50 protein-coding genes and 1 pseudogene (1 of these 51 running past the window's edge) are annotated in these 55,940 nt (G+C 71.7%); 27 read left to right on the top strand and 24 right to left on the bottom strand.

Annotation, left to right across the window (positions count from 1 at the left end):
* Positions 1–654, bottom strand: the 5' portion of a protein-coding gene (ilvE, locus tag IO39_RS39870) for a branched-chain-amino-acid transaminase (RefSeq protein WP_043635461.1). 285 nt of this gene lie to the left of the window's left edge; only the first 654 of its 939 coding nucleotides appear in the window; it begins with the start codon at positions 652–654; its stop codon lies off the left edge, out of view.
* Positions 655–726: 72 nt separating this feature from the next.
* Here ilvE and IO39_RS39865 point away from each other — a divergent pair, with 72 nt between their 5' ends.
* The 4 genes from IO39_RS39865 to IO39_RS39850 all read left to right on the top strand — a co-directional run bounded on the left by IO39_RS39865 (position 727) and on the right by IO39_RS39850 (position 4,447).
* A complete protein-coding gene (locus tag IO39_RS39865; protein WP_052423972.1) occupies positions 727–1,743 on the top strand; it encodes a LysR family transcriptional regulator in 1,017 nt (338 codons plus the stop codon).
* 49 nt (positions 1,744–1,792) lie between these two features.
* Positions 1,793–2,422, top strand: coding sequence for a LysE family translocator (locus IO39_RS39860; protein ID WP_043635460.1), 630 nt, complete (start codon positions 1,793–1,795; stop codon positions 2,420–2,422).
* A gap of 125 nt (positions 2,423–2,547) precedes the next feature.
* Positions 2,548–3,942, top strand: coding sequence for a cytochrome b (locus IO39_RS39855; protein ID WP_169789201.1), 1,395 nt, complete (start codon positions 2,548–2,550; stop codon positions 3,940–3,942).
* Positions 3,943–4,015: 73 nt separating this feature from the next.
* The gene (locus IO39_RS39850) at positions 4,016–4,447 is read left to right on the top strand and encodes a DUF6968 family protein (protein WP_043635456.1); all 432 of its coding nucleotides are present in this window, start codon (positions 4,016–4,018) and stop codon (positions 4,445–4,447) included.
* Positions 4,448–4,517: 70 nt separating this feature from the next.
* Here IO39_RS39850 and IO39_RS39845 read toward each other — a convergent pair whose 3' ends face one another.
* Positions 4,518–5,666 carry an NAD(P)/FAD-dependent oxidoreductase gene (locus IO39_RS39845; protein WP_043635453.1) on the bottom strand — a complete coding sequence of 383 codons (1,149 nt, stop codon included), beginning with the start codon at positions 5,664–5,666 and terminating at the stop codon, positions 4,518–4,520.
* A 69-nt stretch (positions 5,667–5,735) separates the two neighbouring features.
* Positions 5,736–6,620: an RNA polymerase sigma factor SigJ gene (gene sigJ / locus IO39_RS39840; protein WP_043635450.1), complete on the bottom strand. Its 885-nt coding sequence runs from the start codon at positions 6,618–6,620 to the stop codon at positions 5,736–5,738.
* Positions 6,621–6,793: 173 nt separating this feature from the next.
* Between sigJ and prcB the strand changes: the two genes are divergently transcribed.
* Positions 6,794–7,642: a proteasome subunit beta gene (gene prcB, locus IO39_RS39835; protein ID WP_052423970.1), complete on the top strand. Its 849-nt coding sequence runs from the start codon at positions 6,794–6,796 to the stop codon at positions 7,640–7,642.
* A 76-nt stretch (positions 7,643–7,718) separates the two neighbouring features.
* Here prcB and IO39_RS39830 read toward each other — a convergent pair whose 3' ends face one another.
* A complete protein-coding gene (locus tag IO39_RS39830; RefSeq protein ID WP_084774315.1) occupies positions 7,719–8,228 on the bottom strand; it encodes a MarR family winged helix-turn-helix transcriptional regulator in 510 nt (169 codons plus the stop codon).
* 108 nt (positions 8,229–8,336) lie between these two features.
* Between IO39_RS39830 and IO39_RS39825 the strand changes: the two genes are divergently transcribed.
* The 4 genes from IO39_RS39825 to IO39_RS39810 all read left to right on the top strand — a co-directional run bounded on the left by IO39_RS39825 (position 8,337) and on the right by IO39_RS39810 (position 10,279).
* Positions 8,337–8,693 carry a DMT family transporter gene (locus tag IO39_RS39825; RefSeq protein WP_043635443.1) on the top strand — a complete coding sequence of 119 codons (357 nt, stop codon included), beginning with the start codon at positions 8,337–8,339 and terminating at the stop codon, positions 8,691–8,693.
* A 161-nt stretch (positions 8,694–8,854) separates the two neighbouring features.
* Positions 8,855–9,175 (top strand): DMT family transporter, encoded by a 321-nt coding sequence (locus tag IO39_RS39820; RefSeq protein WP_043635441.1) that lies wholly within the window; start codon positions 8,855–8,857, stop codon positions 9,173–9,175.
* Between the two features lie 7 nt (positions 9,176–9,182).
* The gene (locus IO39_RS39815) at positions 9,183–9,674 is read left to right on the top strand and encodes a nucleoside deaminase (RefSeq protein WP_052423969.1); all 492 of its coding nucleotides are present in this window, start codon (positions 9,183–9,185) and stop codon (positions 9,672–9,674) included.
* Positions 9,671–10,279, top strand: a complete 609-nt coding sequence (locus tag IO39_RS39810) for a DsbA family oxidoreductase (RefSeq protein WP_043635440.1) — start codon at positions 9,671–9,673, stop codon at positions 10,277–10,279. Before IO39_RS39815 ends, IO39_RS39810 begins: the two co-directional genes overlap by 4 nt.
* A 2-nt stretch (positions 10,280–10,281) precedes the next feature.
* On the opposite strand, the gene IO39_RS39805 is transcribed toward IO39_RS39810, so the two are convergent.
* Positions 10,282–11,019 (bottom strand): class I SAM-dependent methyltransferase, encoded by a 738-nt coding sequence (locus tag IO39_RS39805; RefSeq protein WP_043635438.1) that lies wholly within the window; start codon positions 11,017–11,019, stop codon positions 10,282–10,284.
* Positions 11,020–11,159: 140 nt separating this feature from the next.
* On the opposite strand from IO39_RS39805, the gene IO39_RS39800 reads away from it, so the two are divergent.
* The 3 genes from IO39_RS39800 (at position 11,160) to IO39_RS39795 (ending at position 12,903) form a co-directional block, all read left to right on the top strand.
* Complete coding sequence (locus tag IO39_RS39800) at positions 11,160–11,657, top strand: GNAT family N-acetyltransferase (protein WP_052423968.1); 498 nt, start codon at positions 11,160–11,162, stop codon at positions 11,655–11,657.
* A gap of 93 nt (positions 11,658–11,750) precedes the next feature.
* Positions 11,751–11,939, top strand: a complete 189-nt coding sequence (locus IO39_RS59500) for a site-2 protease family protein (RefSeq protein WP_342671474.1) — start codon at positions 11,751–11,753, stop codon at positions 11,937–11,939.
* A gap of 49 nt (positions 11,940–11,988) precedes the next feature.
* Positions 11,989–12,903: a site-2 protease family protein gene (locus IO39_RS39795; protein WP_342671473.1), complete on the top strand. Its 915-nt coding sequence runs from the start codon at positions 11,989–11,991 to the stop codon at positions 12,901–12,903.
* 694 nt (positions 12,904–13,597) lie between these two features.
* On the opposite strand, the gene IO39_RS39790 is transcribed toward IO39_RS39795, so the two are convergent.
* On the bottom strand, positions 13,598–14,665 hold the full coding sequence (locus IO39_RS39790; RefSeq protein ID WP_043635435.1) for a hypothetical protein: 1,068 nt from the start codon (positions 14,663–14,665) through the stop codon (positions 13,598–13,600).
* Positions 14,662–15,636, bottom strand: coding sequence for a hypothetical protein (locus IO39_RS55345; protein ID WP_157549586.1), 975 nt, complete (start codon positions 15,634–15,636; stop codon positions 14,662–14,664). The genes IO39_RS39790 and IO39_RS55345 overlap by 4 nt, the downstream gene beginning before the upstream one ends.
* 448 nt (positions 15,637–16,084) lie before the next feature.
* Here IO39_RS55345 and IO39_RS39780 point away from each other — a divergent pair, with 448 nt between their 5' ends.
* Positions 16,085–16,699, top strand: a complete 615-nt coding sequence (locus IO39_RS39780) for a hypothetical protein (RefSeq protein ID WP_157549584.1) — start codon at positions 16,085–16,087, stop codon at positions 16,697–16,699.
* 240 nt (positions 16,700–16,939) lie between these two features.
* Here IO39_RS39780 and IO39_RS39775 read toward each other — a convergent pair whose 3' ends face one another.
* Positions 16,940–17,512: a TetR/AcrR family transcriptional regulator gene (locus tag IO39_RS39775; protein ID WP_245642549.1), complete on the bottom strand. Its 573-nt coding sequence runs from the start codon at positions 17,510–17,512 to the stop codon at positions 16,940–16,942.
* A gap of 153 nt (positions 17,513–17,665) precedes the next feature.
* Between IO39_RS39775 and IO39_RS39770 the strand changes: the two genes are divergently transcribed.
* A complete protein-coding gene (locus IO39_RS39770; protein ID WP_043635426.1) occupies positions 17,666–18,241 on the top strand; it encodes a membrane protein in 576 nt (191 codons plus the stop codon).
* Between the two features lie 209 nt (positions 18,242–18,450).
* Here the strand turns inward: IO39_RS39770 and IO39_RS39765 are convergent, their stop codons facing one another.
* The 3 genes from IO39_RS39765 to IO39_RS39755 all read right to left on the bottom strand — a co-directional run bounded on the left by IO39_RS39765 (position 18,451) and on the right by IO39_RS39755 (position 22,579).
* On the bottom strand, positions 18,451–19,014 hold the full coding sequence (locus IO39_RS39765) for a hypothetical protein (RefSeq protein WP_157549582.1): 564 nt from the start codon (positions 19,012–19,014) through the stop codon (positions 18,451–18,453).
* A gap of 23 nt (positions 19,015–19,037) precedes the next feature.
* On the bottom strand, positions 19,038–21,116 hold the full coding sequence (locus IO39_RS39760; protein WP_157549580.1) for a hypothetical protein: 2,079 nt from the start codon (positions 21,114–21,116) through the stop codon (positions 19,038–19,040).
* A gap of 746 nt (positions 21,117–21,862) precedes the next feature.
* Positions 21,863–22,579, bottom strand: coding sequence for a TetR family transcriptional regulator (locus tag IO39_RS39755; RefSeq protein ID WP_043635417.1), 717 nt, complete (start codon positions 22,577–22,579; stop codon positions 21,863–21,865).
* Positions 22,580–22,657: 78 nt separating this feature from the next.
* Between IO39_RS39755 and IO39_RS39750 the strand changes: the two genes are divergently transcribed.
* The 3 genes from IO39_RS39750 (at position 22,658) to prfH (ending at position 25,774) form a co-directional block, all read left to right on the top strand.
* Positions 22,658–23,545 (top strand): alpha/beta hydrolase, encoded by an 888-nt coding sequence (locus IO39_RS39750; protein WP_043635414.1) that lies wholly within the window; start codon positions 22,658–22,660, stop codon positions 23,543–23,545.
* Positions 23,546–23,924: 379 nt separating this feature from the next.
* The gene (locus IO39_RS39745) at positions 23,925–25,058 is read left to right on the top strand and encodes an RNA ligase RtcB family protein (protein WP_043635411.1); all 1,134 of its coding nucleotides are present in this window, start codon (positions 23,925–23,927) and stop codon (positions 25,056–25,058) included.
* Positions 25,059–25,105: 47 nt separating this feature from the next.
* The gene (gene prfH, locus IO39_RS39740; protein WP_052423967.1) at positions 25,106–25,774 is read left to right on the top strand and encodes a peptide chain release factor H; all 669 of its coding nucleotides are present in this window, start codon (positions 25,106–25,108) and stop codon (positions 25,772–25,774) included.
* Between the two features lie 27 nt (positions 25,775–25,801).
* Here the strand turns inward: prfH and IO39_RS39735 are convergent, their stop codons facing one another.
* On the bottom strand, positions 25,802–26,656 hold the full coding sequence (locus tag IO39_RS39735; RefSeq protein ID WP_043635408.1) for a lytic polysaccharide monooxygenase: 855 nt from the start codon (positions 26,654–26,656) through the stop codon (positions 25,802–25,804).
* Positions 26,657–26,921: 265 nt separating this feature from the next.
* A complete protein-coding gene (locus IO39_RS39730; protein WP_043635405.1) occupies positions 26,922–27,983 on the bottom strand; it encodes a glycoside hydrolase family 19 protein in 1,062 nt (353 codons plus the stop codon).
* Positions 27,984–28,191: 208 nt separating this feature from the next.
* Between IO39_RS39730 and IO39_RS39725 the strand changes: the two genes are divergently transcribed.
* Positions 28,192–29,652 carry a family 20 glycosylhydrolase gene (locus tag IO39_RS39725; RefSeq protein WP_084774310.1) on the top strand — a complete coding sequence of 487 codons (1,461 nt, stop codon included), beginning with the start codon at positions 28,192–28,194 and terminating at the stop codon, positions 29,650–29,652.
* A gap of 72 nt (positions 29,653–29,724) precedes the next feature.
* Here IO39_RS39725 and IO39_RS39720 read toward each other — a convergent pair whose 3' ends face one another.
* The 4 genes from IO39_RS39720 to IO39_RS39705 all read right to left on the bottom strand — a co-directional run bounded on the left by IO39_RS39720 (position 29,725) and on the right by IO39_RS39705 (position 34,946).
* The gene (locus IO39_RS39720) at positions 29,725–30,555 is read right to left on the bottom strand and encodes an ABC transporter ATP-binding protein (RefSeq protein WP_211267340.1); all 831 of its coding nucleotides are present in this window, start codon (positions 30,553–30,555) and stop codon (positions 29,725–29,727) included.
* Positions 30,556–30,679: 124 nt separating this feature from the next.
* Positions 30,680–32,467 (bottom strand): dipeptide/oligopeptide/nickel ABC transporter permease/ATP-binding protein, encoded by a 1,788-nt coding sequence (locus IO39_RS39715; RefSeq protein WP_084774308.1) that lies wholly within the window; start codon positions 32,465–32,467, stop codon positions 30,680–30,682.
* On the bottom strand, positions 32,464–33,405 hold the full coding sequence (locus IO39_RS39710) for an ABC transporter permease (protein WP_043635398.1): 942 nt from the start codon (positions 33,403–33,405) through the stop codon (positions 32,464–32,466). Before IO39_RS39710 ends, IO39_RS39715 begins: the two co-directional genes overlap by 4 nt.
* Complete coding sequence (locus tag IO39_RS39705; RefSeq protein ID WP_043635395.1) at positions 33,405–34,946, bottom strand: ABC transporter substrate-binding protein; 1,542 nt, start codon at positions 34,944–34,946, stop codon at positions 33,405–33,407. The genes IO39_RS39710 and IO39_RS39705 overlap by 1 nt, the downstream gene beginning before the upstream one ends.
* Before the next feature lie 175 nt (positions 34,947–35,121).
* Between IO39_RS39705 and IO39_RS39700 the strand changes: the two genes are divergently transcribed.
* Positions 35,122–35,718 (top strand): TetR/AcrR family transcriptional regulator, encoded by a 597-nt coding sequence (locus tag IO39_RS39700; protein ID WP_043635392.1) that lies wholly within the window; start codon positions 35,122–35,124, stop codon positions 35,716–35,718.
* Between the two features lie 16 nt (positions 35,719–35,734).
* Entirely contained in the window at positions 35,735–38,062 is a 2,328-nt protein-coding gene (locus IO39_RS39695) for a glycoside hydrolase family 3 C-terminal domain-containing protein (protein WP_043635389.1), read from the top strand.
* Between the two features lie 126 nt (positions 38,063–38,188).
* Here IO39_RS39695 and IO39_RS39690 read toward each other — a convergent pair whose 3' ends face one another.
* Positions 38,189–39,346 carry a glycoside hydrolase family 1 protein gene (locus tag IO39_RS39690; protein WP_043635386.1) on the bottom strand — a complete coding sequence of 386 codons (1,158 nt, stop codon included), beginning with the start codon at positions 39,344–39,346 and terminating at the stop codon, positions 38,189–38,191.
* Between the two features lie 500 nt (positions 39,347–39,846).
* On the opposite strand from IO39_RS39690, the gene IO39_RS39685 reads away from it, so the two are divergent.
* From IO39_RS39685 to IO39_RS39675, 3 genes and pseudogenes are all read left to right on the top strand, one after another.
* A complete protein-coding gene (locus tag IO39_RS39685; RefSeq protein ID WP_052423965.1) occupies positions 39,847–40,815 on the top strand; it encodes a hypothetical protein in 969 nt (322 codons plus the stop codon).
* A 9-nt stretch (positions 40,816–40,824) separates the two neighbouring features.
* Positions 40,825–41,238, top strand: a complete 414-nt coding sequence (locus tag IO39_RS39680; RefSeq protein ID WP_052423964.1) for an RNA-binding S4 domain-containing protein — start codon at positions 40,825–40,827, stop codon at positions 41,236–41,238.
* A 315-nt stretch (positions 41,239–41,553) separates the two neighbouring features.
* A pseudogene (locus tag IO39_RS39675) lies at positions 41,554–43,117 on the top strand (cytochrome c oxidase subunit I).
* Between the two features lie 14 nt (positions 43,118–43,131).
* On the opposite strand, the gene IO39_RS39670 reads toward IO39_RS39675, so the two are convergent.
* Genes IO39_RS39670 through IO39_RS51435 form a run of 3 tightly spaced genes read right to left on the bottom strand, consistent with a single transcriptional unit; the run spans position 43,132 to position 46,179 of the window.
* Entirely contained in the window at positions 43,132–43,809 is a 678-nt protein-coding gene (locus IO39_RS39670; protein WP_043635378.1) for a response regulator transcription factor, read from the bottom strand.
* Complete coding sequence (locus IO39_RS39665) at positions 43,791–44,888, bottom strand: hypothetical protein (protein WP_052423963.1); 1,098 nt, start codon at positions 44,886–44,888, stop codon at positions 43,791–43,793. Before IO39_RS39665 ends, IO39_RS39670 begins: the two co-directional genes overlap by 19 nt.
* Positions 44,881–46,179 (bottom strand): sensor histidine kinase, encoded by a 1,299-nt coding sequence (locus IO39_RS51435; RefSeq protein WP_052423962.1) that lies wholly within the window; start codon positions 46,177–46,179, stop codon positions 44,881–44,883. The genes IO39_RS39665 and IO39_RS51435 overlap by 8 nt, the downstream gene beginning before the upstream one ends.
* A gap of 534 nt (positions 46,180–46,713) precedes the next feature.
* On the opposite strand from IO39_RS51435, the gene IO39_RS39655 reads away from it, so the two are divergent.
* Complete coding sequence (locus tag IO39_RS39655) at positions 46,714–48,027, top strand: hypothetical protein (RefSeq protein WP_157549578.1); 1,314 nt, start codon at positions 46,714–46,716, stop codon at positions 48,025–48,027.
* An 88-nt stretch (positions 48,028–48,115) separates the two neighbouring features.
* Here the strand turns inward: IO39_RS39655 and IO39_RS39650 are convergent, their stop codons facing one another.
* Both IO39_RS39650 and IO39_RS39645 read right to left on the bottom strand, forming a co-directional pair.
* Positions 48,116–50,362, bottom strand: coding sequence for an alpha/beta hydrolase (locus tag IO39_RS39650; RefSeq protein WP_245642548.1), 2,247 nt, complete (start codon positions 50,360–50,362; stop codon positions 48,116–48,118).
* The gene (locus tag IO39_RS39645; RefSeq protein ID WP_084774301.1) at positions 50,359–51,372 is read right to left on the bottom strand and encodes an ABC transporter ATP-binding protein; all 1,014 of its coding nucleotides are present in this window, start codon (positions 51,370–51,372) and stop codon (positions 50,359–50,361) included. The genes IO39_RS39650 and IO39_RS39645 overlap by 4 nt, the downstream gene beginning before the upstream one ends.
* Before the next feature lie 165 nt (positions 51,373–51,537).
* Here IO39_RS39645 and IO39_RS39640 point away from each other — a divergent pair, with 165 nt between their 5' ends.
* From IO39_RS39640 to IO39_RS39630, 3 genes are all read left to right on the top strand, one after another.
* A complete protein-coding gene (locus IO39_RS39640; RefSeq protein WP_043635374.1) occupies positions 51,538–52,416 on the top strand; it encodes a diacylglycerol/lipid kinase family protein in 879 nt (292 codons plus the stop codon).
* Positions 52,417–52,475: 59 nt separating this feature from the next.
* Positions 52,476–52,916, top strand: a complete 441-nt coding sequence (locus IO39_RS39635; RefSeq protein ID WP_043635528.1) for a hypothetical protein — start codon at positions 52,476–52,478, stop codon at positions 52,914–52,916.
* Positions 52,917–53,133: 217 nt separating this feature from the next.
* Complete coding sequence (locus IO39_RS39630) at positions 53,134–54,195, top strand: Glu/Leu/Phe/Val dehydrogenase dimerization domain-containing protein (protein ID WP_052423961.1); 1,062 nt, start codon at positions 53,134–53,136, stop codon at positions 54,193–54,195.
* A gap of 164 nt (positions 54,196–54,359) precedes the next feature.
* Here IO39_RS39630 and IO39_RS59255 read toward each other — a convergent pair whose 3' ends face one another.
* Positions 54,360–55,778, bottom strand: a complete 1,419-nt coding sequence (locus IO39_RS59255) for a serine/threonine-protein kinase (RefSeq protein WP_052423960.1) — start codon at positions 55,776–55,778, stop codon at positions 54,360–54,362.
* Positions 55,779–55,940: the final 162 nt, after the last annotated feature.

Below are 55,940 nucleotides of genomic sequence, written 5' to 3'. Positions count from 1 at the left end.
GAGGATGTCGTCCGTGGCGGGCGGGGTGGCCCAGCGGTCGCCGGTTCTGATCAGGATGTTCGAGGTGGTCGCCTCGGCCACGTAGCCGTCGCCGGTCAGCAGGATGGCCTCGTCGAAGCCGTTGCGTACCGCCTCCGTTTTGGCCAGGGCGGGGCCGACGTAGCCGCCGATCACCTTGGCGCGGTTGGGCAGCGCGGCGTCGGCGGTTCTGCGCCAGGCGCTCACCATGCAGCGCACGCCGCGCCGGTCGATGTAGTCGCCCGGCATGGGCGTGGCGGCCAGGTACAGGCGGGCGCCGGAGTCGTGCATCCGGACGGCCAGTTGCTCGCCGGCCTGCAGCAGGAGAGGGCGTACGTACGCGTCGGCGCGCACGCCGTTGCGGCGCAGCAGCTCGGCGGTGAGGCGGGCCAGGTGCTCCGGATCGTACGGCAGCTCCAGCCCGAGGATGCGGGCCGAGCGGGCCATCCGCTCGTAGTGGGCCCGCGCCTCCAGCAGGTAGAGCTCCTGGTGATCCGGGTTCCAGCAGGCCCTGATGCCTTCGAAGGTGCCCGTGCCGTACGAGACCGCGTTGGCCAGGACGCTGAGCCTGGACTCCTGCTCCGGCACGAACGCGCTTTCGGCGTAGACCTCGGCGTAAGGGGTTCCGAATCGCATGCCGCCAGGATGAGCGCCCTCGTCCGTTAAGCACAATCGACAGCTTCTTAACGAAGGGTTTAGCGTCTTCGTATGCTGGACCTGGCCAGGCTCCGCGTGCTGCGGGAGGTGGCCCGCCACGGGTCGCTGACCCGGGCCGCCGCCGCGCTGTCGTACACCACCTCGGCGCTCTCGCAGCAGATCTCCGTGCTGGAGAGGGAGGCCGGGGCGCGGCTGTTCGAACGGCACGCCCGGGGCGTGCGGCTGACCGAGGCCGGCCGGGCGCTGCTCGACCACACCGAGCGGATCCTGACGGAGCTGCGCGCCGCCGAGAGCACGCTGGCCGCGATCTGCGCCGGGGAGGGCGGGCGGTTGCGGTTCGGGTCGTACACGACGGCCAACGCCACGCTCATGCCCATGGCCGTGCGCTCCTTCCTGCGCGAGCGGCCGGGCGTCTCGGTGGAGCTGGTCGAGGCCGACCGCGACGAGGCGGTGGCCGCCGTCGCCGCGCACGAGCTGGACCTGGCGCTGGTGTACGAGTTCCCCGCCGTGCCCCTGGTGCGCCCCGCGAACGTCGAGGTGCGCCCGCTGCTCGTCGATCCGCTGCACATCGCGCTGCCGCCGGGGCACCGGCTGGCCGGGCGGGCCCGGGTCCGGCTGGCCGAGCTGGCCGGGGAGCGGTGGATCCAGGGGGTGCACCGGGGGTCCACGGTCGACGTCCTGCCCCAGGCGTGCCGGCAGGCGGGGTTCGAGCCGGTGATCGCGTTCAGGACCGACGACCAGATGACGGTCAGAGGGCTGGTCGCGGCGGGGCTGGGGGTGGCGCTCGCGCCCTTCCTCACCCTTCCCGCGACCGCTCCCGACCTCGTCGTACGCCCGCTCAGCGAGCCGGCGCTGACCAGGACCGTGATGACCGCCACGCCGGCCCAGGCGCACCGGCTGCCCGCCGCCACCGCGATGATCGAGCACCTGCGCGCGGTGGCCGCGGAGCTCCGGGCCGGCGGCGGGCGCGGACGGCGGCGGGCCTGGACGGGCACAGGGCCTGGACGGCGGCGGGTCTGGACGGCGGCGGGTCTGGACGGGCACCGGGGCGTCCGCTTGACTGAGTGAACGCGGCCACCGATCAGGCCGACGGCGGCCGTGACGGCTGGGGGTGCCGATGACGAGCGAGCTGGTCGCGTTCGCGGTCGCGTCCCTGCTGGTCTCCATGGCGCCGGGGCCCACCACCGTGGTCATCCTGCGCCAGTCGATCCGCTCCGGGCGGGCCGCCGGGGCGGTGACGGTCCTGGGCAACGAGACGGGCTGGTTGTTGTGGTGCCTGGCCGCGGCCCTCGGGCTCTCCGCGCTGCTGCTGGCCTCGCAACTGGCCTTCGACGTCATGCGGATCGCCGGCGCCGTGGTGCTGGTCTGGATCGGCGCCAGGACGCTCTGGCAGGCCCGCTCCACGGCCGGTCCTTCCGGAGAAGTCCCTGCCGTGCCGGGCGGGGCTTCCCTGTGGGGCTGCTACCGGATGGGGCTGCTGACCAATCTGGCGAACCCGAAGGCCGGCGTGTTCGCGCTCTCCTTCCTGCCCCAGTTCGTGCCGGACGGGGCGCCGCCGCTGCCGACGTTGCTGCTGCTCGCGCTGGGGTCGGCGGTCATCGACCTGGTGTGGTACCTGGGGATCGTCCGCCTGGTCTGGGCGGCCCGGCGGCTTCTCGCGAGAGCGGCGGTGCGGCGGTGGCTGGAGTACGTCTCGGGCACCGTGCTCATCGGGTTGGCCGTGCGCCTGGCTCTGACGAGCAGGTAGTGAAGGGCCTCTCCCGCGCGGGCCCGCCCCCGTAGTGACGCGTTTCACGGTCGGGAAAGCCCTCGCCGATGTCACACCCGCCGGCCCGTACGCGTCTTGAGTTCAGAAAGGTTAGGGGGCCTCAGATGCGTACCTTGCCGGCCATACGCCGCTCGTTCCAGTTCTCCCACTGGTCGTTCATGTTCGCCGAGATCGCCGTCTGGTCGTTCGTCGTCCTGCTGGTGACCGGGGCGATGCTCATGCTGTTCTACGACCCCGGCATGGCGCAGGTGACCTACGACGGGTCCTACGGCCCGCTGCGGGGGCTTCTCGTCAGCGAGGCGTACGACTCGACCATGCGCCTGAGCCTGGAGGTGCGCGGCGGGCTGCTCATCCGCCAGATGCACCACTGGGCGGCGCTCATCTTCGTCGCGGCCGTCGTGCTGCAGCTGCTGCGCATGTTCCTCACCGGCGCGTTCCGCCGCCCGCGCACCCGGCAGTGGCTGATCTGGGTGGCGCTGCTGGCACTGGGCATGTTCGCGGGCGAGACCGGCAACGCCCTGCCCGACGACATGCTGTCGGGCGGGAGCCTGTGGCTGATCCTGTCGGTGGTGCAGTCCATCCCGGTGGTGGGCGCGTGGCTGACGTCGCTGCTGTTCGGCTCGGGCTTTCCCGGTGACACGATCATTCCGGTCCTGTACGCCGGGCACCTGCTGCTCTCGGCCGTCGTGGCCGTGCTGCTGATCGGGCGCGAGCTGCTGGTGCGGCGGAACGATCACTCGCGGTTCGTCGCCTCGCTGCCGACGCGGCGGCGGGCCCGGCCGCTGATGGCGGGCGCGACGATCGGCACGCTGATCATCCTCGGGTTCGGCTTCCAGATCGCCCCGATCTGGCTGTACGGCCCGGCCAAGCCGACGCAGATCTCGGCGGGCTCGGTGCCCGACTGGTACATGGGCTTCCTCGACGGCGCCCTGCGGATCATGCCCGGGTGGGAGCTCACCCTCGGGGACTACACGCTCAGCCTCGCGGTCCTCGTGCCCACGGTGGTGGTGCCCGGGGTCTTCTTCACCGCGCTGGCCGCGTACCCGGTGGCCGAGCGCTTCGTGCTGGCGCGGCGCGGTCGCCGCGACGCGCTGGGCCGTCCCAGGAGCGCGCGCCGCACCGCCCGCGAGACCACCGCGCGCGAGCTGCTCGACCGGCCGCGCGACACGCCCGTGAAGACCGCCATCGCCGCCGCCGGCATCACGTTCTACGGCCTGCTGTGGGCGGCCGCGGCCAACGACCAGATCGCCCACCAGTTCCAGCTCACCGTCAACGCCGTGACGATCTTCTTCAGGTACGCCGTGGTCATCGCGCCCGTCGTCGCCTTCGTCGTCACCCGGTGGATCTGCCTGGCGCTCCAGCAGTCGGACCGCGAGGTGGCCGAGCACGGGGTGGAGACCGGGATCATCACCCGGTCGCCGGACGGCGGGTTCCACGAGCGGCTGGCGCCGCTGGGGCGGGAGCACGACGGCCGCCGGGAGCTGAGCCGGTCGTCATAGGTCCGCTCGGCGCCGGAGGACGGTGAGCGGCCGATCGCGCCTCCCTGACGGCCGCGGCCCGCAGACTGGAGGCATGGACATGACGGGTGAGATCGGCGAGGTCGTGGCCGAGCGGCGGCTGGAGGCCGTGGCGGCGGACGGGACGCGCACCCCGGTGACGGTCAGGTTCGGCCGGCCGCGCCCCGACGAGCTGAGCGAGCACGGCGACTGGCGCTGTCCCCACCGCATCCGGGGCCTGGGTGAGGAGGTCACCGGCGCGGCCTTCGGCGTCGACTCGCTGCAGGCCCTCCTGCTGAGCGTGTACAAGGCCCGGCTGGTGCTGGAGGAGCGGGCGCGGGCCGCCTCGGCCCGGCTGGAATGGCTGGGCCTGCCCGGCCTCGGGTTCACGGTGGACCCGCAGGCCGGGGTGGGCCTGCCCGGCCCCCAGTTCGCGGTGGACCCGCCGGCCACCCTGCCGGACGGCGGGCGGGTCCTCCCCGCGAGGGGCGCCCCGGGCGAGCAGTAGCACGCGAGGGTCCGGGTGACGGATGGCCGGGGAGCGCGGCCACGGCGCCGAGCTCCCGGTCGGCGCGGCGTCACGCGGTGGCGGCTGGCTCCTTCCGGGGGAAGAAGGGCAGTTCGAGGCGGACGTGGTCGGCGGCGGCGAGGATCCGCTCGGCGTCGTCGACCGGCGGGTGGATCCGCTGGTTGATGTGCTTCTTGATGCTCGCGCCGTCGGCTCCCGAGGCCATCACCTCACGGTCCCAGCCACGGGTGAAGATCGCGCCGGCGCCGCCCAGGTCGAGGCAGGTGACGTACGGGCCGGGGGTGAAGTCGCGCGGCGGCAGGCCGAGCAGGTCGGCGGCGGCGTTGTACCCGGCCACCTTGCCCAGCGGGGTGGCGTGCTGGCAGGCCTGCATGACCGTGTGCTCGGCGTCGAACGCCGCCGCGGCCGTGTCCCCGGCGGCGTACACCTCGGGGGTCGCGCGCAGCCACCGGTCCACCGGCAGCCGGCCGAGGTGGTCGAGCCGGCCGGAGATCTGCCGGGTCAGCTCGCTGGCCCGCATCCCCACGGTCCAGACCACCGCGTCCGCCTCGGCCTTGGTGCCGTCGGAGAGCGCGGCGTATCCGTCGCCGACCTCCGTCAGCGTGGTGCCGAGGCGGCGTTCAACGCCGAGCGCGTCCAGCGCCGCCTCGATCTCCGGGCGCGGGCCGGGGCCGAGCTGCTCGCCGACCGCCTCCGCCCGGTCCACCAGCAGCACCCGGCCCCTGGCGGCCAGCGCGGTCGCCGCTTCCAGGCCGGTGAACCCGGCGCCGACGACCACGGCGCGGAAGCCCTCCCGGCCGCGCAGGTGCTCGGTGAGCCGCCGGGCCCCTTCCAGGGTGTCGATGTCGAAGAGGCGATCGGCGCCGGGCAGGTCGCGCGGCCTGACAAGTTCGCTGCCCGTCGCCAGCACCAGCCGGTCGTAGCCGACCTCCGTGCCGCCGGCCACCACCACCCGGCGCGCGGTGTCGATCGTGCCCACCCGGGCGCGCAGGTGCTCGACGCCGATGGGCCCGAGGATCCTGCCCAGCTCGACCTTGGCCAGGTCCGGCTCCGGCTCGTACAGGCGGGGCCGCAGCACCAGGTGCTCGCCGGGCGCGATGAGCGTGATGCGCAGGTCCGCCTTCCCGCGGGCCAGCGCCGCTCCCGCCGCGCTCCACACGCCCGCGAAACCACCTCCGACGATCACAACGTGAGCCATCGTTCATTCCTCTCTCAGCCTCGCTCCCCGGGGGATCGGGGAGGTCGGCAGGGAGACAAGACGGCGGGGTCAGATGTGACCGGGGTGGGCGAGGTGGGCGAGCTTGTCGGGGTTGACCAGGCGCCTGAACACCGTGATCCGCCCGCCGGCGACCTCCACCGTGTCGAGCCAGACCAGCTCGCCGCCGTCGTAGGTGGCCAGCGCCGGAGCGCCGTTCACCTCGATGATCCGGACCGCCTCGGGGCGTCTGAGCTCGACCTGGCGGACCAGCAGCAGGGCGATCCGCTCCGCGCCCCGGAGCGGCCGGCGCGCGGCGGTCGCCTTGCCGCCGCCGTCGGCGACATAGACGGCCTCGGAGTCGAGCAGCGCGACGAGCCCGGCGATGTCCCCCGCGCCGGCCGCCGCCTTGAACGCCCTGAGCACGCGCTCGGTCTCGGCCCTGGACGCGCGGGGCCGCTCCCCCGCCGTCCGCGAGCTCGCCACCCGCGCCCGCGCGCGTGAGGCGAGCTTGCGGACCGCGACCGGCGTGCTGTTCAGCACCTCGGCGATCCGGGCGAACGGGAGCCCGAAGACGTCGTGCAGCACCAGCGCCACCCGCTCGGCGGGGCTCAGCCGCTCCATGACGACGAGCATCGCGGTGCCGACCGACTCGTCGATGAGCACCTCGGCGGCGGCGTCGGGCCCGGTCAGCAGCGGCTCGGGCAGCCAGGGCCCGACGTAGGACTCGCGCCGCACCCGCGCCGACTTCAGCACGTTGTACGACGTGCGGGCCGCCACGGTGACCAGCCAGGCCCGCAGGTCCCGCACCCCGGACAGGTCGGCCGCCGAGGCCGACAGCCAGACCTCCTGCGTCACGTCCTCCGCCTCGGCCACCGTGCCGAGGATCCGGTAGGCGGCGCCGAAGACCGCGGCACGATGCGCCTCCCAGTCGGCCTCCGCCAGTGAACCGGTCACGCGCGCCCCCGGTCTCTCCCTCGATCGACGATCGGCCACCGATCCTACGACCCCGCCCCGCTCGCCGTGCCGGCGGCCGCTGCCGGTCCTCGCGAACTGATCGGGGAAGTGCGCGCGGCGGCCCGGCATGCGTAGGCTCGCCCCAGGATCACCGGCCCATTGGAGGGAATCACGTGGCATCGCACAGGGATCTGCCCGCCGGCTTGGAGAAGCACCTCTTCCAGAACACCGGGAATTCCTCGTTCACGGAGTTCGTCAGCTCGTACGCGCCTGACGTGCTGCCACGGCGTGACACGGTGCTGGCCACCCCGATCGGCGACCAGGTTCCGCACGCCACGACGATCGTGGCCGCCACCTTCGCCGGGGGCGTGATCATGGCGGGCGACCGGCGGGCGACGTCGGGCAACGTCATTTCCCAGCGTGACATGCAGAAGGTGTTCCGGGCCGACGACTACTCGGCCGTGGGCATCGCGGGCACGGCCAGCATGGGCATCGAGATGGCCCGGCTGTACCGGGTGGAGCTGGAGCACTACGAGAAGATGGAGGGCCGCGCGCTGTCGGTGGCGGGCAAGGCCAACCGGCTGGCCACCATGATCCGTGGCAATCTCGCGATGGCGATGCAGGGGCTGATGGTGGTGCCGCTGTTCGCCGCGTACGACCCGGACCGGGACGAAGGGCGCATCTTCAGCTACGACGTGGCGGGCGGGCCGTACGAGCGGGAGAGGTTCGACGCGATCGGGTCGGGCTCGATCTTCGCACGCGGGTCGCTGAAGAAGCTCTACCGCGACGGCGCGTCGGCCGACGACATGGCGATGACGCTGATCCAGGCGCTCTACGACGCGGCCGACGACGACTCGGCGACCGGCGGGCCCGACGTGACCAGGAAGATCTGGCCCATTCTGGCGGTGGTCGACGCCGACGGCTTCCGCCGGCTGACCGATCAGGAGGTGGCCGGCCACGTGGAGCAGATGCTCGCCGCCCGCCGGATCACGCCCGACGGCCCCATCGCCCCGCTGCGTTGACAGGACCGCTGCCCGGGTCCGCGCTCTCGCGCGCGGACCCGGGCGGCGGTGACGGTCCCCTCCCGGTCGGGGCGGCTTACGCGTCACCGGCGGTCGCGGCGCCGAGCGCCGTCAGCGCGGCGGCCAGTTGCGGGTCGGTCTGTCCCGCTTCCTTCAGCGCGGCCCGCAGGGTCTCCTCATAGGTACGGCTCGCCTCGGCGTGCCTGGCCCGGCCGGTCTCGGTGATGACCGTGTAGACGCCGCGCTTGTCGTCCGGGCACAGGTCGCGGTAGGCGAAGTCGGCCGCGTTCAGCCGTGCCACCAGGCGGGTCACCGAGCTCTGGTTGAGCCCGACCTTGTCGGCCAGCTCCTGCATGCGCAGCTCGCTGGTGGGTGAGGCGGCGAGATGGCCGAGCGCGCGGAACTCCGACAGGCCGATGCCGTGCCTGCGCTGCAGCGCGGTGGCGAGTTTGCCCTCCACGTGGGAGTGCAGCAGGAGGATGCGCTGCCAGGTGGCGGCGACATCAGCGGCGGGAACGTCAGTGGCGGCGGCGCTGTCGGTGGCGGCGCTGTCGGTGGCGGGCGGCGCGGATGCGGTACGGGCCATGGGAACCTCTTCGTTCTCGGAACCGGCTTGACAGAAGAATACATGTACATGCAACATCTGTCTTGTCGCCGCAGACATTTGCACGTACATACATATAGGAGTGTTCCCATGGCCTGGATCTACCTGCTCATCGCAGCCGTCTTCGAAGTCGTCTTCGCCCTGGCCACCAACGCCACCGAAGGGTTCACCCGGCTGGGGCCCTCGCTGCTCACGGCCGCCGCCGCGGGCGCCGGGATCTTCTTCCTCAGCCTGGCGCTGAAGACCCTGGACGTCGGCGTCGGCTACACCATCTGGACCGGCATCGGCTCGGTCGGCACCGTCGTCCTCGGCACCCTGATCTTCGACGAGGAGATGACCCTCTGGAAGGCCCTGGCCTTCGTCCTGATCATCGGCGGCGTGCTGGGCCTCAAGATCGCCGACCGGCTGACGACCGCCAAGCCCTCGACCGAGCCGTCGACGGCCTGACGACCGCCACCTCGCCCCCAGGGCCGTCCACCACCTGCCGGCCACCTCGTCCCTGGGCCGTCCACCACCTGCCGGCCACCTCGTCCCTGGGCCCTCCACCACCTGGCGGCCATCGACCCGTCCCCCGCCTGACTCACCTCTCAACCTCAAGGAGCTTCATCATGGCCTGGATCTACCTGTCCATCGCGATCGTCTTCGAGATCGGCTTCGCCCTCGGCACCAACGCCACCAAGGGCTTCACCCGCCTGTGGCCGTCGGTCTTCACCCTGCTGTCGGCCGCCGGCGGCATCTTCACCCTCAGCCTGGCCCTCAAGACCCTCGACGTCGGCGTCGGCTACACCATCTGGACCGGCGTCGGCTCCATCGGCACGGTCATCCTCGGCGCCCTCATCTACAAGGAGAAGATCACCCCGGCCAAGGTCGTCTCCTTCGCCGCGATCATCGGCGGCGTCGCCCTGCTCAAGATCGCCGCCGGGATCTGACCCCGCCATGACGAACCACGCCGAGCCCGCCTGGCTCACCGACCGCCTGACCCGGACCGTCGCCCTGGCCACCGCCGAGGTCGAAGCCGGCGGCATCCCGTTCGCCGGCCTCGTCACCGACGCCCGCGGAACCGTGCTCGGAACGGGGGTGAACCGGGTCCGGGCCCACCGCGACCCCACCGCCCACGCCGAGATCGTCGCCCTGCGCGCGGCGGCCCGCGACCACGGCCCCCACGCCCTCGCCGGAGCCACCCTGCTCGCCTCGGGCGAGCCCTGCCCGCTGTGCTACGTGACCGCCCTGTGGTCCGGCATCGGCCGGATCGTCTTCGCCGCCGACCGGCACGCCGCCGCGGCCGCCGGATTCGACTACGCCTCCTCGTACGACCTGTTCGCCGTCCCCGTCGAACGGTGGCGGCTGTCCCCGCTGCACCTGCCCGTCGACAGCGCCCAGGAGCCGTTCGACGCCTGGCTCACCCGCCTGAACAGGAGCATCGCATGACCGTGCACATCAAGGTCTGGTCCGACTATGTCTGCCCCTTCTGCCTGCTGGCCAAGCAGCCGCTCGCCGAGGCCACCGCCGGCCGCGACGTCACCGTCGAATGGATGCCGTTCGAGCTGCGGCCCGAGCCCACCCCCACACTCCGCCCGGAAGGCGACTACCTGCGCGGCACCTGGTCACGCGTGGTCTACCCGATGGCCGCCCGCATGGGCGTCACCATCCGCCTGCCGGACGTCTCACCCCAGCCGTACACCCGCCTGGCCTTCGAGGGCTACCAGTTCGCCAAGCGGCACGACCTCGCCGACGCCTACCAGGACCGCCTGCTGCGCGCCTTCTTCGAGGACGGGCTCGACATCGGCGACCTGGACGTCCTGGAGCGGCTCGCCGCCGAACTCGGCCTCCCCGCCGCCGACTACCGGGCCGCGCTCGAAAGCGGCCGGCACGCCCAGGACCACCGGGCGGCGCTGGCCGAGGCCGCGGCCCACCGCATCCAGGCCGTTCCCACGATCCTCGTCGAGGACGTCAGGATCGAGGGCATGCCCCGGCCGGACGCCCTGCGCGAGGTCATCGACCGGGCCGAGGCCGGGCAGGGCGACCGTGGATGAGCTCAGCCGGAGAGCGATTCGTGGTGGTTCGCCAGCCTCCACACCTGCAGCCCCTCCGGCCCGTCGTCCCGGACGAAGCCGGCCGTCCCCAGCTCGGCAGCCAGCCGCTCCGCGGGCGGCCAGTGGTTCTCGCTCACCACCTCGTCCTCGCTGAGCACGGCGCCACGGTGCTTGATCCGGTAGACGAAACGCGAGGTGACCGTCTCGCCGTCCGTGGCGAGCACCTGGGCGGCGATCTCGTACGCGTGCCGGCCCACCTCGTACGACGCCAGGACCTCCAGCTCCCCCGGCGCCGGCGCGGACCGCTCCCGCCAGTTGAACACCAGCCGCCCGCCCGGTTCGAGCTGCCCCGCCAGCACCCGCCACAGCGCGGCCCGCTCCCCCGCCGGGAAGCTCTGCAACACCGAGATCATCACGATCAGCTCGACCGGCTCGTCCACCCGTACGTCCAGCGCCCCGCAGGGCAGCACGGTCACGCGCCGCCGCAGGGCCGGGTCGGCGGCCAGCCGGGAGAGCAGCACGGAGCGCATGCCGAGCGAGGGTTCGAGCGCGTAGATCTCGCCCGGCGTCTCGCGGGCGATCAGGTCGGTGATCAGCCCGGTGCCCGCGCCGATCTCCAGCACGCCGCGCTCGATCCCCTTCAGCACGGCGGGCAGCGACTCGCGCACGCCAGGCACGTGGCCGTCGAGGTGGAAAAGGTCATAGAACGGCACGGCGGCGGAGTAACTGTCCCGATGCATGATCCTCATCGTAGGCGCACCGGGCCGGACACCGGGCACCGCGAAACCCGTTGGACACGGCCACGAGCGCTCCGCGATCATCTGTCCCTGTGACAGACACCTCCGGACACCCGTCCTCGGCCCCTGCCGGATCGAAGTCGGTGCGATTGGCCGAGCTGACCGGCCCCGCCATGACCGCCCTGCTCGACGACGACCTGGCCCGGGCCAGCGAGGAGATGGGGGTGCGGCTCACGGACTACTTCCTCACCGATCGGGCGAAGTGGGTCTGGCGGTACCGGCTCAATCAGCTGGCCTCCGACCCGGGCAGCGCGGGGTGGCTCACCCGAGCCGTGGTGGCCGAGCCCGAGGGCGTCGTGGTGGGATATGCCGGCTTCCACGGCCCGCCGGACGAGTCGGGCATGGTGGAGATGGGCTATTCGGTGGCTCCCGCCCACCGCCGCCAGGGATACGCCCGGGCGATGCTGACCGCGCTGCTGCGCCGGGCCGCGGCCGAGCCCCGGGTCAGGACCGCGCGGGTGACGATCAGCCCCGACAACACCGCGTCCCTGGCCACGATCGCCGGATTCGGCTTCGTCGAGGTCGGAGAGCAGTGGGACGAGGTGGACGGCCGCGAGCTCATCTTCGAAGTGCCCGTCTGAACGAGCGGCACGACGGAGGCTGATCATCCAGCTCTGCGCACCGACTAGTCTGAGGCCGTTCGGCCCCGTGTCCTTCTGCTCTGGAGCATCCCGATGAACTGGCTCTACGTCGCAGGGATCATCGTCTTCCTGCTGGGGCTGATGGCATCCATCGCGCTGCACGAGCTCGGCCACCTGGTGCCCGCGAAGCTCTTCGGCGTCAAGGTGACCCAGTACATGGTCGGATTCGGCCCGACCGCCTGGTCCCGGCGCAGGGGCGAGACCGAGTACGGCGTCAAGTGACGAGGACCGCGTCTTCTACCGCAAGAAGTGGTGGCAGAAGGTCATCATCATGGCCGGCGGCCCGGCGATGAACTTCGTGCTCGCGTTCGTCTTCTTCGGCATCCTGCTGGTCGGCATCGGCCTGCCCACCGAGGCCCCGATCGTCGCACCCGACACTCAGACGTGCGTGATCCCCAGCTCCGAGCAGCGCACCGACTGCCGTCCCGGCGACCGGCCCACCCCGGCCGCGCAGGCGGGCCTCAAGCCGGGCGACCGCCTGGTCTCCTTCGACGGCGCCGCGATCGGCTCCTGGGACGACGCCCTGCGCCTGGTCCGCTCCCACGGTCCCGGCCCGGTCGAGCTCGGCGTCGTCCGCGACGGCCGGGCGATGACGTTCGACGTCACGCTCATCGGCCAGGACCGGCCCGGACTCGACGACCCCGAGAAGATCGACAGGAACGCCGGCTACCTCGGCGTGCGCCCGGCCATGGTGCGCGAGCGGCAGAGCGTCGGCCAGGTGGCCGGCTACATGGGTGAGCTGACGGCCAGAGTGGCGGGTTCGTTCCTCAACCTGCCGGAGAAGATGGCCGGCGTCTGGCACGCGGCCTTCTCCGGCGAGGAACGCGACCCGGAGGGCCCGGTGGGCGTGGTCGGCGCGGGCCGCCTGGGCGGCGAGATCCTCGCCTCCGACCTGCCGGACCAGGAGAAGCTCGCCACCTTCGTCAGCCTGCTGGGCGGCTTCAACCTGGCGATCGGCCTGTTCAACCTGATCCCGCTGCTGCCGCTCGACGGCGGGCACATCGCGGGCGGGCTGTGGGAGGGTCTCAAGCGGGCCTACGCCAAGGTCATGCGGCGGCCGAAGCCCGCATACGTGGACATCGCGAAGGTGCTGCCCCTGACGTACGCGATGGCGCTGGCGATGATGGTCATGGCGGGCCTGCTGATCTACGCCGACCTAGTCAACCCCCTCACCCTCCCCAACTGACACCACGACCACCGACGCCTGCCGCTCCCTGTCGTAGAGGTGCCTCCACTCCCAGGGCCAGAGCGCCTGCTGATCTCCTGGTCTTCATGGAACGGAGAGGCTAACTTTGGGTAATCATTCAGCTTCTTCGAGTATCGGATGGTCATGAAGCGTCCCCTGGTGATCCGTTGGCAAGCATTCATGCAGCGGCGAATCCGGCATGCCCACACCGCCCCGGACCGGGGCGCGTCAGCAGGGGAATGGGTGATCATTACCGCCATCATCGCCGGGGTGGCGTTCGGCCTGGCGACTTGCGCAGGTTCAGCCGGTTCATGATCGGTTGAAGCTCGTCAGGCGCAAGGGCGTTCACAGCCTTGCTCACCTCCGTGAGAGGGCCTTCTCTCTGACCCTCGAAGGCGATTCGCTCCTTACCCTCCGCGGCGACGCCCTCCAGGACGTGCAGGGCATGTCCAAGCCCTGCACGTGTCCGAGGGTCCGCTGAGACATGCCCTCTGGTCCTTGTCCTCCTCAGTGCCACCGGTGAATCGGTCACCTTGAGTGGTGGCCCTGTGAAAAGTCGAGGTGCTGAGTCAGCTACCGCACACCGCCCTGATGCCGCATCTCAGTCTGCTCAAAGGCGGACACAGCAGGGCGCTCAGTTCCTCCGCCACCATGCCCGCACCACTGATTCGTTACAATCTGGCGCTGGTATCCCCTATAACGAGGAACTCGCCAAGGGCGAAGCTTGTAGAGCAGCCTGAAGTTCAGGGTCAGTGAAGGATAGTGCAGCATCGAAGCGATGCTGGAGGTTGCTGACTAGACGGGCGATCGTATTACCACAGCCGCCGCTCCTGAGGTAGACGCGCATCCATTGCTCGCCGATGTCGAAGGAGAGCTGCTCGCCTACATGCAGGTCAACGGCTTCCACTTCAGCCTCGTCGCCGGAAACCTTGGCAATCCCCCACAGCCGGAACGGGTCACGAGAAGAGAACAGCTCATCGATGAACACCTCGAGATCCGGTATCGATCGAGAGAACCGGATACCGATCGGCCCGCCCGTGAGCCGTGCGCCGGCGTCCGGATCGTCCTCGTTGACATGACGCCAGCAAATGGACTTCTGTTCTGCCAGCGTCACCAGGCTTCGATATCGATCGACGATGTTCTGCACGAACTGGAAATGCAACTCAAGCGAGTCTCCGGACACGGCAAAACGCCCTCTTCGATTCACGCCTTCCCGAATTATCCCGTATATATCGTCTTCGACCACGACCTCGACGGCATCGTAAGCCGCAGCCGCCCGCAGACCCTCTTGGTGCAGAAATCTGTCCAGGAGTACAGCACCCTGCCCCGAAGCCTGCAGTTTGAGGTCGTCGAATTCTGATGATGTCCCACCCAGCAGCTTCGTGCCCTCGAACTTGGTCCGAGTCTTGCGTCTCTGCGCCCCCGGCCAAGGATCACGCAAGTGCTCGGAAGGCAGCCACAACCAGTCGAGATCACGGCGGTTGCTGACCTGCTTGTTCAGGTATGACCCAGCCGCATCTGTTGGCATATCAGTATGGAAGCTCCAGAACCGTTCATCGAGCTGATCCACCCAGAAGACACCTTCAGCCGTACTGAGCTTGAACAGATACGCATCATCGGTGGCAGTAAGGCTCTTCACGTCAGAGAAACCAGCGAGAAGGGCAGCCGGCTCGCCCTTTGGGTGCGCTTCCAAAACAAAAGTCTTCGTCGGCGAACTCGCATTCATAGCGAGGAACTCAGCCATCTGTGCACGGGCGGTCATGGAGTCTCCTCAGCTTGCTCTTCGCGACTGTTGCGCGCCCCTTCGTCCGCCTTGTCCAGCTCTTCCAGAAGGTTCATCTGGCCCTCTATGATAACCGACCTTCTACGACTACGTCTCGACTGACCTGGGCGAACGAGGGCCTGGTAGCCCTGAGTACGCCCTCGAGGGTCGTTGGCCTCCGGGGTTTTCAGCAACGTCACCCAGCCATCACGGTTGGGGGGAGGGCCGTGGTACTCGAACGTTGAGGCGTCCCGCTCGGCGATGCGCCTCGCCGCTTCACCCACCTTTCGCTTGAGGGCAGTCTGGGCTGGCCGGCTGAACAACGCGAAGTGTCGGATGGACTGCTCGGCCAGGGCCGCAAGACTGATCTCTGTCCGGCTTTGCGCCAAGGCTGCGACCAGAGCGGTCTGCACATACGGCTCGATGATCTCTACGCTGGATTCCGCGTCGAAAGGCACATGGCGCGAGGGAGATGCCATCAACTTCACTGGCGTTCTGAAGATGGAGCGCAATGGCTCCGGAAGTGCACTTCCTTCTAGCAGAATCTTATCATCGTGAACCGCCAGTATGGGGAACGGCACCCCGGCGGTCTCCAACCCTAGGCGTATGCGATCGACATGTGCACCAAGGCAGGCATAGATCACATCGAGTGTAGGTGGCACCCGACGGTATAGATCAATGTAGGCGTTGCGAACAACATCAGCGGGATCAAGCGCGGCATACCTGACACACTGTGCGTCTTCTACGTTTCCCCCACACTTAGCCTCAATCGCCAAGACGTGACCGGTGTCTCCGTTTGCCAAGACCACGTCCACGACTACCGAGCTTCCCGACTTCCCCACGGGCACCTCGAGACCCGCCACACGATAACCCTGATCTGCAAGAACGGCGGGGTTGATACCGTCCGGCGTCGCAAGGCTGATCACTGCGTTGATCGGTATGAGCCGACTCTCCACCAAGTCCTCTCCCATGTGACGCCGGGTGCGAGAGAGACAATACGCGCAACTGCCAACTTTGTCCCTACCTAGATCGTCTCATAACTCGTCGACGTTTCACGCCCACAGGTCATGACCCACCCACTTGCTGTTCATCTGCGCTTTGGACATGTAGGCGTCAGCCCTGCAAGCGAAGCGCCACCTACACCCGGGCGTCTCATGTTTGCGAGCGCCAGCCGCCTCATGAACGAGTCACCAAACTAATTTCGGACAGTCTGCCACGAAAGGCGACAAAAACCCGAAAGGGTTACTTGTGCGAGAGGGAGCCGCCCGCAGTTGCCGCCTGAACGTCAGGATTGATCCGGGGATCGTCGTCCAGCCCGTACAGCGCGGCTTGACAGAATCACAGGCTCCTGGAGATTGTCAGGAAGATCTTTTGGGCTTTTCCTGACCGGGCGTCTGGGGAGCCCTCAGACTGAGGGCCGTGACGAAGGATCTCACGGATGTGCGGGACCGTCTGGTCCCTCTCCGCAGGCTCCATCAGGTGGCGGCGCTGCTCAACATGCCGCACCTGGACGAGACCGCCACCCACCACGACGCTCCGCCGGCCGGGCGGCGGGCGGCGTTGTACGCCGGGATCGCCGACTGGGCTCGGCTGTCGGCGCAGGCGGCCGAACAACTCGGTGAGTTCGACTCGCCCGAGGTCGCGGACCGATTCGCGTACCTCATCGAATACTGCGACCAGCACTCCAGAGGCTGGCACCGGGCGCCCGGCGAGCACTCCGACGGCACCGCCCTGGGCGACACGGCCGAGACGGTCGCCGAGACCGTGCTTCCTCACTACATCACCCACCTTGCCGAGCACCGCGACACCTACCAGCTGTGGTTGGTGGAGTCGCTGTCACTGCGGGCGAGCGTGTGGCACGTGGACAGCGCGGAGGCGCACCGCCGGAGCCGTCTTCCCAACCGGCCCTCATCGGCGTGCACCTACGCAGAGGCCGGGGTCCCTCCTCACGCCGTCGAGATCCGCACACCCAGCCAGGTCCACCGGATCCTGAACCTCCACACCGACGCGGTGGTCAACGGCCGGGGTTCGTAGACGGCCGGCCCCTGCGCGTGCGGCGGGAGGTGGTGGTGGTGGAGCGTCCTGGCGGTCTGGTGAAGGTGTTGAGGGTGTCCCACACCGGCGTGATCGCGCCGCCAGGACGCTGATGCGCAGCTGCCAGTAGCTCTCGTCGCTGCTCGGCTGCGGCTCCGGCAACGGCTGCGGCTCCGGAGGCTTGAGCAGGTTTCTTTGGCGGGGCGGACGGGGCGAGCGATGCCGGCGGAGGCGGGTCGCTCAGCTTCGCGGCGGGTTGCCGGCGCGGATGACGGCCTGGCTGCTGCGGAGGAATGAGGCGGCGACGGTTGCCGGCTGGTCGAGGTATCCGGCGACCATGGCTCCGTCGCGGATCAGCATGAGGTCGTCGGCGACCTCCACGGGGTTCGGGATGCCGAGTGGAGCGATGAGCTGCTCGAACGTCGCCTTGTTCCAGCGGCGATGCGCGTCGACGGCCCTGCGGATCGGGCTGTCCGGGTCAGGATATTCGGCGGCCGCGTTGATGAAGGGGCAACCGCGGAAGCCGGGCGCGCAGGCAAGAGCCCCGATCGCCTCGGAGATCACGCGCAGGGTGGCGTCGACGTCACCGTCGCCCTGCTTCATCGCTCCGCCGATGCCGTCCCGCTCCAGCGCGGCGCGGCGTTCGAGGTATGCGACGACCAGCTCGTCCTTGCTCTTGAAGTGCCGATAGAACGTCACCTTCGTCGTGCCGGCCAGGTCGATGACCTTGTCGACGCTCACCGCACGCAGCCCGTGCGCGTAGAACAGCTCGCTCGCCGCTTCGAGGAGTCGCTCGCGCATGGGGCTGGTCATGCCCGAGATCATACGCGTCCTTCCTCATCGCCCCTTGCGCCGGACCTCACCGCCGGGCTAACGTCAACGCCGGTAGAGTTACTAGTCATTCTACCTATCTGGCCTGCGGAGTCCGTCCCGCGAGAGCCGTACTGCGAGATGAGAAGGACGAGAATGAACGCCCCCTCCGACACCGGCGCCGACGCCGCCCCGAACGCCCGTCCCGCCGCTGCGGCGTTGCGGAATCTCTATGTGATGCGATTCGGGTTCGCCCTCGTCTGGGCGGTCCTGCTGTTCCTGACCGGGCCGGCCACCGGTCCGGTGAGCGTGGTCCTGCTCGTGATCTATCCGCTGTTCGACGTCACCGCGGCCGTCATCGACCTGCGCTCCTCCGGAGCCGCGCGCCCCGCCGCGGCCCTGTACGTGAACCTGACCCTCAGCCTGCTCGCCGCCATCGGCCTGGCCGCCACGGCCGCCACGGGCGTGCCCGCGGTGCTGCGCGTCTGGGGCGCCTGGGCCATCACCGCCGGAATCGTGCAGCTCATCGTGGCCGTCAGCCGCCGCACGCTCGGCGGTCAGTGGCCGATGATCCTCAGCGGAGCGATCTCCACGATCGCCGGGACGACGTTCATCCTCCAGGCCGGTACGCCGGCCGCGGCGCTGACCAGCCTCGCCGGGTACGCGACCGCCGGCGGCGTCTTCTTTCTCATCTCCGCCCTCCGCCTCCACCGCACGGCGAAGCGCTCCTGACCCCCGCCCCGCTGCCGGGAGGCCGCCCCCTCGATCACCGGCGTCCCCGTAGCTCAGCATTCCCGCGACAAACCAAGGGTGACGCGACAGAACATCACCCGAAGCTCCTCGTGAGGACAGTGATCAGTCCACTTACCAGGAACTACTTCACATGGTCCCCCGAACGCCGGCATCGCGAGCGTGCGCGCCGGACCGTGCGCCAGGGCGGGTCACTCAGTGGACGGCGGGCCGCCGGGTTCGCAGGTGAACATCTCGGCGAACCGCCGCTGAGCTATCTCCATGAGCTGAACCAGGTCGTGGTCCTGGTCCCGTGCCGGATTTCGTTTGACGGTGATGGCGATGAGCGAGTCGTTGGAACCACAGCGGAACCAGGCTTCCACCGTCCGGTACGGATTGGCGCGGATCTCGAAGTCGGCGATCAACCCTCTGCCCAGCTTCTCGGGAAGCTCGGCCGGGTTGCTCTCCTTCGCCCACTCGAGATAACGATCGATGGTTTTCCGAGAGCGTGTGACGTCGTAGCTCGTGATGAAGAGGCTCTGCTCTTCGTTCGAGATGACGCAGTCGTGCCCGACGGGATCGCGTTTGTCGTCACCAACCCTGTACGAGCCGGTGTAGCCAGTGAGGTCGGCCACCGCCGCCTGGGGAATGAAATAGCAAAGGTAGGGGGGCCGGTCGGCCACGGAACCACGCTCGGGCCGGGCAGGATCGGGCAGCGGATCGGCCACGGGCTTGTCCGGCGTGCATGCGGCGATCACCATCACGGCAACGGCCACGCGGAGCCAGCCTGGCAGCCTGCTCATTTGACCGCGGCTTTGAGGTTGTCGCGGAATTCCTCGCCCCCTACCGAGGCGCTCTCCTGCGCCTCCGTGAAATCGGCCGGCATCGTAGTGTTGTCGGCCATCCAACGGAGGAAGCTCTCGTACTCCGCTTCGGTCATGTCACGAGGATCTTTCACCCGCGGCGGGTCTCCGATCACGAAGCTTCTCTTGAGATCCTCGCGATCATAAGCGCCATGAGCCACCGTGGAAGATGCGAGCATCTGCTTCACCAACTCCTGGGCGGCGATGTCGTTCGTTGCCGCCTCACTGAATGCCTTGGATGCTTTCTTGCCGGCATGGCCGCTGTTCTTTGCGAGCCAGTCGCCGGCCTGCTTGTAACCGCCCTGGACGAAGCTCTCATAAATGGTTCCGGCCGCTTTTACCCCGAGCTTTCCGACCCTTTCAGCGAAAGGAACCGGAACGAGACCGATGCCGTTCTCGATCAGTTTCCGCAACTCCTCATCGGCGGCATCTGCCTCCTTGCCCCGGCTGACGAGCGCTATCCTGCGCGCCTCCAGCAGATGCCCCATCGCTTTGGAGTTGAGCGCGATGACATTATCCAGCTTCTTTCCGTTCCCCGTGGCCATCGCTTCATCGATCTTGCCCCGCATGTCCGCGATCTCGCCGCGGAGCAGGGCTTCGTAGCCCTGATCGTCGATGGCCACGTCCAGCATGACGAGATCGAGGTCGGTCGGATTGAAACGCGCGGTGGTCTTTCCTTCGACATCTCCCGTCGGCTCGCCTGCTGCTCGCTTCGGGGCGATGAAGTAAGAGAACACGATGTCGTCGGAGTGCTCGGCCATGATTCGGCCCATGTTGTCACGAATGCCGGAGAGCCGGTCGAACTCCGATGGATTCTTGATCGTGACATCTCCCGTGTCACTGACCGAAATCCCCGCCTTGATCTGGTCCGCGAGTATCTGACCGGCCCACACCGCCAACCGCTTGGAATCAGCATCCGCTTCTTTCATGGCGGCTTCCATGGTGGCGCCCAGCGACTCGCCTCGATCCCCCATTTCCCACTGCGCGCGACGCTCACCCAGCAGGTATTTCATCAGGTCCTTGTCGTCGAGCAGGGCCTGGGCACGCTCTCTCGAGGTGCTCGCGATATTCATCAGCGCGGCGATCGGGTCGGCGGCGCCCACGACGGAGGATCCCTGGAACGGCCGGGTGTCGATGGGAGCGGGCAAGTTGTAGACGTCGGTGTCTTTGGGCAGGAAGCGTGTGCGGTGCGCTCTCAGATAGTCGCGATCCCAGCGAATCATGTCCTGGCCGACGGTTCTCATGAACCACTCGCTGTAAGCCTGGTCGGGTGCCGCCGCGAGGACCTGACCGAGTGACCAATAACCGGGGTTCGTCAGCCCGCCCATGTCGGGAGCCGGTATCTCCGCACGCCCCTGCCGCTTCAACTCCTCCGTGAATTTCCGGCCCACGTGCACCGTATTGTTCACGTTGGTGGCTGTGGCCAGCGCCCTGCTCAGCATGGACAGGACATCACGATTCTGGCGCCGGACACTCTCCGCCGAATCAGGATCGGCATCGAGCGTCTTGCGCACCCGCGTGCCCATGATGGCGGGGATCTCAAGGAGGCCTCGCGGACCGAGTTGTTCGATGAGAGCCGTGGCGAATTGCGGGTCGGACAGCCGCCCCTCATAAGCAGCCAGATTCTCGCGCGCCCTTGCGTCGCCGCGTGCGGCGGCGGCGACCAGTGAGGCCACATGCCGGGCGTCGGCACGCACCTTGCCGGAGATCATTCTCGACTCGTCGATCCTGGTCATCCCAGGAGGGACGACTTTGCCGGGGAGCGGATTGCCGAAGACGTCCACATCGATCTTCTCGGCCTCGTACGCGAGGTCGCGCCGTCTGTAGAGGTCAGGCGCCTGCTCGGTCAGCCACTGCCCTGCCCGGCCGATCGCCACCACGCCGGGGTGCGTGAGCTCGACCTCGTTCAGAATCACCCGGAGTTGTGCAGCACATTCGGCCAGCCCTTTTCCTGCATTTTGCACGCTGGATCCAAGTTGGTGCATTTCTCTGGGGTCGATCGATGAGAAGGTCATTCGTCTCTTGGCCCCATCACAGTCAGAGTAGAGATTGTCTCGTTGAGATGTTCGATGATCCCGCGAAGCCCTCTCCACACCTCCGCACGCTGATGAGCCAGATCATCGGCGAATCTGTCGGCGGCCGGACCCGTCCATGTGCGTCCGCTCGACATTTGCAACAGCGGCCGATCCAGGGAATGCCAGTGCTGGTCCGATATCTCCTGTACGCGACGCAGTACGTCCAGCAACTCGGCACGAGTAGGCATGAGGACCTCCACCGAGGTGGTACGTGAGCCGTGCCCCGTCAGGCTCGGGTTCTTACTCCTTCACATTGCCACGCCACTGTTCCTCACGTCATGCTGTCGGATGAAAACGGTATTCCGGCCACCCCAACCGTTCGATCGTCAGGATCGGCATGAAACAGCTCGGCGGACCTGTTCACTCCGATTCCTCTCAGCGCCCGCCGAGACCGCACGCGCTGACGACCGGCATGGTCGGCCGGGCTGGCATGCCACGGCCCTGGCGAGGTGCAGCCGCCCCGCAGCGCCTGGGCGAGGTGTACGACTCAATGCCACGTTCGACGAGCACCACATACGAACGCGATCACGCAACGCAAGGATCACCAGGTCAACGGCGAGCAGGATGGCGGATGGCCCCATCGGCCGGCGCTCACGGGCCGGCTTTCTTCGTCGGCTTGGGAAAGAGGAGGCAGGGCCAGCCATGGTGAGGGGCGGGCAGCGACCGTCGCGCATCTCGTCTCAGAATCAAGTCTCAGAATCTTTGGTTTTGAGATAGCGGTAGATGGTGGCTCTGGAGACGTTGAAGCGGGTGGCCAGGTCCTCGGCGCCGTGGCCCTCGGCATGCAGGGTGCGGGCCTGTGCGGCCTGCTCGTCGGTGAGGATGGCGCGGCGGCCGCCGTTCCGGCCCCTGGCCCGGCCGCGGGCCCGGGGGGCCGGCGGTTCGCCCAGCAGCGCCCTGGCGCCGTCGAGGATCAGGTCGCGCAGCCGTTCGGCCGGCTCGTCGCGGAACAGCACCACCGGGTCGGCCAGCCCGGCGACCACCTGCGAGGCCCGCACCCGCTGCGCGAGCCCGCCGCCCGGGCCGGCCACCAGGTCGTTGGCCAGCGCGATCGCGGCGCGGAAGCGGTCGGCGACCGGGGCCTGCACCAGCAGCGTCATGTCCTTGACCAGCATGGTGAGGGTGTGCCGGTGGCGCAGGTGCACGTCCACGTAGCCCTCGATCGCGCGCCACCGGACCTCCTCGGCACTCTCGCAGGACTCGGCCCGGGCCAGCACCGACTCCAGCTCGTCCAGGAGCGGCAGCGTGAGCCGGTGGAGGATCTCCTCCTTGGAGTCGAAGTGGTAGTAGAGGGCGGCCTTGGTGATGCCGACGTCGTCGGCGATGGCCCGCATGGAGGTGGCGCGATAGCCGCGGGCGGCGAACAGGGCGCGCGCCGCCTCCAGAATCCGCTCGGATGTCATGGGCCTCACTTACCTGCGGTCAGTTTCTTCGCTACAGTGCTTACCGTCGGTAAGTCTATGGCCGTGGGGATGATCTGTATGCGGACCAAGGTGTCCTTCACCTCGGACGGTGTCCGGTGCGCCGGCTACCTCTACCTGCCCGCCGGTTCCGGGCCGGCCCCGTGCGTGGTGCTCTGCCACGGTTTCAGCGGGACGATGGACCGGCTCTTCGACTACGCCGAGCGCTTCGCCGCCGAGGGCTTCGCGGCGCTGGTCTTCGACTACCGGAGCTTCGGCGAGAGCGACGGCGAGCCGCGCCAGCTGCCCGACATGGGCGGCCAGCTCGCCGACGTGCGGGCCGCCGTGGCGTACGTACGGGGGCACGAGCGGGTCGATCCCGGCAGGGTGCTGCTGTGGGGCAACTCGCTGGGCGGGGCGCACGCCATCACCGTGGCCGCGGACGACCCCCGGATCGCCGCCGTGGTGGCGCAGATCCCGTTCAACGGGTTCCCGAAGAAGGTCGAGGGCCGCTCGACCGGCGAGACGCTGCGGCTGCTGGGGGCGATCGTCCGGGACGCGTTGCGGGGCGGGCTGGGCATGAGCCCGTACTACATCCCCATGGTGGGACGGCCGGGAGAGCTGGCCGTGACCGCGACCCCCGAGGCCGACCGGCACATCCAGACGCTGACGGGCGGGCAGACGACGTCGTGGCGCAACAGCGTCGCACCCAGGGGGCTGCTGCAGATGATGCGCTACCGGCCCGCGGCGGCCGCGGCGCGCCTGGCCTGCCCGCTGCTGGTCTGCGTCGCGGCCGAGGACCGGGAGACGCCGCTGGAGACCACCCGGGAGCTGGCCGACCGGGCGCCGCGCGGGGAGCTGCGCGCGTACCCCGGGAACCACTTCACCTTCTACACCGACCCCGCGCTCCGGGACCGCGTGGTCGCCGACCAGATCGGCTTCTTCCGCCGGGCGGCCGCGACGGTGTGACCCGCCGGCGCCGGACATGCCAGGTGGCGGCGCTCCGGGGCCCGCTCGTGCCGGCAGGGAAGGCGGCCGGGCCCTCGGACGGGGGGTGACCGCCGGGAAAATCGGTTGCCCCGGGCGGTGGGGCTCGGGGAACGTGGTGGCCATGAGGCTCTGAGGGACCGCACCCGCCATTCCGTGATGCCACGGCGCCCGCTCGCGCCGTGATGCCGCCTGCCCATGTGCTGCTCGTGCCCTGTCCAGGGCCCGGCGTGCAGCGTTCAGCTTTTCAGTGAAGAGAGCGTCCTTGTCCCGTCATCACTCTCCGCCGCCTGCCACGCCCGCCGCGCCCGCCACGCCTGCCACGCCCGCCACGCCTGCCACGCCTGCCACGCCTGCCACGGTGACCGTGTTCGCCTCGGCCGCGAGCTGGATCGAGTCCGACGCCGTCGCGCAGTGCCACCAGGTGGCCGCGCTCGACGGCATGCGGCACGTCGCCGGCATGCCGGATCTGCATCCCGGCAAGGGCGCCCCCATCGGCGCGGCCATGGTGTCGTCCGTGCTGTACCCGTTCCTGGTGGGCTCCGACATCGGGTGCGGCATCGCCGTGTTCCCCGTCCGGCTCAAGCGGGCCGTGCCGGAGAAGCTCGCCGCCCGGTTCCCCGATCTCGACCGCCCGCTGCACCCCGAGCAGGACGCGGACGATCCCGCCTGGGACGCGGTGCAGGAGGACATTCCCGGCGGGCACGTCGAAGGGCTCGGGACGGTCGGCCGCGGCAACCACTTCGTGGAGCTGGCGCGGGTCGGGACCGTCTTCGAGCCGGGCCACGCCGCCCGGCTCGGGCTCGACGCCGGCGACCTGGTGCTCATCGTCCACAGCGGTTCGCGGGGGCTGGGCGAGCGGATCCTGCGGGCGCACACCGAGGTCCACGGCGCGGGTCCCGCACCCGACCCCGGCGCCTACCTGGCGATGCACGACGACGCCGTACGGTGGGGGTCGCTCAACCGGCGGCTGCTGGCGGCCCGGGTCGCGCACGCGCTGGGGTTCGAGCCCGCCGAGCCGATCGTCGACCAGTGCCACAACCTGGTGGAGATCCGCGACGGGAGCTACCTGCACCGCAAGGGGGCGGCGCCGGGCGACGGATGTGACGTGCTCATCGCCGGCACCCGGGGCACCCCCTCCTACCTCGTGGCCGCCCACGCCGGGCCGGAGGCCGGCCATTCCGTGGCGCACGGCGCGGGCCGCAAGATGTCGCGGGCGGACGCGCTGCGCCGGGGGCGGGCCAAGCACACGGTGGAGGAACTGCGGCGTACGCCGGTGGGATCGCTGGTGGTGTGCGGCGACCGGCAGCTGCTCTTCGAGGAGGCGCCGGGGGCGTACAAGCGCATCGAGCAGGTGATCTCCGACCTTGTCGGGCACGGCCTGGCCACGCCCGTGGTCACCACGGTCCCGCTGGTCACGTACAAGACGCCCGAGCTCGGGCCGGCGCCGCGCGGCCGGCGCAAAAAGGACGCGCGTGAGCGGGGGCGTACGTGAGCGGAGGGGTGCGTGAGCGGGAGCGTTCGCGTCAGAGGGGGGCGGGCGTGAGGGTTCACCTGCTCCTGTCGGCCGGGCGGGGGCCGCAGGAGTGCGCCTGGGCCCTGGCCGAGCTGCTGCGGCGTCTGGAGGCCGAGGCCGTCCGGCGGAAGCTGGAGACTCATCGGGCGCACGCCGTTCCCGGTGACCGGGCCGGCACCTACCGGTCGGTCCTGGTGCGGATCGACGGCGCGGGCGCGGAGGAGTTCGCCGCCTCGTGGACCGGCACCCTGTGCTGGCAGGCGCCCAGCCCGTACCGGGCCGGTCCCGGCAGGAAGAACTGGTACGTCACCGCGCAGCCGTGCCAGGTCGACGCCCCGCGCACGCCGTTCGCCGAGGCGGACGTGGACATCGTCGCCTGCCGCACCGGCGGGCCCGGGGGCCGGCATCGCGACAAGGCCGGCACCGCCGTGCGCGCGACCCACCGGCCGACGGGGCTCGTCGTCGTGGTCGACACCGAGCGGCAGTTCAGCCTCAACCGCCGCATCGCCCTGCGACTGCTGCGGCAGCGCATCGAGCACGGCGATGAGGCGGCCGAGCGCGCCGTCACCGCCGCACGGTGGCGCGTCCACGACGAGCTGGTACGCGGCGATCCCATCCGCGTCGAACGCCCGCGATCGCCGGCCCCGCCGGCCCCGCCGACCCGGCCGGCGGTCGGCGCTCGGCGTAAGAGGTGAGGCCGAGCGCCGACGCGGGTCAGCGGGTCAGACGCGCTTCCACAGGGCGCCCACGTTCGGGGGTTCCCAGCCGGCCAGCGCCGTGTGCGGCTGGATGCACTCGTACGTCTGGCCGCCGTACGTCACCCTGTCGCCCGCGCGGTAGGCCGTGCCCGCGCTCCACGTGCCGCCGGGCTGGGTGGCGGTGGGAGTGGGCGTCGGGGTCGGGGTCGGGGTGGGAGTCGGCGTGGGTGTGGGGGTCGGGGTAGGCGTCGGGTTGGCGCCGCCGCCGAAGTCCACGTCCGAGCAGGTGTAGAACGCCTCGTTGCTGCCGACCACGCGCTGCCAGATCGAGTAGAGGATGTGGCGGCCGGTGCGCTGCGGCAGGTTGATGGTCCAGTTGGTGAAGGTCGTCGGGTTCTGGTTGTTGAACGTCTTGATGTGGACCAGGTCGGACCACTTGAGGGGCATGGTCGGGTTCCAGCCCTCGCGGGTGATGTAGAACTCGAAGTTGCTGTTGGAGTGCGGGGCCGAGGCGTGGTAGGTGAGCGTGAAGCTGCCCGGCCGCACCGAGGTCGCGGGCCAGTCGGCGCGCTGCAGGTCCAGGCCGCGGTACTTCTCCCGGCCGGCGCTGCAGAGCTTGCCGTCGGGGATGAGCTCGCGGTGCCGCCCGCCCGCCTCCAGGAGGGAGACCTCGTTCCAGTCGTAGTAGGCCTGCGTGCCGCCGGCCGCCACGGCGGCCTTGCAGGCGGCGGACTTCGGCGTCTCAGGGCCCTCGTTCTTGCAGACGTAGACCCGGCTGGGCGGGTTGGACATGGTGCCGTGGGCGTTGGCCGCGGACGCCGGCAGCAGGGCCAGCACTCCGGAGGCGGCCACCGCGGCGGCGATCGTGCTCTTGCGCATCTCGTACTCCTGGGGGGTGGGAGGCCGGAAGAAGCAAAATAGAAAGGAAACCTTCTTAATAATTAACTGTTTCGGACGGGTTCCGCAACAGGTTCGGGCCAAAAGTCGTCCGGAACGAGGGATGGAGGGACGGGCGCTCCGCGGTTCCGCCGCCCGGCCTCCGGGGCGCGGGGTCGTACCGCCGGGGCATGGGGCGAGGACCCGCGCGGGGCGGTGCCCGGCGCGCGGGTCCTCGGTGTCTCCGCGGCTCGCGGCGGTCGCGGCGTCAGCAGGTGAGGTTGCCGCCGGGGCTCACGCCGAGGATCTGGGTGAACCGCTGGTAGGCGTTCACCCGGCTCTGGACCTGGCCGGGGTTCGCGCCGCCGCACTCCTTCTCGCCGTTGATGCTGCGGATCGTCTCGCCGAAGCCGCGGCCGTTGACCATGGCGTTGTGCGGGGTCATGGTGCCGGGGCCGTGCTGCGTCATCCAGTACCACAGCGCGGTCTTCCAGGCGATCGCCGAGTCCCGTTCCACCTTCCACGGGTCGTTCAGCAGGTTGACGCCGAGGGCGTCGCCCGCCGCCTTGTAGTTGAAGTTCCAGCTCAGCTGGATCGGCCCGCGGCCGTAGTAGGCGGCCTGGCCGGCGGGGCAGCCGTAGGGCTGACCGGCGTCGCAGTAGTGGGGGTAGTTCGTGGTGTTCTGCTCGACGATGTGGACCAGGCCGCCCGTCTCGTGACTGACGTTGGCCAGGAAGGCGGCGGCCTCCTGCTTCTTGACCGTGTCACTGCCGGTCTTGGCGAACGCCGGGAAGGCGGACATGGCGGCGGTCAGGCCGCTGTAGCTGTAGAACGAGTTGCGGCTCGGGAACATCTGGTTGAACTGGGCCTGGCTCACCACGAACCCACCCGGGTCGGGCGGATCGGTGGGGGTGGTCCCGCCACAGGTGTACGGGTCCCAGTACCAGTGGCTGATCACCGGGTCGTAGCCGGGGTTCTCGTGCACGGCGATGTAGTAGTTGCCGTCGGTGTAGCGGACGATGCTGCCCACGGCGTACCACTGCCCGGCGACCCAGTTCGGATGGGCACAGGACTGGCCGGGCGTGCCCCCGCCTCCGCAGACCCCCTGGTCGGCCCACACGCCGGCGGTGCCCGGGGTCTCGTTCTGGGACCACCACTTGGCCGACCAGTTATGCCCGTTGTAAGAGACCACGGCGCCGCCCTGGTAGGCGGTGGCGGCCTGCCAGGCCGCCGCGCAGTCCGCTGCCGAGGCCGGCGACGTGGGGAGGATGACTGAGATCGCGCCTGCGGCGAGCAGCGCGGCGGCCGACGATGTCAGGCTTCGTCGCACCCGACACTCCCTTTCACCAGGAATTTCTCTAAAGAAAGTTTCCTAAGAGTTGTGGCGATGGTGACACGCCCGAACCCACCCCCACAAGACCCAAAGTCAAGCCCCCAGTCAGTGAGCCGCCCGTCCGTTTCCAGCAGCCGGACTCCTCGCCCGCGAGAGGTTCAGAGGGGGGTGCCCTTCGTTACTTACCACGTGGTAGAAATCTGGCATGAACGTTGTTCCGCTGCCCCGTGACGTGTCCCTTGATGGCTCCGGTTTCCTGCGGTTGGGGGCGGTGCCTCGGGTGTCGGGGGTGGGCGGGTTGGGGGAGGTCGTCGCCGGGCTGCTCGGTGGAGCCGTGCAGGTGGGCGGGGCGGCGGAGGTCGTGCTCGAGCTCAAGGGCGGCACGGGGGCGGAGGAAGAGTACGAGCTGGTGGTGACCGAGGAGCGGGCCACCGTCAGCGCCTGGTCGGCCCAAGGGCTCTTCCGGGGAGCGACGACGCTGGCGCAGCTCGTCACCGAAGAGCGCACGGTGCCGTGCGTGCGGGTGACCGACGGACCGGCGCTGCCCTGGCGCGGCCTGTCGCTGGACGTGGTGCGGCACTTCTTCACCGTCGAGCAGGTCAAGAAGGTCATCGACCTGCTGGCGATGTACAAGTTCAACGTCCTGCACCTGCACCTGACCGACAGCCAGGCGTGGCGGCTGGAGATCAGCGGATGGCCGCGGCTCACCGACGGGGAGCACTACACGCACGACGACTACCGCGAGATCGTCGCGTACGCCGCCGCCCGGTTCGTCACCGTCGTGCCCGAGATCGACCTGCCGGGGCACGTGCTGGCCGCCGTACGGGCCTATCCGGAGCTGGGCGGCGAGGAGCCGCCGGCGCATCCGCTCATCCCCTTCCTCGACCCGCGCGCCGAGGTGACGTGGACGTTCGTGGCGGACGTGCTCGGCGAGGTCGCGGCGCTCACGCCGGGGCCGTTCCTGCACATCGGCGGGGACGAGGCGTTCGGGATGCCGCACGAGCTGTACGCCGCGTTCGTCACCCGGGCGCTCGACGTGGCCAGGGCGACGGGCAAGCGGGTGGTGGGCTGGCAGGAGGTGAGCCGCTCGGGGGCGCTCACGCCCGCCGACATCGCGCAGTGCTGGGTCGGTGACGGCGACGCCTTCGATCCCGAGGCCGCGCGCAGAACCGCGCCGCCGGAGTACCACCCGCTCATCGACATCGCGGCGCGCTCGTTCGAGCAGGCCCCGCACGACGTGCCGGCCGCCGTGGCGGCGGGGGCGGCCGTGCTGGCCTCTCCGAGCCGGGTGCTCTACCTCGACCGCAGGTACGCGGAGGAGTCGACGCTGCCGGAGCAGAACGAGCGGCGCGAGCGGGTCGGGTTCGCCTCGTACCGGCCGTTGTCGAGCCGGGAGTACTTCGACTGGCAGCCGGGCGCGCTGGTGGAGATCCCCGGCGGCGCCCGGCTGGCCGGGGTGGAGGCGGCCGTGTGGTGCGAGACGGTGCGCGGTTTCGACGACCTGGCGTTCCTGCTGCTGCCGCGGCTGGCGGGGATCGCCGAGAAGGCATGGACGGAGCGGCCGACGGAGTGGGAGGACTACCGGCGGCGGGTGTCCGCCCACACCTCCTGGTGGGAACGGCTGGGCTGGGGCGGCTACTACCGCTCCACCGAGCTGTTCGCATAGACGCGGCCCGCCCGCTCCACCGGGCGGTTCAGGCGGCCGCTCACCGTTCCGCCGGGCGGTTCAAGCGGCCGCTCACCGTTCCGCCGCGCTGCTCGCGTAGCGTTCGAAGGCCTCGCGGCGGGCCCGCTGGGCGGCGACGTCGGCGACCGGGGCGGCCAGCAGCAGGCCGCGCGTGTACGGGTGGCTCGGCTCGGTCGTCACGGTCGCCGCGTCGCCGGTCTCCACGATCCGGCCGCGGTGGATGACGGCGACCCGGTGGGCCATGAAGCGCACCACCGCGAGATCGTGGGAGACGAACAGGTACGACACGCCCGACTGCTCCTGGATCTCCAGCAGCAGGTCGAGCACCGTCCGCTGGGTGGTGAGGTCGAGCGCGGAGACCGGCTCGTCGCACACCACGAGCTTGGGGTCGATGGCCAGCGCGCGGGCGATCGCCACCCGCTGCCGCTGCCCGCCCGAGAACTCGCGCGGCAGCCGGTGCGCGGCGTCGGCGGGCAGGTGGACGCGGTCGAGCAGGGTGGCGACGCGCTCGCGGGCCGCCCTGGCGCCGAGTCCCAGCAGCGGTTCGGCGAGGGTGTCGCCGATCGTGCGGGCGGGGTTGAGCGAGGTGTACGGGTCCTGGAAGATGACCTGCAACTCCCGGGCGAGCGCCCGGCGGCGGCGCCCGGCGAGGCCGTCGATGCGCCGCCCGCCGAACGTGATCGTCCCCGACGCGACCGGGACGAGGCCGAGGATGGCCCGGCCGATCGTGGTCTTGCCCGAGCCCGACTCGCCCACCAGGCCCAGGGTCTCCCCCGGGCCGACGTCGAGCGACACGCCGCGCAGCACCTCCGTCCTGGGCGCCCGCCGGCCCTTGCCGGGGAAGGAGACGTGCAGGTCCTCCACCGTGAGCAGGGCGTTCACGAAACCTCCAAGGTGATCACGAATTCTCCGCGTCCCACGCGATCTCCGCGTCCCACGTGATCTCCGCGTCCCGCGGAGCGGCGGCCGGTCACGGGAACGCCGCGTCTCGCGGAGCGGCGGCCGGTCACGGGACCTCCAGGACCGCGCCGATGAGCCTGCGGGTGTAGGGGTGCTCGGGGGCGTGCAGCACCTGCTCGGCCGTGCCGGTCTCGACGATGCGGCCCTCGGACATGACGGCGACCCGGTCGCACAGGTCCGCGACCACGCCCAGGTTGTGGGTGACGAGCAGGACGCCGAGGTCGCGTTCGCGCTGCAGCCGGCGCAGCAGGCCGAGCACCTCGGCCTGGACCCGCACGTCGAGCGCCGTGGTGGGCTCGTCGGCGATGAGCAGCTTCGGGTCGCACGACATGGCGCCCGCGATCAGCACGCGCTGGGCCATGCCGCCGGAGATCTCGTGCGGGTAGGAGCGGAAGGCCCGCTCCGGGTCGGCGATCTCCACCCGGGCCAGCAGGTCCAGCGCGCGTTCGCGGGCCTCGGCCCTGCTCAGGCCCAGCTTGTGGCGGATGGGCTCGACGAGCTGGCTGCCGATTGTGAAGGCTGGGTCGAGGTTGCTCATGGGCTCCTGGGGGACGTACGCGACGACGTTCCCCCGCAGCGCCCGGTGCCGCCGTTCGGGCAGGCCGACGATCTCCTGCCCGTCGATCGTGACGCTGCCGCCGGCGATGCGGCCGGTCTCGGGGAGGATGCCGAGGATGGCGAAGGCGGTCTGGGTCTTGCCCGACCCGGACTCGCCGACCAGCCCGACGATCTCCCCGGCGTGGACGTCGAGGTCCACGCCGTGCACGACCTGGCGTTCGGGATAGGCGACGGCCAGGTCCCGTACGGACAGCAGCGCCGCGCGCGGCTCGTGCGGCTGGGCGGCCCGGGCGACGGCGGCCGCGCGGCGTGACGGGCGGCGCGGCGGGCGGCGGTGCGTGCCCCTGTCCTCCAGGACGTCGCGCAGCGCGGCGGCCAGCAGCACCAGCGCGCCGCTGGTGAGCCCGAGCGCCAGGCCGGGCCAGAGCAGCAGCGACGGGGCGCGCTGGATGTTCTTGAACGCCTCGTTCAGCATCGCGCCCCAGGTCGGCGCGTCGCCGCTGCCGATGCCGAGGAACTCCAGCCCCGCCTGGAGGCCGATCGCGATGCCGGAGACCAGCGCGACCTGGATGATGATCGGGGCGCGGACCACGATGAGGATGTGGCGGGCCACGATCCTGGTGTCGCTGAGGCCGGAGACGCGGGCCGCGTCGACGTACAGCTCGCCGCGCACCGCGGCGACGATGCCGCGTACCAGGCGGAAGAAGGCCGGCGCGACGAGGAAGCCGAGCACCACCATGAGCACCCACACCGTGGGGCCGAGGATGGCGCGGGAGGCGAGCAGCACCACCATGGCCGGCAGGGCCATGATCATGTTGACGACCCAGCTCGCCGCCGAGTCGAACCAGCCGCCGTAGTAGCCGGCCAGCAGCCCGGCGGGCACGCCGAGCGCGAGCGCGACGGCGAGGGCGAGGGCCGCGCCGCCCAGCGTGTTGCGGCCGCCGTGCAGCAGGCGGGACAGGATGTCGCGGCCGGCCGAGTCGAAGCCGAGCGGGTGGCCGGCGGCCGGGCCGCCGAAGGCGTCGCGCAGGCTGGAGACGTCGGGCGGCTGCGGGCTGAGCGCGGGCGCGAACGCCACGGCCAGCAGGATCGCGGTCAGGAGCAGTGCGGAGACCAGCCCCAGGGGGTGGCGCGCCACGCGGGCCGGCACGCCCCGCGACCTGCGCGACGGCGCCCCGGGTGGTGCGCCGGGTGGCTCGCTGGGCAGCGGGCCGGGCGGCGCGTCCGGCGAGGTGCCGGACGGTGCGCGGGGCGGCGTCCCGGAGGGCGTGCTCATGCGATCCTCCCCTTCGGGTTGAGCCAGCCGATGAGGATGTCGACGACCAGGTTGATGGCGATCACGCCGATCACGGTGAGCATGACCAGCGCCATGATGATCGGGATGTCGCCGCGCGTGGTGTAGGTGACGGTCATGCTGCCGATGCCGGGCAGGCCGAAGATCTGCTCGACCAGTACGGCCCCGCCGAGCAGCCCGACGAACTGCATGCCGAGCACCGCCAGCGCCGGGGCCGAGGCGTTCCTGAGCACGTGCCTGAAGACGATGCGCGACGGTGGCAGCCCGCGGGCCCGCAGCGTGCGGACGTAGTCCTGCCGCAGCACCTCGATCACCGAGCTCCTGACCTGCTGGGCGACGCCGGCCACGGCTCCTACGGACAGCGCGGTCACGGGCAGCGCGATCGTGGACAGCCAGCCGGGGAAGGACTCGCCGAGCCCCACGTACCCGATGGCGGGGAACCACCGCAGGTGCACGGCGAAGACGAGCACGAGGACCAGCGTGACCAGGAAGTTCGGCAGGGCGTAGCCGATGACGGAGAAGATCTGCACGAACCGGTCCACCGCGCCCCGCCGCACCCCGGCCCACACGCCCAGCAGGAACGACACCACCGCCGTCAGGAGCGTGACGCCGACCATGAGGCTGAGCGTGACCGGCAGCCGGTTGGCGATCGCCTGGAGCACGTCCTCGCTGGTGAACCAGGACGTGCCGAGGTCGCCGCGCACGGCGTGGGCCAGCCAGTCCAGGTACTGGACGAGGGCGGGCCGGTCCAGGCCCAGCTCGGCGTTCTTGGCGTCCACCAGCTCCTGGGCCGCGTTCTGCCCCAGCAGTTGCCTGCCCACGTCGAGATCCGGGATCGACAGCAGCGTGTAGGAGAGGAAGGAGATCACCAGCACCAGGAAGGCCCCCGCCGCGGTGCGGCGGGCGACGAAGGCCGCCATCACCGCGCCGGCGCGTAGTTGTAGATCGCGGGCACCGCCATGCCGTCCTGCGGCTTGATCGTCACGCTGCCGTCGGAGACGTGCAGGTACGTCATCCGGTAGAAGGGCATGAACCACCCCTCGCGCACCAGGTGCTCGTTGAGCGCCTCGAGGTCGGCCGCGGCCTCCTGGGCGGGCCGGCCCTGGATCGCGGGCAGCAGCTTCTTCACTGTGTCGTCGGTGTAGCCGAACATGTTGAACGCGCCGGGCAGCACCGCCTCGCCGATCGCGACCCAGTCGGCCGAGGGCTGCCCCATGTTCATGACCATGGCGGAGTAGGCGCGGTCGCGGAAGATGCGCTGCACGGCCGAGCCGGGGTCGAGGTTGTCCCAGACCAGCTTCACGCCGACGGCGCCGAGGTCGGACTGGAGCGAGGCGGCCAGCGCGTCGGAGACGATGGCGGGGATGCGCGGCAGCTTCAGCGTGAAGCCGCTCTCGTGGCCGGCCTCCTTGAGCAGCGCGCGGGCCTTGGCCTGGTCGAAGGTGTAGTACGTGTCCAGCTCCGGCTTGTAGGCGGCCGTGGCGGGCCCGAAGACCTGGCTGGTGACCACGCCGCGCCCCTGGCGGATCTTGGCCAGCATCGTCTGGCGGTCAATGGCGTGGTTGAGCGCCTGCCGTACGCGGGGGTCGCGCAGCTCGGGGGTGACCACGCCGGCCCGGTCGAACAGGAACACGCCCTGGAAGTCGAACTCCTGCTTGACGGTCTTGACCTTGGGGTCGCTCTCGACGCTGATCTGCTGGTCGGCGTCCTGGATGAGGGCGGCGTTGAGCTGGCCGGTCTTGATGCCGTTGACGATGGCGGTCTCGTTGTCGAAGTAGCTGATGGCGATCGTGTCGTACGGGAGCCTGGCGCCCCAGTAGGACGCGGCGCGTTTGAAGACCCACTTCGTGCCGATGACGGTCTGGCCCGGGTCGAGCTCGTACGGGCCGGTGCCGCCGGGCTTGGTCTTGAGCGCCTCGCCCTTGGCGAAGTCCTTCGGGTTGGCCATGAGCCCGGCGGCGTCGCTCAGGTAGTAGAGCAGGGCGGGGTTGGGCCGGGACAGGACCAGCGTGACGTGCGTCGGGTCGACGACCTTGATGCTCTTGACGTCGTCGAGCGTCTTGGCCTGGCCGCCGCCGCCCTCGCGGAAGCGCTCCATGTTGGCCTTGACGGCCTCGGCGTCGAAGGGCGTGCCGTCGTCGAACTTCACGTCGCCGCGCAGGGTGAGGCTCAGCTCGGTGCGCTTGTCGTCGTACTTCCACTCGGTGGCCAGCATCGGGCTGTAGGTGCCGTCGGGCTCGCGCTTGATCAGCGTGTCGTAGACCGCCTGGAAGAACGGCATCGCGCTGCCGTTGGCGTCCTTCGGGTCGAGGCTCTGCGGCAGGGTCATGGTCGCGACGTTGAGCGTGGCGCTCGCGGGGGCCGCCGCGCCGCCGCCGGGGTCGTCGGCGCAGCCGGCTAGCAGGCTCGCCGCGACGAGGAGGGCTGCAGTGGCGGGGACGACCCTGGCGGATTTGTTCATGACGTGACTCCGTCTCCAAGGCTGAGAACGCCTGTCTCGGCCGGTTGTTCGGGCGAGCATACACCGCAAAACTAACCACATGGTAGGTTTATCCGCCGCGGGCTAATCTCGCCCTACCGCGCACGTCGTCGCACGTGCCCATGACCGCAGAAAGGGCCGGTCGGTGAGCGAACCCATGCCACGACGAGGGCGCAAGGGCGAGCGCACGCGCGCACGCATCCTCGACTCCGCCACGGAGCTGTTCTCGCGCTCCGGCTTCCACGCCGTGTCGCTGCGGGACATCGCCGCGCACGCGGGACTGACCCACGCGGGGCTGCTGCACCACTTCCCGGGCAAGGAGAGCCTGCTCATCGAGGTGCTCGGCCGCCGCGACGAGGTGGACGGCGAGCTGATGCACGGCCGCGACGTGGAGCTGTCGCCCGAGGAGCTGCTCGACCGCATCGTCGACCAGGTGGCCAGGAACATGGGCGCCCCCGGCCTCGTCGAGCTCTACGCGAAGATCTCCGGGGAGGCCGCCGATCCCGGCCATCCGGCCCACGACTACTTCGTCAAGCGCTACCGCAGGCTGCGCAGGCAGGCGTCGTGGCTGCTCGGCATCCTGTTCGCGCGCGCCACGCCGCCGCTCCCCCACGATCCGGGCGTGGTCGCCCAGCAGCTCATCGCGCTGATCGACGGGTTGCAGATGCAGTGGCTGCTCGATCGCGACCAGGTGGACATGCGCGCGGCGGTGATCGCGTTCCTTCGGCAGCTCGGACTGGATCCCAAACACTGATCAATCGAGGTATTTCATGACATTCACCCTGCCGGAGAAGGCGTCGCTGACCTCCGGAAGCGACACCTGGCGGACCACGGCGGTCAGGGACGTGCTGCCCGCGCTGACCCTCTCGGACGGCCCGCACGGGATCCGCCGCCAGCGCACCGCCTCCGACCGCCCCTCCGGCTCCCGGGACGCGCCGGGCTCCTCCGCCTCCTCCGGCTCCCCGGCCGCGGCGGGCTCCTCCGGCTCCTCCGGCTCCCCGGCCGCGGCGGACTCCTCCGGCTCCCCCGAGTCCTCGGGCTCCGGGGACGCGCTGGGCCTGCGCGACAGCGTGCCCGCCACGTGCTTCCCGCCCGCCGTGGCGCTCGGCTCCTCCTGGGACCCGGCGCTCGCCCGGCGCGTGGGCGCGGCGCTGGCCAGGGAGGCGAGCGCGCTCGGGGTGGACGTCGTGCTCGGCCCCGGGGTGAACATCAAGCGCTCCCCGCTGTGCGGGCGCAACTTCGAGTACTTCTCCGAGGACCCGTACCTGACGGGGGTGATGGGCGCGGCCGTGGTGACCGGCATCCAGTCACGCGGCGTCGGGGCGTGCGTCAAGCACTTCGCGGTCAACAACCAGGAGACCGACCGCATGCGGGTCAGCGCGGACGTGGACGAGCAGACGCTGCGCGAGATCTACCTGCCCGCCTTCGAGCGGATCGTCCGCGAGGCCCGCCCGTACGCGGTGATGTGCGCCTACAACCGCGTCAACGGCGTGTACGCCGCCCAGAACCGGTGGCTATTGACCGGCCTGCTGCGTGACGAGTGGGGCTTCGACGGGCTGGTGATGTCCGACTGGGGCGCGGTCAACGACCGGGTGGCCGCCCTGGAGGCGGGCCTGGACCTGGAGATGCCGCCCACCGGCACCGACGAGGAGATCGTCGCGGCGGTGCGCGCCGGCCGCCTGCCCGAGTCCGTGCTCGACGTGGCCAACGCGCGGCTGCTCCGCCTGGCCGAACGGGTCCGCGACCGGGAGCGGCACGACGGCTGGGACGAGGAGGCGCACCACGAGCTGGCCCGCGAGGCCGCCCGCGCCGGCGCCGTGCTGCTGAAGAACGACGGCGTGCTGCCGCTGGCCCCCGGCCCGCGCGTCGCCGTGCTGGGCGAGCTGGCCCGCACCCCGCGCTACCAGGGGCACGGCAGCTCCCACGTGGTGCCCACCCGGCTGGACGACGCCCTGGAGCCGCTGCGCGCGGCGCTGGACGCCGCCTTCGCCCCCGGCTACCGGCTCGACGGCGCGCCCGACGCCGAGCTGGCGCGGGAGGCGGTGGAGACGGCCGCCGCCGCCGAGGTGGCGGTGCTGTTCCTGGGCCTGCCGGAGTCCGCCGAGTCGGAGGGGTTCGACCGCACGAGCATCGAGCTGCCCGCCGTCCAGGTCGAGCTGCTGCGCCGGGTGGCCGAGGTCTGCCCGCGGGTCGTCGTGGTGCTGTCCAACGGCGGGCTGGTGTCGGTGGCCGAGTGGCAGGAGCACGCCTCGGCCGTACTGGAAGGGTGGCTGCTCGGCCAGGCGGGCGGCTCCGCGCTGGCCGACCTGCTGCTCGGCACGCACAGCCCGTCCGGGCGGCTGACGGAGACGATCCCGCTGCGCCTCGCCGACGTGCCGAGCCACCTGCACTTCCCCGGCTCCGGCGGGCACGTCCGGTACGGCGAGGGCCGCTACGTCGGCTACCGGCACCACGACACGCTGGGCACCGAGGTGGCCTACCCCTTCGGCCACGGGCTGACCTACTCCCGCTTCGCCTACTCAGGGCTGGAGGTGCGCGAGACCGGGACGAACGAGTGGGCCGTCGAGTTCACCGTCACCAACACCGGCGACCGCTTCGCCGAGGAGGTCGCGCAGCTCTACGTGGGGTTCGCGGAGGAGCACCCGTCCCGGCCCCGCCGCGAGCTGCGCGGCTTCGCCAAGGTGGGGCTGGAGCCGGGGGCGGGCGAGCGCGTCCGGCTCACGCTCACCGGGCGCGACCTGGCCCAGTGGTCGGTGGCCGACGGCGGCTGGCGCGTCACCTCCGGCTCCTTCCTCGTCGAGGTCGGGGCCTCCTCCCGCGACATCCGCCTGACCGCCGAGGCGCACACGCCCGGCGACGGTCACGTGGCCGAGCTGACCGAGATGTCCACGCTGGGCGAATGGCTGGCGCACCCGGTGGGCGGGCGGGTGCTGCGGGAGCGGCTGGCGGCGGGGCTGCCGGACGCCGGGAAGACGGATCCGGCGCTGCTGAAGCTGGCGCTGGGCATCCCGCTGATCAAGTTCCGTACGTTCGGGCTCGGGCTCACGGCGCAGACCGTGAACGACCTCGTCACCGCCGTCCGCTCCGAACGTCCTTAGAACCGGCCGGGCTCGGAGGCGCACCTCAGGACCGGCGGGCTCAGGACCGTCGGGCTCGGGGCGCACCTCAGGACCGGCGGGCTGGGGGGCGGCGCCGTCGTCGCCCCCAGCCCGCTCCCGGGCCGCTCAGAGGGCGTTGGCCCGGGCGACGTCGCCCAGCCAGCGGGCGCTGGGCTTGACCGTGCGGGCGAACGTCTCCCGGTCCACCTCCACCAGCCCGAAGGTCGGCGCCCACGACCCCCACTCGTAGTTGTCCAGCAACGACCAGTGCAGGTAGCCGCGCACGTCGGCCCCCTCGGCGATGGCCGCGTGCAGCCCGGCCAGCGCCGCGCGCGTGTACTCCACCCGCTCGGCGTCGTCGGCCGTGGCCACGCCGTTCTCCGTCACCAGGATCGGCACTCCGGGCAGCAGCCGCGCGGTGTGGCGGACGGCGTCGGCGAGCGCCTCGGGGTAGAACTCCCAGCCCATCAGCGTCCGGCGCGCGCCGTCGGGCACCGGCAGCGCCCCGTCCCGCCCGATCCGCACCCTGGTGTACGCCTGCACGCCCACGAAGTCGTCCCCCTTGGCCGCCTCCAGGAACTGCTCCTCCCGGGGCCACGCCCAGGCGTCCCGCTCGGCCCGCGCGCCGTCCACGGCCTCGAAGTTCTGGTTGGCGATCGTCCAGCCCGACCTGAGCCCGGCCGCGCCCAGCTCCTCCCTGGCGGCCCGGTGCGCGGCGATCAGCGCGTCGGCCAGCGCCTGGTCGGGGGCGGCCATGGCGCCGGCCACGCCCTCCTCCCGCCGCCCCTCCTTGATCGCCTTGGCCGTCATGGCGACCATGTTGGGCTCGTTGATCGTGCATACCCAGGGGACGCCGTCGAGGATCGGCAGCACCGCCCGTACGTACCGACGGAACCGGTCGACCGCCGCGTCCGCCAGCCACCCTCCCTCCCGCTGAAACCACAGCGGGCTGGTGAAGTGGTGCAGCGTCACCACGGGGACGAGCCCGCGTTCCAGGCACCCGTCCACGATGCGGCGGTAGTGCGCGAGCTGCGCCCGCGACACCTCCCCTTCGACCGGCTCTATCCGCGCCCACTCGACGCTGAACCGGTAGGCGCCCAGGCCGAGGTCCCGCACGATGTCGAGGTCCTCGGGCCAGCGGTGGTAGCTGTCGCACGCGTCCCCGCTCCGCTCGGGCAGCCGGCTCTCCAGCGCCCACAGGTCACTGGCGACGTTGTTGCCCTCGATCTGGTGCGCGCTGCCGGCCGCACCCCACAGGAAGCCCTCAGGAAACGAGATCCCCATCCGCGCCGTCCTTCCATCCTTGAAGTAGACGCAAAACCTACCAGGTGGTTAGTAACCGCGCTCGCGATCCGACTCGTACCGGCTCGCGATATGCAGCGAGCGGACCATGAGCCCCGCAGACCGCCAGCCGACCTTCTACGGCAGCTCCGAAACCCCGCCCCGACCGGCTCCAGGTCGTACCGCCGGCTGAGCTCCACCGCCTGCCGTTCGCTGACCTCCGCCGCCCGCCATTCGCTGACCTCCGCCGCCGTACGCGTGATCTGCCCCGCCCGTCCGGCCGACCGCCGCCTGGTGGGGTGACGAGCCTCCGGCCGGCGGCCGATGGTAGGGACGGCCTCACCGGGACAGGGGGGTGGGCGGCAATGTGCCGGGGCCGGTGGGCCGGGAGTCTGGGGCGTAGCTCCTCTGGCCGGTCGTTCCCTGGAGGTTCCGTGTCCGCCGTTCTTGGTGCGTCTCTCGGCGCGTCCCTTCGCCGGGTCGCGCGGTGGCATCGGCCGCTGATGCTGATGGTCGCCTCGATGCTGATCCTGCTGGTCGTCTCGGTGGTCGGGCTCCTGGTCGACGACCGGGTGCTGCTCGGCGCGCCCGTCTGGCTCAAGCCGTTCAAGTTCGCGGTGTCGATGGCCGTCTACGGCACCACGCTCGCCTGGATGTTGTCCCTTCCGCACCGGGGCAGGAAGTGGACCTCCGGCCTGGCCACCGTCTTCGCCGTCACCGGGTTCGTCGACACCGTCATCGTCGCGATCCAGGCCGCCCGCGGCACCTACAGCCATTTCCACAAGACCACCGTCGTGGCCGAGAAGGCCATGCTGGCCGTCTTCGGGAACGCCGTGATCCTCATCATGCTGGCCAACCTCGCGCTCGCGGTCATCCTGGCCGTCCAGCGGGTCCACGCCGACCGGGCGGTGAGCCGGGCGATCCGCACGGGGCTGGCCCTGGCCGTCGCCGGCATGGCCCTGGGCTTCCTGATGCCCGCCCAGGGCAAGGCGGAGACCGCGCTGACCACCACCGGTGAGCGGGTGTCCCTGAGCAGCGGTCACAGCGTGGGCGTGCCCGACGGCGGGCCCGGCCTGCCCGTGACGGAGTGGAGCACCACGGGCGGCGACCTGCGGGTCCCCCATTTCGTCGGCCTGCACGGTCTGCAGGTCATGCTGATCGTCGCGCTGCTGCTGACCGTGGCGGCGGCGCGCCGCCCGCTCCTGCGCGACGACCGCACCCGGGCCCGCCTGGTCGGCGTGGCCGCCGCGGGCTACGCCGGCCTGATCGCGCTGGTCACCTGGCAGGCCCTGCGCGCCCAGCCCCTGCTCCGCCCCGACGGTTCGACCCTGGCCGCCGCCGGCCTGCTGGTGGTGCTCACCGCCGTGGCCGCCGCCGGGGTCCTGGTGGCGGGCCGGCGGGCCACGGCCGGCGGGCGGGGGGACCCGGCGGCGGCCGGCGGCCGATCGACGGGTGTGACCTCGGCTCAGTAAAGTGTCGGGGTGGCTGGTGAGCAGGCGAGCGCGCGGGTGGACAGCTGGCTCTGGTCGGTGCGGCTGACCAGGACCCGGTCGATCGCGTCCGACGCCTGCCGGGGCGGCCACGTCCGGGTCAACGACGTGCGCGTCAAGCCCGCGCACCTCGTCCGGCCGGGTGACGAGGTACGGCTGCGGCACGAAGGGCGCGAGCGCGTCGTGGTCGTCTCCAAGATCATCACCAAGCGCGTGGGCGCGGCCGTGGCCGCCGAGTGCTACGTCGACAAGAGCCCTCCGCCTCCTCCGCGCGAGGAGAGCGTGATCGTGGCCGTCCGGGCCCGTGGGGCGGGGCGTCCCACCAAACGCGAGCGCCGCAGCCTCGACAAGCTGCTCGGCCGGCCGTCCGCCGAGGGCCGCACCCGCCGGCCCCGCCCGGAGTGACCACGGCCGGCGGCTGCCCGGGCGCGCAGCCGCGGGGGCGCCCGGAGTGAGCAGCGCCGCCGGGTGACCGGAGTGACCACGGCCGCCTTCCAGGGGCCCGGCCGCCCGCTGGTGGGAGGCGGGTGCGGCGCCGGGGAGGCGGATGCGGGGGAAGCTGCTCCTTCCTTTCCGCTGCACTGCATATGCCCAGGTACAAGCGGGTATGGAGACCTACGACTTCCGGTCGGCACGGCCATCACACGCCCGGTGGCCGTCCGACCGCTTCCCCCGAAGGACCGTCATCGCCGCGCCCGGAGGGGATCCGTTCACGTGACCATCCAGAAACAGCGCTCGGATGCGACGCCGCCCAGCCCGCCGGCGCAGCGGGAGCGCGCGGGCCGTCTCATCGTCTCTTGGCTGACGTCGACCGACCACAAGGTGATCGGCTACCTCTACCTCATCACCTCCTACACGTTCTTCCTGCTGGCGGGCCTGATGGCGCTGCTGATCCGCAGCGAGCTGGCCGGGCCCGACCTGACCCTGGTGAGCAACGAGCAGTACAACCAGCTCTTCACCATGCACGGCACGATCATGATGCTGCTGTTCGCCACGCCGCTGTTCGCGGGGTTCGCCAACGTGGTCATGCCGTTGCAGATCGGCTCGCCCGACGTGGCCTTCCCCAGGCTGAACGCGGTCAGCTACTGGTTGTTCCTGTTCGGCGGGCTGATCGTGGTGGCCGGTTTCGTCTCCTCGCCGGGGGCGGCCAGCTTCGGCTGGACCGCGTACACGCCGCTGTCGGACTCGGTCTTCTCGCCGGGCACCGGAGGGTCCCTGTGGGTGATGGGCCTGAGCCTGGCGGGCCTGGGCACGATCCTCGGCGCGGTCAACTTCATCACCACGATCATCTGCATGCGGGCACCCGGCCTGACCATGTTCCGCATGTCGATCTTCACCTGGAACGTGCTGCTGACCAGCATGCTCGTGCTGATGGCCTTCCCCGTGCTGGTTCTTCGGCCATCCCGAGGTCTACATCATCGCGCTGCCGTTCTTCGGCATCATCACCGAGGTCATCCCGGTCTTCAGCCGCAAGCCCATCTTCGGCTACATCGGCCTGGTCGGCGCCACCATCGCGATCGCCGGCCTGTCGATGACCGTGTGGGCGCACCACATGTTCCCGACCGGGCAGGTGCTGCTGCCGTTCTTCTCCTTCTTCACCTTCCTCATCGCGGTGCCGACCGGGGTGAAGTTCTTCAACTGGGTCGGCACCATGTGGCGCGGGCACCTGACGTTCGAGACGCCGATGATGTTCGCGATCGGGTTTCTCATCACCTTCCTGATCGGCGGGCTGACGGGCGTCATCCTCGGCTCGCCGCCGCTCGACTTCCACCTGCACGACTCGTACTTCGTCGTCGCGCACTTCCACTACGTGGTCTTCGGCACGGTGGTGTTCGCGATGTTCGCCGGGTTCTACTTCTGGTGGCCGAAGATGACCGGCAAGATGCTGAACGACCGCATCGGCAAGTGGCACTTCTGGCTGCTGTTCATCGGCTTCCACACCACGTTCCTGGTGCAGCACTGGCTGGGCATGCTCGGCATGCCGCGCCGCTACGCCGACTACAGCTCCGGCGACGGCTTCACCCTGCTCAACCAGATCTCGTCCGTCGGCGCGTTCATCCTGGGCGCCTCGACGCTGCCGTTCCTCTACAACCTCTGGTACACCTGGCGCTTCGGCAGGAAGGTCACCATCGACGACCCCTGGGGCTTCGGCAACTCCCTGGAGTGGGCCACCTCCTGCCCGCCGCCCCGGCACAACTTCACCAGCATGCCGCACATCCGCTCCGAACGCCCCGCCTTCGACATGCACTACCCGCACAGCAGGGCCGCCGCCGACACGGAGTGACCCGGCCGGCCGCGCTACGGCGGGCTCTCCTTGGCGTTGAGCTCGGCGAGCGTGATGATCCCGTCGTCGAGGGCCCGGCCGACGAGGTCGCTCTTGGTGGGGGCGGCCCGGCCCGCGTTGGCGTACTTGACCCGTACGCGGGTGATGTAGGTGTCGACGGTCTTGACGGCGATGTTGAGCTTGGCCGCGACGAGCTCCTTGGAGGAGGAGACGAACCACGCCCGCAGCACCTCGATCTCGCGCTGCGACAACCGCGGCCGGTCGGCGGCGGTGTCGGCGATGAACGCCCCCGACAACGAGGGCGTGGTGTACGGCTCGCCCCGGGCGGCCGCCCGGATGGCGGGGACCAGGTGGTCCGGACCCTCCCGCTTGGTCAGGTACGCCAGCGCGCCGAGGTCGACGCACTTGATGGCGATGGCGTCGTCGATGTGCTGGGAGTAGACGATCACGCGCCGCCCGGTGTCGACCAGCCTGCGCAGCTCCCCGAAGTCCGGCCGGCCGGGCACCAGCTCCAGATCGAAGATCACGACGTCGGCGGCGGCGCCAGGCCCGGTCCAGACGTCGGCGAGCCGGTCCCCGGCGTCGATGAGGGCGATGGGCGGCACGGCGCCGGCGCACCAGGCGCCGACCCCGGCGGCGATGGCCGCGTGATCGTCGACGATCACCGCGGTGATCAACTCGTCGGCTGCCATCGGGCCTCCATCCAGACCATGTCGCCGTGGTACAGCGCCTCCACCCGGACCCCGGCCGAGACGGGTTCCGGCGCGGTCACCTCGTCACAGTCGGCGACGACGCTGACCGACACCAGGTCCTCGCCGCCCACGACGGTGACGCGGGCGCGGGAGGCGGCCGTGGCGAGCACGGTCAGCACCGCCTCCGTCAGGTCGCGCCGCACGGACACCGGCGGCACCGGCCACCGGCCCCGGACGTCCAGCTCGACCGCGACGCCCTTGCGGTCGGCCACGTCGGCGCAGTGCCGCAGCTCGTGCAGCAGGGGGTCGGCGACGGTGTCGGCCTCGGCGAACAGCCGCCGCATGCGGGCCGCCTCGATCGCGCAGCGCCGCTGGACCCGCGGGTCCTCGGGGTCGAGCGACCCGTCGGCGAGCCCCTCCAGCAGCGGGATCGTGCCGGCGGACAATTCGCCGTACCGTGCCAGCCTGCGCCGGTGCGCCTCGGCGGTCGCGGCGTCGGCGGCGCGCACCCGTTCGATCTCCAGGTGGGCGTCCGCCGCCATCGCGCCGAGGCGGTAGAGCACCGCCGCCATCACCGCCAGGCACAGCGGGAAGCCGACCACGCTGACCGAGCCGGTGGCGAACCGGGTCAGCGTCTGGTGGGTGGGCTCATCGAACAGGAGCAGGTGCAGCAGCGCGATCAGCTCGTGGGCCAGCAGGAACGCCACGCTGTCACGCAGCGGCCGGTCGAGCAGGACGACGACGCCCACCCAGTTGGCGGCGCCGAACACCCAGTCGATCGTGGTCGAGGTGCGCCCGTCGGGCAAGGCCGCGTACGACAGGGCCGACGCGGCGAGCACGACGGCGACCGCGACGCGGCGCAGCCGGTGCCACGGCCGTCCCCTGACGAGCAGGGCCGCCTCGCCGGCGAGCACGGCCGCGAGCGCCGCCATGGCGCCGAGCTGTGCGAGCGCGGGCTCGTAGCGCTCCAGGTGGTGCAGCAGGTTGGCCAGGCCGAGCCCGAACACGATCGCCGAGGCGGCGACCAGCGCCGCGACGCGCAGGCCGTGCCGTAACGCGGCCTCGATGAGGTCAGCCATCCCCGGCCCGCCACTCCAGCCGCACCGACGTGCCCTCGCCCGGCGCGGACGTGATCACAGCCGTGCCGCCGACGCGGGCCATCCTGCCCCGCACGGACTCGCGCAGGCCGTACCTGGTGGCCGGCACCTCCTCCGGGGCGAATCCCCGGCCCAGGTCGGTGACGTCGAGCCGCACCCCGCGCCCGTCACCGCGCAGCCGCACGGTCGCGCGGGTCGTGCCCGCGTGCCTGCGCACGTTGGTGAGCGCCTCTCCGGCCGCGCCGGCGATCGCCCGCGCGACCGCGTACGGCACGCGCACCTCCTCGGGAGCGTCGAACTCCACGGTCAGCGGCACCCCGTCGACCCCGGCACGCACCAGGGCCACGACGTCGGCGTCCGCCTGCTCCCGACCATCGGGCCGCGCCTGCTTCCGGCCGTCAGCACGCGCCTGCTCCCGGCCGTCGCCGGAGTGGAGCCGGTCGAGGTCCCGGCGCGTCCGAGTGGTCGGCCGGCCGGCGTGGAGCCGGTCGAGATCTCGGCGCGCCTGGGCGGCCAGCCAGCCGGCGTCGGAGCGCACCTGCCCGATGCCGACCATCAGCAGGGTCGTCGCGGCCGTGTCGTGCAGGGAGGCGGCGAACTCGCGCTCCTCGGCGCGGACGGCCGCCGCCACGAGCGACTCGCCGCGCGCCCGCGCCGCCTCTGCGGCCGTCAGATCGGCCCGGCGGGCCGCCCGCCGCAGCAGCGCCCAGCCCACCCGGGAGAGCGCGGCCGCCGCCGGCGTCCACAGCAGCCCCCGGACCACGCTGGACTCCGCGCCGGCCGCGGCGATGACGAGCACCGTCCCGCAGCCGGCCGCCAGCGCCGCGGCGGCGCCGACGGGCAGGGGCGTGTGCCACTGGCAGGTGACGCACATGAACAGGACCAGCAGGCGCAGCCAGCCGGTGTTGGTGTCGTCGAGCGCGCCCGTCCACCAGACGGACGCGGACAGCCCCACCAGGACGAGAACGTCGAGGACGACCGCGCCATCACTCCGGCCCGGCCGCCGGCCGTCACCCCGGCCCCCGGCCGGCCGCCGGCCGTTGCCCCGCCCTCTGGCCGGCCAGGAGCCGTCGCCCTGGTCCCTGGCCAGCCACCAGGCGTAGCCGCAGGTCCAGGCCGCCGCGACGGTGACGGCCAGGGCGGTGCGGGGGAGGTTCTCCGGAGCGGCGCGGAACAGCGCGATCGCGACGATCGGGGCGAGCGTCACCAGGCGTACGACGGCGGCGTACCGGCGGCCGAAGCGGCCCAGCAGCCGCGCCGCCTCCTGCGCCACCCCGCCTCCTCGCCCCGCTGCTCAGATTCGCCGTATGGTCCAGCCGAGTTCGCCGGTTTGGTTCGGACGAAAGCCTAACGATTGACGGAACCGTAATCATCGTGAAGGGCGATCACCTGACACACCTTCGTGCCTTTCCTCCATAGGCTCCCCGGCGGGGGCGTGAGGGGCGGAGCACGCCTTCCCCCCGCTCGCCTGCCAGGTCCTGGCCGGCGGGCTCGGCTGCTCAGGAGGTCCTCCCATGTCCACCCCTTACCCGCCGGCGCACGGGTCCGGCGCCTCCCGGCCTCCGGGCGGCGGGCCGGGCGGGCCTCCGGGCGCCGGCCTCCCGCCCCGCGTCCCCGGCGCGCGAACGCCGGGCGGGGCGGGGCCGGGGACAGGGGCGGGGTGGCCTCCGGCTCCGAGCGGGGCGGGAGCGGGACCGGGGGCGGGGTGGGCTCCTGGTCCCGGTGGGGTGGGACCAGGGGCGGGGTGGGCTCCTGGTCCCGGTGGGCGGCCGGCCGGCGGAACCGGCGGCCAGGGGTCTCCCTCCCCGTGATCGGCGGAGTGGCGGGCGCCTGGCTGCTCCTGGGTCGCGACGAAGCCCGCCCGGCCGCCGGGCGCGGGGAGCCGTCCCGGGCGACCAAGGCCGGGAAACCGTCCGCGGCCGGGAAGGGTGAGCCCGCCGGGACGGCGGCGCTGCGGGCGATCAGCGGGGACCAGCTCTGCGCCGCCGTGCCGGACGGTCTTCGCAGGAGCCTGGTGGCCGACGCCGAGTACGGCGGGAGGGACGCCTCCACCGGGGCCGCCACCCGTACCGAGAAGCGGGCGGCCTGTAGCTGGACGAACAGCAAGATGGACGTCGGCGGCGGCGTGCTCGGGCACCGTGCGCTGAGCATCTCGGTGGCGGCCGGGAGCGCGGAGGGCCGCGACGCGGTCGCCTACGCCGAGGAGCGCTTCGAGCGGGACAGGAAGGCGCACGAGCGGCGCGTCAACGTCCGCGACGGCAAGCGGGTGGACGGCAGGACCTCGGGCTCGGCCTTCGGCGAGCTCAGGAAGCTGGATCTCGGTGACGCCGCCTACAGCCAGACCTCGATCGGGCCGAGCGGGCTCAAGGCGGAGGTGTACGTCCGGCAGGGCCCCTGGCTGATCAAGGTCTCCTACGGCGGCGACAACCGCAGCGGCGTCAAGTACCCGTCCGGCGACGCGACGCGGGCCTCGGCCGGGAAGGTCGCCCGGCTGGTCACCGCGGAGATGGCCAGGAGCGCCGGCGCGGTGAAGGTGCCCTGGCCCTGCGGGACTGTCACCGCGCGGCAGGTCGAGCAGGCGTTCTTCCCCGCCGCGACCGGGCCCGCCGTCACCACCAGCGACGGCAGGATCGGGCAGACGACCTGCATCTGGTCGGTCAGGGAGGACGTCGCGCACCGGCCCGGGCAGGAGTTCACCGCCCGCGGGGGTGAGCTGCGCCTCCACGTGGTGGACTGGGGCAGCGCCGGCGCGGCGGCGTCCCAGTTCGACCGCGAGGCCCGCAAGTACGACCGCTACCACGCCAAGGGCGGCCTCGCCGACGACCGCCTCCGCATCACCTACGAGCCCCGCCAGGAGGTGGGCGGGCTCGGCGGGAAGGCATTCGCCGTGGTCTCCGGCACCACCAGGCTGTACGACGAGAGCGCGCCCCCGATGATGGAGATCGTCATCAAGGTGCTGGCCGGCAGCCGGACGGTCGAGGCCGCGTTCCGGGGCACGACGACCGGCGGCGGCCTCGCCGGGGAGGCCGGCCACCGGGCGCCGTTCTTCGAGCCGGAGGTCGCGCGGCCCGCCCTGACGAAGGTGACCGATGCCCTGCTGGACGGGCTGAAACGCCGTTAGGACGAGCCACCCGGCCGGCGACCGCGCGGCACCCGGCGCCCCGGCCGGAGGAAGTGCCGGCGCCGGCACGGCACTCGGCCGGCACGCGTCAGGTGGCGGGCCTGGGGCAGGTGGCGCCGGGCGCCGGGAGGCGCAGGCTGATCAGGTAGCGGTTGACGTGGGCGATGACGCAGGAGATGCCGGCGTTGTAGAGGCCGTGGCCGTGCCACTGGTACTGGAGCGTGGCCGAGCCGGGCACCCGCCTGACGATGTCCGCCGACCCCTGGAGGTCCGTCCACGAGCCGACACCCAGGTAGGGCGGCAGCTTCCCGCCTGGCAGCGGCGCGGGCGGGTTGGTGGCCGGGACCGGCCAGCCGACGCAGGCGAGCTGGTGCCAGAGCTCGATCCCGGCCAGGTTCGGCAGCAGGCGCTCGCCCTTCCGGCGCGCGGCCCGGTACTCGGCGTAGTCCCGGAAACCGTGGCCGTCGAGGCAGTGGGTCATGTTCATCCCGGTGAACGCCGGCACCTTCGCGCTCTTCGTGATCTGCCGGACGTAGCGGGCGAACCCGGAGGCGTCGCCGGCGTCGGCCCGCGCGATCGCCTCGGCCAGCTCCACCCAGCGGGGGAACTCCGGCTCCGGCCCCGGTGAGACGATGCTGGGCGCGGCGGCCTCCTTGATGTCGAGCCCGCTGTAGGCCACCGGCGGCGACTCGCCCCTGACCGGCACCGGCTCGCGGTCGGCCCGGGCGACCAGGGCCCGCCAGACCTGGCCGACGTCCCGGCCGTGCAGCGCGCAGGTGGTGCTCGCCGCGCACCAGTCGGCGAAGCGGGCGAAGGACTCCTCATGGGGGAGCCTGCTCTGCGCGCGGTCCAGGTACGGGCTGGCCGAGCCGTCGATCGCCATCGCCCGCACCCGCTCGGGGAACAGCCGGGAGTAGGCGATGCCGGGCACGCCGCCGTAGGAGTTGGTGAGGAAGCTCAGCCGCTCCTCCCCCAGCGCGACGCGGATCGCCTCCATGTCCCGCGCGACGGAGGCCGAGTCCATGTGGTCGAAGAACTCGGGGTCGGCGGCGCGGCACCGCTCCGCCGCCGCCCGGTTGCGCCGGCCCAGCTCGGCGTACTCGGCGGGGGTGTCGGGCCAGGTGATCCAGGGGCCGGAGAGGAGGCAGTCGTACGACAGCACGCCCTTGTCGATGGTGTTGCGCGGCTCCACGGTGACGACGTCGAACCTGGCGCGCAGCTCGGCGAAGCTGCCGGCGCTCGTGCTCAGGTCCGCCACGCCCGAGCTGCCGGGACCGCCGGGGACCGCGAAGACCGTGCCGATGCGGCGTTGCGCGCCGGTGGCCGGCAGCAGGCCGACGGTGAGCTCGATCTTCCGTCCGGCCGGCTTCGCCCAGTCCACCGGCACCGTGATCGAGGCGCAGCGCAGCTCCTTGACCAGGCTCCGGTCCGCGCAGTCGGCCCAGGCCAGGGTGGACGGCCCGGAGTCCGGCGCGGCGGTCGCGGCGGCGGGCGCGGCCGGGACCAGGACGGCCACCGCCACCCCGGCCGCCAGCACCCTGAGGCGCCGCCGGGCCGGCGCGATCACCGTGGCGCCCGCCGTCAGCGCGGCGGCCACGTACCCGGCCAGCAGCCCCGCCGCCACGGCGGGCGGCAGGACGCCGCCGCCGGTCCCGGCGATCTGCAGCGGCAGGTTCTCGACCATGAAGGAGCCCAGCTGGGCGCGCAGCGGCATGGGCAGCGTCTTGGCCACCACCGGCAGCACCACGACGATCACCGCCAGCACGGCCAGCGCGCCGGCGGTGGAGCGTACGGCGGCCCCGACGCCGAGCCCGATCAGCGCCACCGCGGCCATCGACACCCCGGCGGCGACCACGGAGGCGAGCACGCCCGGCTCCGAGAGCGACGTGCCCAGCGTCGTGCCGTCGCGCAGCAGCCGGCCGGCCCGGTCGCCGAGCACCGCCATGGAGGCCGCGTGCATGGCGAACGCCAGGACCTGGCCCGCCACCAGCGCGATCGCGGCCAGGCTCGGCACCTTGGCCAGCAGCAGCACCTGCCGGCGGGGCACGGCCACGAGGCTGGTCTGGATCATCCTGGTGCCGTGCTCGGAAGTGATCGTCAGGGCGCCCAGCACGGCGAAGACGATGTAGGCGACCGCGATGCCGTTGCCGAGGCCGTCCCCGTTGCCGGTGAAGGCCATCCGCTCGTCCGGCGTCTGGTTGTCGAACCCGCGGCCGATCATGAACGCGATCCCGGCGCAGGCCCCGACGGCCGCGAGCGAGCAGGCGAGCAGGTAGAGGTTGGAGCGCAGCGAGCGGAACTTCAGCCACTCCGCGGCGATCGCGTCGATCATCATCGCCCGGCCTCCTTCGCCGCGCTCCGACGCCCGGCGGTGCGCTCATTCGCGCTCCCGCGCTCGTTCTGGGTGCCGGACGCGGGAGCGGTGTCGGACGCGGGAGCGGCACCGGACGCGGTCCGGTACTCGGTGGTGTGCTCGGTGAGCCGCATGAACGCCTCCTCCAGGGAGGCGCTCCGTGGCGACAGCTCCGCGAGCGCGATCCCGCCGGCCAGCGCCAGCTCCCCGATCCTGGCCGCGCTCAGCTCCCGCACCGACAGCGCCCCGTCCTCCTGGGCCGCCACCGTCGCGCCGTGCCCGCGCAGGAGACCGGCCAGCCGCTCCGGATGCGGCGTGCGGACGAGCACGTCGCCCTGGAAGTGCCCGGCCAGGTCCGCCATGGCCGTGTCGGCGATCAGCCGGCCCCGCCCGATGACGATGACGTGATCGGCGCTGAGCGCCATCTCGTTCATCAGATGGCTGGACAGCAGCACGGTGCGCCCCTCGCCCGCCAGCGACCGCAGCAGGTCGCGCAGCCAGCGGATGCCCTCCGGGTCCAGGCCGTTCAGCGGCTCGTCCAGCATCAGCACCCCCGGGTCGCCGAGCAGCGCCGCGCCGATCCCCAGCCGCTGCCGCATGCCGAGCGAGAAGCCGCGGATCCGCTGCCCCGCGACGTCGGTCAGGCCGACCTGGTCGAGCACGGCCGCCACGCGGGCGCGCCCGATGCCGTTGCTGCGGGCCAGCCAGGCCAGGTGCGCGTACGCGGTGCGGCCCCCGTGCACCGCCCCGGCGTCGAGCAGCGCCCCCATCGACCGCATGGGCCGGGGGATGGACGCGTACGGGCGGCCGTTCACCAGCGCCAGGCCCGCGCTGGGCGGGTCCAGGCCGAGCACGGCGCGCATGGTGGTGGACTTGCCCGCGCCGTTCGGGCCGAGGAACCCGGTCACCAGCCCCGGTTTCACGGTGAACGTCAGGTCGTCGACGGCGACCTTGCCGCCGTACCGCATGGTCAGCTCTCGTACTTCGATCACGTCCGCCAGCCTCGCGGCCCGGCCGCCGGACCTCGATGGGGCTGCGCTGACCACGCAGGTCGGACTTTCCCACCTCGCGAGGTAGTGCTGGGCCTACCCCCTGGCGCGTTTGCCGCCGGGCGGACGGGTAGACGCCTGCACCAGGAACGCGGCGAGGGAGGCAGGATGCGCCGGTTGCTGGCGATCGTCAACGCGACGGCGGGAAGCGCGGACGAGGAGGTCGTGTCCCGGGTGCTGACCGTGCTGGCCGAGCACGCCGACACGGTGGAGGTCCGCGTCGACGATCCGGCCGACCTGGCCGCGGCGCTGGCCGGGCATCCGCAGCGGGACCCCGTCGTCCTGGGCGGGGACGGCACGCTGCACCGCCTCGTCGCGGCCCTGGCCGAGCGGGGCGAGCTGGGACGGCGCACCGTCGGGCTGGTCCCGCTGGGCACCGGCAACGACCTGGCGCGCGGGCTGGGCGTGCCACTGGACCCGATCGAGGCGGCGCGGGCGGCGGCGGTGGGCCAGCCGCGAGCGCTGGACCTGCTGCGCGACGACGACGGCGGCATCGTGGTCAACGCCGTGCACCTGGGCGTGGGGGTGGAGGCGGCGCGGGCGGCCAAGCCGCTCAAACCGGTGCTGCGGCGCTTCGCCTACGGGGTGGGGAGCGTGATCGCGGGGGTGCGTACCAAAGGGGTGCGGCTCAGGGTGGAGGTGGACGACCGGGTCGTCGCGGACGGGCGGCACCGGGTGCTGATGGTGGGGATCGGCAACGGCCGGTCCATCGGCGGCGGCACGCCGCTCGCCCCGCGCGCCCGCCTCTCCGACGGGCTCGCGGACGTGGTCGTCTCGTTCGCCACCGGCCCGCTGCAACGGCTGATGTACGGCGTGCTGATGCGGTTCGGGCGGCACACCGCCAGGCTGGACGTGGCCACGGTGCGCGGCGCGCGCATCCGGATCTCGGGCCCGGCCGTGCGGCTGAACGCCGACGGCGAGCTCACCGGCCCGGTCACCGGGCGTACGTGGACGGTCGAGGCCGGCGCGTGGCGGCTGTCCGTTTGAACAGATTGTTCACAACGTGGAGTTGACGCCGTCCCGTTCCTTGCGGCATTGTGGGCGTCATGTCCGCGAACGTCGATCACCACCCCGACCCCTTCACGCCGCCGGACCCGGAGCAGGCGCGCATGGGGCGCGTGCACGCGTCCCTGTTCCGGATCGCCGAGCGGCACGCGGCCACCGGCGAGCAGCGGCTCCGGCAGGCCCACCCCTCGGCCATCGGGCCGCACGAGGCCGTCAGGCTCGTGACGTTCCTGCTCAGCGGGGCCGCGAAGCTCGACGACGGCGAGCCGGAGGTGGACCACGCCGACATCACCGCGGCGCTGAGCCTCGTCCCGCTGGTGCGCGGGGAGCTGGACGCGCTGGAGGCGGCGCTCCTGCAGATGGCGCGCGGGCGCGGCATGACCTGGCAGGAGATCGCGTTCGGGCTGGGGCTGGGCACCGCGCAGGCCGCCAGGCAGCGCTGCGAACGCCTCACCGACCGCACCGGCACCGACCCGGAGTAGCCCCGGCCCGCCTCTCGGGGGAGTCCCCGGCTTTCTTAGTGCCGGGGTTCCCGAGGAGCCACCGCTTGCCCCTCCCGGTGGCCGGCACCGGCGCGGAGGCGATCAGCCCGGACCCGGGCGCTTCCGGCGATGGACATGAGAGCCGTTCACGTCGAGATTGGTCAGCAGGCGCGGTCATCGCCCGGCCGGCGCCGATCGGACGACGTGAGGAGCGCGCATGAGGATCGTGGAGCTGGCCTCGGTGGACGGGTACATCGCCTTCGACCTGGACTGTCCGACCAGCGCGGGCGGCACCCGGCTCGCCCCGGACGTCACCCGTGCCGAGGCCGGGCTGCTGGCGCGGGCGATGACGTACAAGCTGGCCGTGCTCGGCGAGCGGATCGGCGGCGCCAAGGCGGTGCTGCGGGCCGAGGCCGCCGACCGGGCGGCCACCGTGGCCCGCTACTGCCAGGAGATCACCCCGCTGGTCGAGAAGGGCGTCTTCCTCACGGCCTCCGACCTGGGCACGCGGACGCAGGACTTCGCGCCGCTGCCCGGCTACCGGGCCGACGCGGTGATGCACCAGGAGCTCGGCGGCGAGCTGGTGGACACCATGGTGACCGGCCTGGGCGTGGTCGTGGCCGCGCAGACCGCGCTCGGCGGCCTGGACGGGCGCACGCTCGCGGTGGAGGGCTTCGGCAAGGTGGGCGGCGCGGTCGTGCGGGAGGCCGCGCGGCGGGGCGCGCGCATCGTCGCCCTCTCGACCCTGCACGGATGCGTGACCGACCCGGACGGGCTCGACGTCGCCGCGCTGGAGGAGCTGCGCGCCGCGCACGGTGACGCCTGCGTGCGCCTGCTCGGCCTGCCCGTACGGCCGGCCGAGACGCTGTACGAGGCGGACGCCGACGTGCTGGTGCCCGGCGCGCGGACCGGCACCCTGAGCACCGATCGCGCCGCCCGGGTCCGCGCCCGCGTGGTCGCCCCGGCGGCGAACGTGCCCTACACCGAGGCCGGGCTGCGCACGCTGCGGGAGCGCGGCGTGGTGACGCTGGCGGACTTCGTCTGCGGGGCCGGCGCCACGATCGGCTACCTCGCCGAGCGGGCCGGCCAGGTCACCGGCGCCGATTCGGCCCGCGCCCTCGTGGCGGAGCGGGCCGGCCGGCTGGTGGGCGCGGCGCTGGAGCATCCTGACGGGCCGTACGCGGGCTCGTGCGCCGTGGCCGAAGGCTTCCTCGCCACCTGGCGCGACCCGGACGCCCTCCCGGACGGGCCGCCGCTCGCCCCCGAACCGCCCCGGTAGCCCCCGCACCCCGGCCCGCGTCACCTTCACCCCACGATCCGCGACCCGCGGCACCTTCACCCCGCCACCCGCGGCACCTTCACGCCCCGGGCCGCGGCACCTTCACGCCGCGACCGGCGTTACCTTCACCCCGCCACCCGCGTCACTTTCGCTCCCGGCCAGGGTCACTTGCGGCCTTTGGCGTGGCCCTTGCCCGGGTGTGCGGCGCTGTGGCCGGGTGGCGTCTGGCCCTTGCCGACCCTCGCCTTCCTCGCCTTGCCCGGCGGCGCGGCGGCCCCGGCCCGGGACTCGGACCTGGGCTCGGACCCCGACCCGGACGCGGGCTCGCGCCCGGATGCGGATTCGGATTCGGAGGCGGATCTGGAGGCGGGTTCGGAGGCGGGTTCGGGCGGCGTACCGGCTTGGGGGCGGGTCGTCACCTGCTCCGCCTGGAGCACCCGCAGCGGCGCCGGCGCGAGCCCGTCCGTGGGAGGCGCGACGGGGGAGTGGGTGACGGGCCGGCCTGCGGCGGTGGGCGGCCGGGGGGACGAGCCCTGCCAGAAACCGGCGACCAGCACGGCGAGGATCAGCGCGGTCACGACGGACGCGTGCCGCACGTACGGTGATCTCCCCCGCCCGGCGGCCGGGCGGCGGGCGGGGGCGGCGGGCGCCGGGCGGCTGCCCGTCGGCGCGGTCGTCGAGACCGGGGCGCACACGATGTCGCCCGTCTCGGGGACGGCCGCGCCGCCGGACTGCGTGACGATGCGCCGCAGGTGGCGGTGGGCGTCGGCGGTCGCCGTACGGTGCGCGGGGTCCTTGCGCAGCAGGCCGGTGATGAGCGGCGCCAGCGCGCCGGCCCGGCGGAAGGGGGCCGGGTCGTCGGTGAGGACGGCGCTGATGGTGGCCAGGGCCGTGCTCTGCTCGAACGGGCAGCGGCCCTCGACCGCGGTGTAGAGCGTGACGCCCAGGGACCACAGGTCGGACTGCGGGGTCGGCGCGCCGCCGCGGGCGCGCTCCGGGGCGATGTACGCGGGGGTGCCCACGACGATGCCGGCCTGGGTGAGCCCGACCGGCTGCTCCAGGCTGGTGGCCAGGCCGAAGTCGGTGAGCACGGCATGGTGACCGGCGTGGTGGGCGGGGTCGTGACCGTTGGTGTCGAGGAGGATGTTGGCGGGCTTGACGTCGCGGTGCACGATGCCCGCCGCGTGCGCGACCTCCAGCGCCTCCAGCACCTGCAACCCGATCCTGGCCACCGCGACGGGCGGCAGCGAGCCCCGTTCGGCCAGCACGTCGGCCAGCGTGGGCGCGGAGACGAGTTGCAGGACGATCCACGGGCGCTCGTCGGCGACCACCACGTCGTAGACGGTGGCGATGTTCGGATGGCTCAGCCGGGCGGCCAGCCGGGCCTCCGTCATGGTGCGGCCCAGGAGCACCTCGCGTTGCGACTGCGGCTGGTGCTCCAGCGTGACCTCCTTGACGGCCACCGGGCGGTCCAGCAGCTCGTCGTGGCCCTGCCAGACCCGGCCCATCCCGCCCTTGCCCAGCTGGGACTTGAGCCGGTAGCGGCCGGCCAGCAACCAGCCCTCGTAACGCGAAGGGGACATGGCGCCTGGCCTACCCGATCAACGCTCGCTCATGCAAGGCGATCGGATCCGGTACCACACGGTGATCAGTAGATGCGGTACTTCTTGCCGCAGTTGTCGAACTTGCCGGCCCAGCAGGTGAAGGTGTAGACCTTCTTGATCCCCCGGCCGCTCCAGGCGCCG

It is taken from the genome of Nonomuraea candida (assembly GCF_000725485.1).
In the GTDB taxonomy this organism is placed as follows: Bacteria; Actinomycetota; Actinomycetes; order Streptosporangiales; family Streptosporangiaceae; genus Nonomuraea; species Nonomuraea candida.
This window is presented reverse-complemented; position numbering and strand designations above follow the sequence as displayed.

What these genes read in the sequence shown, in the direction of transcription:
- IO39_RS39865 (WP_052423972.1), top strand. Translation starts at nt 727, where the DNA reads ATGCTGGACCTGGCCAGGCTCCGCGTGCTGCGGGAGGTGGCCCGCCAC.
- IO39_RS39860 (WP_043635460.1), top strand. Translation starts at nt 1,793, where the DNA reads ATGACGAGCGAGCTGGTCGCGTTCGCGGTCGCGTCCCTGCTGGTCTCC.
- IO39_RS39855 (WP_169789201.1), top strand. Translation starts at nt 2,548, where the DNA reads ATGCGTACCTTGCCGGCCATACGCCGCTCGTTCCAGTTCTCCCACTGG.
- IO39_RS39850 (WP_043635456.1), top strand. Translation starts at nt 4,016, where the DNA reads ATGGACATGACGGGTGAGATCGGCGAGGTCGTGGCCGAGCGGCGGCTG.
- IO39_RS39845 (WP_043635453.1), bottom strand. Translation starts at nt 5,666, where the DNA reads ATGGCTCACGTTGTGATCGTCGGAGGTGGTTTCGCGGGCGTGTGGAGC.
- IO39_RS39830 (WP_084774315.1), bottom strand. Translation starts at nt 8,228, where the DNA reads ATGGCCCGTACCGCATCCGCGCCGCCCGCCACCGACAGCGCCGCCACC.
- IO39_RS39825 (WP_043635443.1), top strand. Translation starts at nt 8,337, where the DNA reads ATGGCCTGGATCTACCTGCTCATCGCAGCCGTCTTCGAAGTCGTCTTC.
- IO39_RS39820 (WP_043635441.1), top strand. Translation starts at nt 8,855, where the DNA reads ATGGCCTGGATCTACCTGTCCATCGCGATCGTCTTCGAGATCGGCTTC.
- IO39_RS39815 (WP_052423969.1), top strand. Translation starts at nt 9,183, where the DNA reads ATGACGAACCACGCCGAGCCCGCCTGGCTCACCGACCGCCTGACCCGG.
- IO39_RS39810 (WP_043635440.1), top strand. Translation starts at nt 9,671, where the DNA reads ATGACCGTGCACATCAAGGTCTGGTCCGACTATGTCTGCCCCTTCTGC.
- IO39_RS39805 (WP_043635438.1), bottom strand. Translation starts at nt 11,019, where the DNA reads ATGCATCGGGACAGTTACTCCGCCGCCGTGCCGTTCTATGACCTTTTC.
- IO39_RS59500 (WP_342671474.1), top strand. Translation starts at nt 11,751, where the DNA reads ATGAACTGGCTCTACGTCGCAGGGATCATCGTCTTCCTGCTGGGGCTG.
- IO39_RS39795 (WP_342671473.1), top strand. Translation starts at nt 11,989, where the DNA reads ATGGCCGGCGGCCCGGCGATGAACTTCGTGCTCGCGTTCGTCTTCTTC.
- IO39_RS39790 (WP_043635435.1), bottom strand. Translation starts at nt 14,665, where the DNA reads ATGACCGCCCGTGCACAGATGGCTGAGTTCCTCGCTATGAATGCGAGT.
- IO39_RS55345 (WP_157549586.1), bottom strand. Translation starts at nt 15,636, where the DNA reads ATGGGAGAGGACTTGGTGGAGAGTCGGCTCATACCGATCAACGCAGTG.
- IO39_RS39775 (WP_245642549.1), bottom strand. Translation starts at nt 17,512, where the DNA reads ATGACCAGCCCCATGCGCGAGCGACTCCTCGAAGCGGCGAGCGAGCTG.
- IO39_RS39770 (WP_043635426.1), top strand. Translation starts at nt 17,666, where the DNA reads ATGAACGCCCCCTCCGACACCGGCGCCGACGCCGCCCCGAACGCCCGT.
- IO39_RS39760 (WP_157549580.1), bottom strand. Translation starts at nt 21,116, where the DNA reads ATGACCTTCTCATCGATCGACCCCAGAGAAATGCACCAACTTGGATCC.
- IO39_RS39755 (WP_043635417.1), bottom strand. Translation starts at nt 22,579, where the DNA reads ATGACATCCGAGCGGATTCTGGAGGCGGCGCGCGCCCTGTTCGCCGCC.
- IO39_RS39750 (WP_043635414.1), top strand. Translation starts at nt 22,658, where the DNA reads ATGCGGACCAAGGTGTCCTTCACCTCGGACGGTGTCCGGTGCGCCGGC.
- IO39_RS39735 (WP_043635408.1), bottom strand. Translation starts at nt 26,656, where the DNA reads ATGCGCAAGAGCACGATCGCCGCCGCGGTGGCCGCCTCCGGAGTGCTG.
- IO39_RS39725 (WP_084774310.1), top strand. Translation starts at nt 28,192, where the DNA reads ATGAACGTTGTTCCGCTGCCCCGTGACGTGTCCCTTGATGGCTCCGGT.
- IO39_RS39715 (WP_084774308.1), bottom strand. Translation starts at nt 32,467, where the DNA reads ATGAGCACGCCCTCCGGGACGCCGCCCCGCGCACCGTCCGGCACCTCG.
- IO39_RS39710 (WP_043635398.1), bottom strand. Translation starts at nt 33,405, where the DNA reads ATGGCGGCCTTCGTCGCCCGCCGCACCGCGGCGGGGGCCTTCCTGGTG.
- IO39_RS39705 (WP_043635395.1), bottom strand. Translation starts at nt 34,946, where the DNA reads ATGAACAAATCCGCCAGGGTCGTCCCCGCCACTGCAGCCCTCCTCGTC.
- IO39_RS39700 (WP_043635392.1), top strand. Translation starts at nt 35,122, where the DNA reads ATGCCACGACGAGGGCGCAAGGGCGAGCGCACGCGCGCACGCATCCTC.
- IO39_RS39695 (WP_043635389.1), top strand. Translation starts at nt 35,735, where the DNA reads ATGACATTCACCCTGCCGGAGAAGGCGTCGCTGACCTCCGGAAGCGAC.
- IO39_RS39690 (WP_043635386.1), bottom strand. Translation starts at nt 39,346, where the DNA reads ATGGGGATCTCGTTTCCTGAGGGCTTCCTGTGGGGTGCGGCCGGCAGC.
- IO39_RS39685 (WP_052423965.1), top strand. Translation starts at nt 39,847, where the DNA reads ATGCTGATGGTCGCCTCGATGCTGATCCTGCTGGTCGTCTCGGTGGTC.
- IO39_RS39670 (WP_043635378.1), bottom strand. Translation starts at nt 43,809, where the DNA reads ATGGCAGCCGACGAGTTGATCACCGCGGTGATCGTCGACGATCACGCG.
- IO39_RS39665 (WP_052423963.1), bottom strand. Translation starts at nt 44,888, where the DNA reads ATGGCTGACCTCATCGAGGCCGCGTTACGGCACGGCCTGCGCGTCGCG.
- IO39_RS39650 (WP_245642548.1), bottom strand. Translation starts at nt 50,362, where the DNA reads ATGATGATCGACGCGATCGCCGCGGAGTGGCTGAAGTTCCGCTCGCTG.
- IO39_RS39640 (WP_043635374.1), top strand. Translation starts at nt 51,538, where the DNA reads ATGCGCCGGTTGCTGGCGATCGTCAACGCGACGGCGGGAAGCGCGGAC.
- IO39_RS39635 (WP_043635528.1), top strand. Translation starts at nt 52,476, where the DNA reads ATGTCCGCGAACGTCGATCACCACCCCGACCCCTTCACGCCGCCGGAC.
- IO39_RS39630 (WP_052423961.1), top strand. Translation starts at nt 53,134, where the DNA reads ATGAGGATCGTGGAGCTGGCCTCGGTGGACGGGTACATCGCCTTCGAC.
- IO39_RS59255 (WP_052423960.1), bottom strand. Translation starts at nt 55,778, where the DNA reads ATGTCCCCTTCGCGTTACGAGGGCTGGTTGCTGGCCGGCCGCTACCGG.